At 55.7% G+C, this 57,671-nt stretch carries 37 protein-coding genes (2 of these 37 running past the window's edge); 32 read left to right on the forward strand and 5 right to left on the reverse strand.

The features are described 5' to 3' along the window. The 6 genes in view from AC6RNO_RS10855 to AC6RNO_RS10880 are tightly spaced (at most 49 nt apart) and all read left to right on the forward strand, a layout consistent with a single transcriptional unit that may run on beyond the window. Positions 1-1,393 carry the 3' end of an extracellular solute-binding protein gene (locus tag AC6RNO_RS10855; protein WP_497105454.1) on the forward strand. 1,580 nt of this gene lie to the left of the window's left edge, so the window shows 1,393 of its 2,973 coding nt (coding positions 1,581-2,973); its start codon lies off the left edge, out of view; the stop codon is at positions 1,391-1,393. Next, entirely contained in the window at positions 1,380-2,360 is a 981-nt protein-coding gene (locus tag AC6RNO_RS10860; RefSeq protein ID WP_497105455.1) for an ABC transporter permease subunit, read from the forward strand. The genes AC6RNO_RS10855 and AC6RNO_RS10860 overlap by 14 nt, the downstream gene beginning before the upstream one ends. Next, the gene (locus AC6RNO_RS10865; RefSeq protein WP_488438558.1) at positions 2,357-3,250 is read left to right on the forward strand and encodes a carbohydrate ABC transporter permease; all 894 of its coding nucleotides are present in this window, start codon (positions 2,357-2,359) and stop codon (positions 3,248-3,250) included. Before AC6RNO_RS10860 ends, AC6RNO_RS10865 begins: the two co-directional genes overlap by 4 nt. Positions 3,251-3,271: 21 nt before the next feature. Next, positions 3,272-4,705: a DUF5060 domain-containing protein gene (locus AC6RNO_RS10870; protein ID WP_497105456.1), complete on the forward strand. Its 1,434-nt coding sequence runs from the start codon at positions 3,272-3,274 to the stop codon at positions 4,703-4,705. 49 nt (positions 4,706-4,754) lie between these two features. Next, a complete protein-coding gene (locus AC6RNO_RS10875; protein ID WP_497105515.1) occupies positions 4,755-6,191 on the forward strand; it encodes a DUF5605 domain-containing protein in 1,437 nt (478 codons plus the stop codon). A gap of 18 nt (positions 6,192-6,209) precedes the next feature. Beyond that, positions 6,210-8,573, forward strand: coding sequence for a glycosyl hydrolase family 95 catalytic domain-containing protein (locus AC6RNO_RS10880; protein WP_497105457.1), 2,364 nt, complete (start codon positions 6,210-6,212; stop codon positions 8,571-8,573). 821 nt (positions 8,574-9,394) lie between these two features. On the opposite strand, the gene AC6RNO_RS10885 is transcribed toward AC6RNO_RS10880, so the two are convergent. Beyond that, a complete protein-coding gene (locus AC6RNO_RS10885) occupies positions 9,395-10,123 on the reverse strand; it encodes a nucleoside hydrolase (RefSeq protein WP_497105458.1) in 729 nt (242 codons plus the stop codon). A 389-nt stretch (positions 10,124-10,512) separates the two neighbouring features. On the opposite strand from AC6RNO_RS10885, the gene AC6RNO_RS10890 reads away from it, so the two are divergent. Next, the gene (locus AC6RNO_RS10890) at positions 10,513-11,613 is read left to right on the forward strand and encodes an FAD-dependent monooxygenase (RefSeq protein ID WP_497105459.1); all 1,101 of its coding nucleotides are present in this window, start codon (positions 10,513-10,515) and stop codon (positions 11,611-11,613) included. Positions 11,614-12,029: 416 nt separating this feature from the next. Here AC6RNO_RS10890 and AC6RNO_RS10895 read toward each other — a convergent pair whose 3' ends face one another. Then, positions 12,030-12,479 (reverse strand): MerR family transcriptional regulator, encoded by a 450-nt coding sequence (locus tag AC6RNO_RS10895; RefSeq protein ID WP_497105460.1) that lies wholly within the window; start codon positions 12,477-12,479, stop codon positions 12,030-12,032. Between the two features lie 172 nt (positions 12,480-12,651). Between AC6RNO_RS10895 and AC6RNO_RS10900 the strand changes: the two genes are divergently transcribed. Continuing rightward, positions 12,652-13,503, forward strand: a complete 852-nt coding sequence (locus tag AC6RNO_RS10900; protein ID WP_497105461.1) for an aldo/keto reductase — start codon at positions 12,652-12,654, stop codon at positions 13,501-13,503. Positions 13,504-14,179: 676 nt separating this feature from the next. Here AC6RNO_RS10900 and AC6RNO_RS10905 read toward each other — a convergent pair. Next, the gene (locus tag AC6RNO_RS10905; protein ID WP_497105462.1) at positions 14,180-14,491 is read right to left on the reverse strand and encodes a hypothetical protein; all 312 of its coding nucleotides are present in this window, start codon (positions 14,489-14,491) and stop codon (positions 14,180-14,182) included. A 371-nt stretch (positions 14,492-14,862) separates the two neighbouring features. On the opposite strand from AC6RNO_RS10905, the gene AC6RNO_RS10910 reads away from it, so the two are divergent. From AC6RNO_RS10910 to AC6RNO_RS11015, 22 genes are all read left to right on the forward strand, one after another. Then, positions 14,863-15,954, forward strand: coding sequence for a Gfo/Idh/MocA family oxidoreductase (locus AC6RNO_RS10910; protein ID WP_497105463.1), 1,092 nt, complete (start codon positions 14,863-14,865; stop codon positions 15,952-15,954). Continuing rightward, positions 15,951-16,829 carry a TIM barrel protein gene (locus tag AC6RNO_RS10915; RefSeq protein ID WP_497105464.1) on the forward strand — a complete coding sequence of 293 codons (879 nt, stop codon included), beginning with the start codon at positions 15,951-15,953 and terminating at the stop codon, positions 16,827-16,829. The genes AC6RNO_RS10910 and AC6RNO_RS10915 overlap by 4 nt, the downstream gene beginning before the upstream one ends. Next, a complete protein-coding gene (locus tag AC6RNO_RS10920; RefSeq protein ID WP_497105465.1) occupies positions 16,819-18,501 on the forward strand; it encodes a hypothetical protein in 1,683 nt (560 codons plus the stop codon). Before AC6RNO_RS10915 ends, AC6RNO_RS10920 begins: the two co-directional genes overlap by 11 nt. Before the next feature lie 20 nt (positions 18,502-18,521). Next, positions 18,522-21,617 (forward strand): glycosyl hydrolase 2 galactose-binding domain-containing protein, encoded by a 3,096-nt coding sequence (locus AC6RNO_RS10925; protein WP_497105466.1) that lies wholly within the window; start codon positions 18,522-18,524, stop codon positions 21,615-21,617. Beyond that, positions 21,572-23,734 (forward strand): hypothetical protein, encoded by a 2,163-nt coding sequence (locus tag AC6RNO_RS10930; protein WP_497105467.1) that lies wholly within the window; start codon positions 21,572-21,574, stop codon positions 23,732-23,734. The genes AC6RNO_RS10925 and AC6RNO_RS10930 overlap by 46 nt, the downstream gene beginning before the upstream one ends. A gap of 94 nt (positions 23,735-23,828) precedes the next feature. After that, the gene (locus AC6RNO_RS10935; RefSeq protein ID WP_497105468.1) at positions 23,829-25,898 is read left to right on the forward strand and encodes a beta-galactosidase; all 2,070 of its coding nucleotides are present in this window, start codon (positions 23,829-23,831) and stop codon (positions 25,896-25,898) included. Then, a complete protein-coding gene (locus AC6RNO_RS10940) occupies positions 25,885-28,989 on the forward strand; it encodes a glycosyl hydrolase (protein ID WP_497105469.1) in 3,105 nt (1,034 codons plus the stop codon). Before AC6RNO_RS10935 ends, AC6RNO_RS10940 begins: the two co-directional genes overlap by 14 nt. A 22-nt stretch (positions 28,990-29,011) precedes the next feature. Continuing rightward, positions 29,012-31,126 (forward strand): YIP1 family protein, encoded by a 2,115-nt coding sequence (locus AC6RNO_RS10945; protein WP_497105470.1) that lies wholly within the window; start codon positions 29,012-29,014, stop codon positions 31,124-31,126. Further along, a complete protein-coding gene (locus tag AC6RNO_RS10950) occupies positions 31,123-33,396 on the forward strand; it encodes a DUF5696 domain-containing protein (protein ID WP_497105471.1) in 2,274 nt (757 codons plus the stop codon). Before AC6RNO_RS10945 ends, AC6RNO_RS10950 begins: the two co-directional genes overlap by 4 nt. Next, positions 33,393-34,253 (forward strand): carbohydrate ABC transporter permease, encoded by an 861-nt coding sequence (locus AC6RNO_RS10955; protein ID WP_474680201.1) that lies wholly within the window; start codon positions 33,393-33,395, stop codon positions 34,251-34,253. Before AC6RNO_RS10950 ends, AC6RNO_RS10955 begins: the two co-directional genes overlap by 4 nt. A 27-nt stretch (positions 34,254-34,280) precedes the next feature. Then, positions 34,281-35,237, forward strand: a complete 957-nt coding sequence (locus AC6RNO_RS10960) for an ABC transporter permease subunit (RefSeq protein ID WP_497105472.1) — start codon at positions 34,281-34,283, stop codon at positions 35,235-35,237. Between the two features lie 34 nt (positions 35,238-35,271). Next, a complete protein-coding gene (locus AC6RNO_RS10965) occupies positions 35,272-35,994 on the forward strand; it encodes a hypothetical protein (RefSeq protein ID WP_497105473.1) in 723 nt (240 codons plus the stop codon). A 35-nt stretch (positions 35,995-36,029) separates the two neighbouring features. Beyond that, a complete protein-coding gene (locus AC6RNO_RS10970; RefSeq protein ID WP_497105474.1) occupies positions 36,030-36,773 on the forward strand; it encodes a hypothetical protein in 744 nt (247 codons plus the stop codon). Between the two features lie 172 nt (positions 36,774-36,945). Further along, the gene (locus tag AC6RNO_RS10975) at positions 36,946-38,244 is read left to right on the forward strand and encodes an extracellular solute-binding protein (protein ID WP_497105475.1); all 1,299 of its coding nucleotides are present in this window, start codon (positions 36,946-36,948) and stop codon (positions 38,242-38,244) included. Between the two features lie 27 nt (positions 38,245-38,271). Next, positions 38,272-39,282: a hypothetical protein gene (locus tag AC6RNO_RS10980; protein ID WP_497105476.1), complete on the forward strand. Its 1,011-nt coding sequence runs from the start codon at positions 38,272-38,274 to the stop codon at positions 39,280-39,282. Between the two features lie 31 nt (positions 39,283-39,313). Next, positions 39,314-40,684, forward strand: a complete 1,371-nt coding sequence (locus tag AC6RNO_RS10985) for an extracellular solute-binding protein (protein WP_497105477.1) — start codon at positions 39,314-39,316, stop codon at positions 40,682-40,684. A 160-nt stretch (positions 40,685-40,844) separates the two neighbouring features. After that, positions 40,845-42,287: an S-layer homology domain-containing protein gene (locus AC6RNO_RS10990; RefSeq protein ID WP_497105478.1), complete on the forward strand. Its 1,443-nt coding sequence runs from the start codon at positions 40,845-40,847 to the stop codon at positions 42,285-42,287. A 121-nt stretch (positions 42,288-42,408) separates the two neighbouring features. Beyond that, on the forward strand, positions 42,409-43,116 hold the full coding sequence (locus tag AC6RNO_RS10995; protein WP_474680210.1) for an ABC transporter ATP-binding protein: 708 nt from the start codon (positions 42,409-42,411) through the stop codon (positions 43,114-43,116). Then, positions 43,091-44,134: an efflux RND transporter periplasmic adaptor subunit gene (locus AC6RNO_RS11000; RefSeq protein ID WP_474680211.1), complete on the forward strand. Its 1,044-nt coding sequence runs from the start codon at positions 43,091-43,093 to the stop codon at positions 44,132-44,134. Before AC6RNO_RS10995 ends, AC6RNO_RS11000 begins: the two co-directional genes overlap by 26 nt. Before the next feature lie 12 nt (positions 44,135-44,146). Continuing rightward, a complete protein-coding gene (locus tag AC6RNO_RS11005) occupies positions 44,147-47,059 on the forward strand; it encodes an FtsX-like permease family protein (protein ID WP_497105479.1) in 2,913 nt (970 codons plus the stop codon). Position 47,060: 1 nt separating this feature from the next. Next, positions 47,061-47,942: an ATP-binding cassette domain-containing protein gene (locus AC6RNO_RS11010; protein ID WP_474680213.1), complete on the forward strand. Its 882-nt coding sequence runs from the start codon at positions 47,061-47,063 to the stop codon at positions 47,940-47,942. A 242-nt stretch (positions 47,943-48,184) separates the two neighbouring features. After that, the gene (locus AC6RNO_RS11015) at positions 48,185-51,355 is read left to right on the forward strand and encodes an autotransporter outer membrane beta-barrel domain-containing protein (protein ID WP_497105480.1); all 3,171 of its coding nucleotides are present in this window, start codon (positions 48,185-48,187) and stop codon (positions 51,353-51,355) included. Between the two features lie 49 nt (positions 51,356-51,404). Here AC6RNO_RS11015 and AC6RNO_RS11020 read toward each other — a convergent pair whose 3' ends face one another. Together AC6RNO_RS11020 and AC6RNO_RS11025 are read right to left on the reverse strand one after the other, a co-directional pair. Then, on the reverse strand, positions 51,405-52,841 hold the full coding sequence (locus AC6RNO_RS11020) for a DUF6179 domain-containing protein (RefSeq protein WP_497105481.1): 1,437 nt from the start codon (positions 52,839-52,841) through the stop codon (positions 51,405-51,407). After that, positions 52,823-53,311 carry a DUF6323 family protein gene (locus tag AC6RNO_RS11025; protein ID WP_488438064.1) on the reverse strand — a complete coding sequence of 163 codons (489 nt, stop codon included), beginning with the start codon at positions 53,309-53,311 and terminating at the stop codon, positions 52,823-52,825. The genes AC6RNO_RS11020 and AC6RNO_RS11025 overlap by 19 nt, the downstream gene beginning before the upstream one ends. 1,778 nt (positions 53,312-55,089) lie before the next feature. Between AC6RNO_RS11025 and AC6RNO_RS11030 the strand changes: the two genes are divergently transcribed. Both AC6RNO_RS11030 and AC6RNO_RS11035 read left to right on the forward strand, forming a co-directional pair. After that, on the forward strand, positions 55,090-56,415 hold the full coding sequence (locus tag AC6RNO_RS11030; RefSeq protein WP_497105482.1) for a Gfo/Idh/MocA family oxidoreductase: 1,326 nt from the start codon (positions 55,090-55,092) through the stop codon (positions 56,413-56,415). After that, a protein-coding gene (locus AC6RNO_RS11035; protein ID WP_497105483.1) for an alpha/beta hydrolase family protein crosses the window boundary here: on the forward strand, positions 56,408-57,671 show its 5' portion. Its footprint extends 716 nt past the window's final position; only the first 1,264 of its 1,980 coding nucleotides appear in the window; the start codon lies at positions 56,408-56,410; the stop codon falls past the right edge of the window. Before AC6RNO_RS11030 ends, AC6RNO_RS11035 begins: the two co-directional genes overlap by 8 nt.

Raw genomic sequence — 57,671 nt, forward strand, 5'->3', positions numbered from 1 at the left:
CATTGCGGTCGTTCCGGCCGGCAAGCCGTTCCCGAAGCTGGAAGCGACTTTTATGGAAAAAGTGGAAGGTTCCTTCATCAACTTTTTCAATTCTTTTCAAACGGAACCCAAATCGAACGCAGCGGACGACAAAGTGCTGAACGTGTGGATGAACCGCGGGCGGGACTACGTCAACTTGCTGCAGGGCATGGCGGACGATATGTTTACGCCGCAAACCGGCATTAAAGTGAAGGTCAATCTGCTAAAAGACGATAAGCTGCTGCTGTTGATGAACGCCGCCGGGATTGCTCCCGACGTCGGCCTGGGGCTGCCGCACGATACGCCGTTCGACTATGCGATCCGGGGCGGCATCTACGATCTCAAGCAATTCCCGGATTTCGACGAGGTGTACCGGAGATTCACCCCGGGCGCGTGGCTGGCTTACTATTATGACGGCGGCTACTATGCCGTTCCGGAGACGCAGACGTTCTCCGTCATGTTTTATCGGAAAGATATTTTGCAGCGGCTCGGCCTAAAGGTACCCGATACCTGGGACGACGTATACCGGATGCTTCCGATTCTTCAGCAAAACGGCATGAACTTCACGCCTGTCGAGCACAGCATATTTTTGCAGATGCACGGGGCGGAATATTACACGAAGGACGGAACGAGGACGGGACTGGGCGCGGAAAAAGGGTTCGATGCGTTCAAGCAGTGGACCGATTTGCAAAACAAATACGGCATCGATCAAAAATCGGAAAGCTTTTACGCGCATTTCCGGGACGGCTCGTATCCGATCGGCATTGCCGATTTGAACGCGTACCTGCAATTGACCGTCGCGGCTCCCGAGCTGAACGGCTTGTGGGGAGTGGCGCCGATTCCCGGCGTCCGCCAGGATGACGGAACGGTCGTCCGCTGGACGGGCGGCAACGGCGGAGATATGCTCGCCTCGGCGATCTTCAAGCAGACGAAGAAGCCGCAGGAAAGCTGGGAATTCCTCAAATGGTGGATGTCCGAGGAAGTGCAGGAAAAGTACGGAACGGATCTGGAAACGCTCAATGGCGTAACGTTTCGCTGGTATACGTCCAACGTCGACGCGTTCGTGAGGCTGCCGTGGAAAGCCGACGATCTGCAAGCCATTTTGCAGCAATGGCGCTGGTTCCGGGACATTGCCAAAGTGCCGGGCAGCTATTACATGGAGCGGGAAATCAAAAACGCCTGGACGCGAACCGTCATCGGCGGGGAAAATTACCGCACTTCGCTGGAAACGGCGATCAAGGAAGTGGACCGGGAGGTTCAGAGGAAAATGCAGGAGTTCCGCTTTATCGATCAGAACGGGAGCATGGTGCGGTCGCTGAATTTGCCGACGATTACACAGCCGTGGGAAGGGGTGGATAAATATGTTGAAAAGTGATGCGCAAGCGATTCAGCAGAGGCCGCTTGCTCCCGTGAAAATCCGGAAAAACAGGCTGTTCGCGGCTTTAAAGACGATCTGGGCGTACCGCATCTCCTATTTGTTCATCGCGCCTTTCGTCATCTGTTTTGCCATCTTTATTTTAATTCCGGTGCTCGCCGCATTAGCGCTTAGCTTCACGTATTACAATGCGATCGAACCGCCGCATTTCGTCGGCTGGGACAATTTCCGCTACATGCTGTCGCAGGATTTGATTTTGATCAAATACGCGCTGCCGAACACCCTTTCGTTTGCGCTGATCATCGGGCCCGGGGGATATGCGTGCGCCTTTTTGCTGGCCTGGCTGATTTCGATTTTGCCCGCCGTCTACCGCAAATGGTTTACGCTGGCGATGTACACCCCGTCCCTGGCCAGCCTGGTCGCCATGAGCATTATTTGGACGCCGCTGCTTTCCAGCGACAGAATCGGCTATTTGAACAGCTTTTTGCTCAAACTCAGCCTGATCGGCGAACCGGTCGCATGGGTGACGAGCAAAGAGCATCTGATGGCCTCCATGGTTGTCGTCTCGCTCTGGAAAAGCATGGGGATCGGCTTTCTCGGCATGCTGGCGGGCATCCTGAACGTGAACCCCGAGCTGTACGAAGCGGGGCGGCTGGACGGCATCCGCAGCAGGCTGGAGGAAGTGTGGTACATTACGATTCCGTCGACCAAGCCGCAAATGCTGTTCGGCGCTGTCATGGCGATCGTCGGGGCAATCCAGATGTCCTCGATCGGAACGGCGCTGTCCGGGATGAATCCGACGCCGGAATACGCCGGTCACATGATTACGACGCACATCGACGACTACGGCTTAAAGCGGTTTGAGCTCGGATATGCGACGGCGCTGACGGTATGTTTGCTGACGATCGTCTATTTTGCCCAAAAGCTGAGCTGGAAGCTGTTCGGCACGAAGGAGGACGAAGCATGAAACTTGCGCTAAGAAAAATCGATCTGTGGCGCAGACGGATGGGATTTCGCCGGTTGAGCCCGTTCGAGACGTTTGCCGCGATTTTGCTCGTGCTGCTGAGCGTCTTCATGCTGCTGCCGATCGTCTACATCTTCAATCACGCGTTGAAGCCGTATCAGGAGCTTTTCATCTATCCGCCTACGATTTTTGCCCGGGAGCCTTCCTTGCAAAATTTCGTCGAGCTGCTGGCGACGACCAAAAGCACGGCGGTTCCGGTCAGCCGCTATTTGTTCAACAGCCTGATCGTGACGGCACTGGCCGTCTTTCTGATCACATTTACGAGCGCCATGTGCGCCTATCCGATTTCCAAGCACAAATTCCCCGGCCACAAGCTGGTGTTCGGGACGATTTTGCTGACACTCGTCTTCGTGCCGGAAACCGTGGAAATTCCGAAATATTTGATCGTCAGCAAGCTGCACATTTTCGACACGTATTGGGGGCACGTTCTGCCGCTCGTCGCGGTGCCGACCGGCGTCTTTCTGATGAAGCAGTTCATCGACCAGCTTCCGGACGAATTGCTGGATTCCGCGCGCATGGACGGAGCCAAGGAGCATACGCTGTTTTTGCGGATTGTCATGCCGCTGCTGATGCCGGCGGTGGCGACGATAGGGATCATCGCGTTCGACTCCGCCTGGAAAAATGCCGACACATCCACGTTCTATATGCAAAATGAAACGATGAAAACGTTCCCGTTCTACGTGGAGACGCTGACCAGCGGGATGGCGAACAGCGTGGCCAGGCAGGGCGCCGCGGCTGCGGCCGCGCTCCTGCTGTTTTTGCCGAACCTGATCATGTTCCTCGTGTTCCAGAGCAAAGTGATCGCCACGATGGCGCATTCGGGAATCAAATAACGACCAGGGGGGATTGTGTCGATGGATGTACGGCAAAACTTGCCGGAAGTGGAGCAGTGGGGGCGGTTCGAGCTGTCCTTGCAGGGCCCTTCCGAAGGCAACCCGTTTCAGGAGGTTCGGTTGTCCGCCCGCTTTCAATACAGGAATCTCGTCGTCGAGCCCGACGGCTTCTATGATGGAGACGGCACGTACCGCGTCCGCTTCATGCCGGACCGGCCGGGCGTGTGGAGGTATGTGACGCGCAGCAACCGCAGCGAGCTTGACGGATATGCCGGCGAATTCGTCTGCGTGCCGCCGCCCGCGGGCAACCATGGTCCGGTGCGGGTCAAGGGCCGGCACTTGTTCGCGTACGAGGACGGAACGCCCTACTGGCCGTTCGGAACGACCTGCTATCATTGGACACATCATGGGAGCGAGCTGCTGGAGGATCTTACGCTGCAGTCGCTGCAAAGCTCCCCGTTCAACAAAGTGCGAATGTGCCTGCTGCCGACCAGGGATATGCAGCCTCCGCTGCGGCTCGCTTTCGCCGGCTCAAGTCCGGAGGATGTGGACAAAAGCCGCTTCAATCCCGCATTTTTTGCCCATTTGGAGCGGCGCATCGGCGATTTGCTGGAGCTCGGCATCGAAGCCGATCTGGTCCTGTTTCACCCCTACGACAAAGGATATTGGGGCGTCGACAACATGGACGCGGAGACGGATGCTTTTTACTTGCGCTATGTGATCGCGAGGCTGGCCTCTTTTCGCAACGTGTGGTGGTCGCTGTGCAACGAGTACGATTTCAACGCGGACAAAACGGTTGCAGACTGGGACCGGCTCCTGCAATTGACACAGCGGTACGATCCGTATCAGCATCTGCGGTCGATCCACAACGGCACGAAAATGTACAAATCGTCCAATTTGTACGATTTTTCCAAGCCGTGGATTACGCATCAAAGCATCCAGCATTGGGATGCGGAGCTGACGGCAAGCTGGCGGGAAACGGTCGCCAAACCGGTCGTCATCGACGAAATTTCGTACGAGGGCGATCATTCCAGGCGCTGGGGCAACATTTCCGGGGAAGAGCTGACCCACCGGTTTTGGGAGGGGCTGACGCGGGGCGGTTTTGTCGGGCATGGCGAGTCGTTTATCGGCCGGGAGACGAGAGCGTGGATATCCTCCGGGGGCAAGCTGTACGGGGAAAGCGTGACGAGAATCGCATTCCTGCGGAGCGTGATGGAGGAAGGTCCTGCGGACTGGATCGAAGCCGCGCGGGAAGGGACGTACAAGCTGCTTTATTTCGGCCGCCGCCAGCCTGCATACGCATACGTCGATCTTCAGGAGGACGCGTCCTGCCGCATCGAGCTGATCGATGCATGGAACATGAGCATCACGCCTCTGGAGGGCGTTTTCTGCGGGGGGAGCAGAATCGAGCTTCCGGGAAAACCGTATATGGCGCTGCGCATTGTCAAGGTATGAACAAAATGAAACCCGAAAGGAGGCGGCCGCTCTGAATTTTACGAGGGATGTGGAGCGCTGGGGGATGTTCGAGCTGACGCTGGACGGTCTTACGCATGGGAATCCGTTCGCGGATGTACGGCTTTGCGCCGAGTTCTCCGGCGGCGGGAGCTATGCGGAAGCCGAAGGCTTTTATGACGGCGGGGGCAAATACCGCATCCGGTTTATGCCGGAAGAAGAAGGGCTCTGGACGTTTCGTACGTCAAGCGATTATGCCGGTTTTGACGGCATTGCAGGGCAATTTATGTGCACCCCTCCTTCGCCCGGCAACCGCGGTCCCGTCAGAGTCAAGGATGACGCGCATTTTCAGTATGCGGACGGCACGCGGTTTGCGCCGGTCGGCACGACCTGCCATGTATGGCATCTGCAGGACGATGAGGTGCAAAAGCGGACGCTGCGGACGCTCGCACGCTCGCCTTTCAACAAAGTCCGGATGTGCATTTTTCCGAAATGCGATCCGTTCAATCTGCCGGGGGCGGACGGCTATCCTTTTGAAGGTTCGCCGGAAAAGGGATTCGATGATGCGAGGCCGCGCCCCGAATATTTCGCCCATTTGGAAAATCGGGTGCAGGCTTTGGCCGATTTGGGCATCCAGGCGGAGCTTATTCTGTTTCATCCGCATGACGGCGGGCGGTGGGGATTCGACCGGATGCCTGCGGAAGCCGACGACCGTTATGTGCGCTATGCCGTTGCAAGACTTGCCGCATTCCGCAACGTATGGTGGTCGCTCGCGAACGGCTGCGATTCGATGGAGCACAAGCATGAGGGCGATTGGCGGCGCTTGTTCCGGATCGTGCAGGAGTGCGACAGCGGCAGGCATTTGCGCTCTATCCATACCGGCGGGATGCAGTACGATTTTGGCGCGCCATGGGTTACGCATGCGAGCATTCGGCAGGCCGATGCGTTCGCCGTTTCGGAATGCACCAAGCAATTCGGCAAGCCGGCGGTCATCGATGATTGCGGGTATGAAGGAAATCTGGTCGCCCGCTGGGGCAGCTTGACTCCCGAAGAGCTCGTCTGCCTCATTTGGGAAGGGACTTGCCGAGGGGGCTATGTGACTCACGGGGAGGCTTGCCTCGGCCCGCAGCTTTGGTACTCGCACGGCGGCGAGCTTCAGGGAAAGAGCGCGGCGCGAATCGCATTTTTGCAGGCCATTCTTGCGGAAGCGCCGGAGCATGCGGCATACAGCACCGATAGTTACGATGCGGCCACACTGGTCGTGAAGGGCGAATATTATTTGCAATATTTTGGCCCGCACCGGTTTGCCTGCCGCGAATTTTCGCTTCCCGAAGGGACGTACAGGGCGGATCTGATCGATACGTGGAACATGACTGTCACGCCGCTTGGCAGCTCGTTTGCCGGACGTTTCCGGATCGATTTGCCGGCACAGCTTTATTACGCTTTGCGCATTCAAAAAGTGTCCGATTCATTTCCCAAATTAGCATGATGAAAAGGAGCGATGTCAATGGAACATTGGTGGAAATCCCCCCGCAGCATGAAGCTGTGGTATGAAAAGCCGGCCAAAGCGTGGACCGAAGCGCTGCCGATCGGCAACGGGCGGCTCGGCGCCATGATTTTCGGCAAAGTCAATCACGAAAGGCTGCAATTGAACGAAGATTCGGTCTGGTACGGCGGGCCTGTCGAAGGGGACAATCCGGAGGGTTTGCGCTATTTTCCGGAAGTGCGCCGGCTGCTGATGAAAGGCAAGCAGATCGAAGCGGAAGAGCTGGCGCAGGCAGGGATGATGTCGATTCCCAAATCGCTGCATCCGTACCAGCCGCTCGGGGATTTTCAAATTTACCACGATGGCGAAAAAAAGATGATTTCCAATTATTACAGAGATTTGGATATCGAGCAGGGGCTCGCCCATGTCAGCTATTGTCTGAACGACGTCCGGCATGTGCGGGAACTGCTCAGCAGCGCGGTCGATCAGGTGATGGCCGTGCGGATTACGTGCGACCGGCCGGGCAAGTTGAACTTGCGCATGCATTTGAGCCGCAGGCCGTTTGACGAAGGCACGCAAAAGATCGCGAGCGATACGCTCGTGATGAGCGGAGTGAACGGCAGGGACGGAGTCGCCTACTGCGCTGCGGTAAAAGCCGTTCCGGACGGCGGGTCGGTGAATGCGATCGGCGATTTTCTGACCGTTGAGGCCGAGGCCGTAACGATTTATATCGCGGCGGCGACCTCATTCCGGCATGCCGATCCGAAAGCGGAATGCGTCCGGCAGTTGGAGCAAGCTGCGGGCAAAGGTTACGAACGGGTGAAGCAGGACCACGTAGCGGATCATGCCGCCAAGCTGCGGCGCGTGCAGTTGGAGCTCGGCCGGGCCGAGGAGACGGCCGGCGAAGCCGAAGCGCTGCCGACCGATGCCCGGCTTGCGCGGTTCCGGGAAGGCGGCCGGGACCCGGGGCTCATCGCCCTTTATTTTCAATACGGCCGCTATTTGCTGATGGCTTCTTCCCGGCCCGGCTCCAATCCCGCGAATTTGCAGGGCATTTGGAATGAGAGCTTTACCCCGCCGTGGGAGTCCAAATACACGATCAATATCAATACGGAAATGAACTACTGGCACGCGGAAATGTGCAATTTGCCGGAATGCCATGAGCCGCTGTTCGATCTGATCGACCGCATGCGCGTGAACGGCAGGAAAACGGCGCAAAAAGTGTACGGCTGCCGGGGGTTCGTCGCGCACCACAATACCGATATGTGGGGAGCGACCCAAATCGAAGGCAATTTCATGCCGGGCTCGATATGGCCGATGGGGGCCGCGTGGCTTACCCTGCATCTTTGGGAGCATTACCGGTACGGCATGGACGAAAGCTTCCTGCGCGAACGGGCGTATCCCGCTATGAAGGAGGCGGCGGAGTTTTTCCTGGACTACTTGTTCGAGGACGAACAGGGGCGTCTCATCACGGGGCCTTCCACCTCACCCGAAAATAAATTCATCGGCGCCGATGGAAGCGTAGGCTGTCTGACCATAGGCCCTTCGATGGACACGCAGATTGTGTACACGTTGTTCAGCGCCTGCCTCGAGGCTTCCGGCCTGCTGCAAATGGATGAAGCGGTCCGGGGCGAATGGGAACGCGTGCTGCGCAAGCTGCCTCCGCCGCAAATCGGCAAATACGGGCAGCTGCAGGAGTGGGTGAAGGACTGGGACGAGGTGCATCCGGGCCACCGGCATATTTCCCACTTGTTCGCGCTGCATCCCGGCGAGATCATCCATGTGCGCCATACCCCGGAATGGGCGCAGGCGGCCAGGCGCACGTTGGAGCGCAGGCTGGAAGCCGGAAGCGGCCACACGGGCTGGAGCCGGGCCTGGATCGTCAACTTTTTCGCGCGGCTGGAGGAGGGGAACAAGTCTTACGAGCATCTGCGGGCGCTTCTGTCCAACTCGACATTGCCGAACATGTTCGACAACCATCCGCCGTTCCAAATCGACGGCAATTTCGGCGGTACGGCAGGCATCGCGGAGATGCTTCTGCAGTCGCACCGCGGGGAAATCACGCTGCTCCCGGCTCTGCCGGGGGACTGGCAGCAGGGCCGAATCAGCGGGCTGCGCGCCCGAGGGGGCTGCGGCGTCGACATCGAGTGGGCGGAAGGCCGGCTGACCCGCTGCGTCATCCGCGCGGCGAAAAGCCGGCCCTGCACAGTCGTATGCAGACGGCCGCAGGCGCCTCTCGCGGTTGAATCGGACGGGATGCCGGTCGAAACCGCCATTGCGGGAGACTGCACGGTCACGTTCGAAGCCGTCTCAGGCAAAACCTACGTGCTGACGGCCAGCCGGCAAACACAGCTGGAAACGGCAAACATGGCGACGAATATGTAGGCCGGGGGCCGGGACCGGAGCGCCTAGGCGTGTCGCCGGTAGGGCGGTCGGCCTGCGGCTGCGGTAGCGCGCTGGCGGACGCCGGGCTTTGCCCGCTGGGGCGGGCGTGCCTTCGGCGACGCCGGACAGCCCGCCGCTGCGGCAGCACGCTGGCGTCCCGCCGGGCTTTGCCCGCTGGGGCGGGCGTGCCTCCGGCGACGCCGGACAGCCCGCTACGGTAGCGCGGACGTAAAAAGCCTGCGAAAGTGCAGGTTTTTGCTCCTTTCCTGCACCTGCCCCGGTCCATTCCTGCAAAAGTGCAGGTTTTTCGCTCATATGCAGGGCCCAGGCCCGTTTTGATCGAAAATTCCTGCACAATTGCAGGCTTTTCCCAAAAACAGCCCATTTCCATGGCCAAAGTCTGCACAATTGCAGGTTTTTTGAGCTGCCACGCCGAACAGCAAGGGTCCGTGCCGACTTTTGCAGCGAAAACAAACACCTGAATGGTCATTCCACCGTTAAACGCCCCTAAGTAGCTTCACTCTGCCCCTATCCCCCCATATACCGCCAAAAGAATGCAACACCCAGCCACAGTCCGCTCATCCGCCAAGTGTTCGTAGAAAATATAATTTTAGACTGAAATTGTTGATCCTACTAAGTATTAAACTCACCCTAAAGTTAAGACAGCCGCAGTCTATGACTTGAAAAATAAAGTCTCAGACTGCGGCTGCTTTATTGCGCTAACGTCTCCCGGTAGTTCAATCACCAGTAGTTATGACTAAATTCAGAAATTATTTCTTCAAAATTTTTTCCGCCAATGATCTACAAACCTTGACAGTAAACTACTGTTCCGCATTGAACAACCCCAGTTTGGCATACATATCTTCCAAAATAAACCTAACGTCGATATCTCGATATATCCGAATTCGTCTCTCCGTTTGATGATGGACATAGGTCATGTCCGGAGATATGCGAGGTGCAGGCTTCAAGTCATAATCATAAGGCTGATCGTGCAGCAGCAATCCCACTGCTGGGGAATCACCCAACGTCCATACTTCCCCCCTTGGCCAACCCGGATTGTTTGCCCATTTTTGATTTGTCTCCAGCAATTGGCGATATAAATATTGACCAATGGCGCCGCATCGCTCCACTCTAGACTTTAATTCCGCGATACTGACTCTCATCTTTGCGTATACATTTCTAGGAATTTGCCACAACGGGATCGGAGAACTGAGTACGACGTTCGCTGCGTGAATATCGTTCCCTAAATTAAATTCCTCTCCACCATTTGGCCAAGCTCCTCCTCCAATCCATACCGCTGTCAAGCGATCGGCAATCGCCGGATTCATTAGATAAGCCGCCGCTAAATCTGTGATGGTTCCTAGGAAAATCACGAACAAAGGCCTTTGATCATCGGACATAGCTTCTCGTACAATTAACTCAGCACCCTCTGATGAGACCGGAGTCCTTTCGCCTTGCATGGCACGTTCCGCCCCACAAAGAACAGGATATTCTCCCGACAAACCCATGAGTTTCAATAGAAGTTCTATTTCCTTCAAGCTGTCCAACATTGAGGTTTTACTTCTCTCCTGGCCGAAGTGGGCACCAATTAGGCCTTTGATGTTGAGGCGTTAACAGCGAATGAACGATAGCATATTGGTCGTCCGCTTCGTTTTTAGCATCACTGTTCACGATCAAACGGATCTTTTTGGCATCCGGTACATCGATTGCACGTTTCCTACTAAGGTTTCATGAGCGATTAGAGCAAGAACTCTCTACTTATTCAGTGCTTGACGGATCATATAATAGGTTGAAAATGGTGTCTGGCCCCGCATGAGCTGTTAATATTCAGTATATAAAGCTATTTTATTCTATACAATGTCATTAAAAATATGGTGGATCATAAATAAATTTACGAAATCTAGTGAACACGAATACAACCATCACGGGAGGATCGAAAATGAAAAAAAATATCCTAGTTAGCGGGGCGAGTTTCGCCGGCCTCTCAACGGCCTACTGGATGAAGAAGTTGGGCTGCAACGTGACCGTTGTTGAGATCGCCGAAGGTCTCAAAAAAGGCGGCACGCCTGTAAATATCCGCGGAAATACCGTCGACATCGTGAAACGTATGGGGCTGCTCGACCAAATCCAGTCGAACAAAATAGACATGGAAGTGATGGAATTCAAAAATTCCGATGATGTCACTGAAAGATTGGCATTCCGTGAGCGGCTCGCAGAAGATGAATATGAAATCGAGCGAAATATATTGCTGAATATCATGTTCGAGGCTGCCAAAGATGATGTCGAGTTTATTTTCGGAGATAGCATAACGTCGTTGAAGGAAGAAAGTAACGGCGTCGACGTAGCTTTCAAAGGGGGGCAAAAGCGCTCGTTTGACCTGGTATTTGGCTGCGATGGTATTCATTCGGCCGTCAGAAAATATGGCTTCGGCGAGGAAGCGGAATTTTCGCATTTCCTTAAAACTTATTTTTCTATCACGATCGTGGATAAGTTGTTGATCCGGGAGAATACGACACAGATGTACAACGAGCCGGGAAAGGCGGTCATGCTGAACGCCTACAACAATAAAACCGATATTGTCCTCTTCTTTTCTTCGGAGAAGGAAATCCCTTACGACTACCGAAACGAAGAACAGCAGCGGAATATAACTTTGAATCAGTTTTCCGGAGTAGGCTGGCGAACGCCGGAATTGCTGGAAGAAGTGAAGAACTCGAAAACTTTTTACTTTGACAAGCTGTGCCAAATGAAAATGCCGTCGTGGACAAAAGGCAGGGTAGCGCTGGTCGGTGATGCAGGATACTGCGCCTCTCCGGCTGCTGGCATGGGTGGATCACTCGCAATAGATGGGGCGGCCGCCTTAGCTGATGCTTTCCAAAAATGCCATAGTAATTTTGAACTTGCGTTCCAAGAATACAATAAGAGTTTCCGTCCTTTCATCGAGGAAGTGCAAGCAAACGCGGCAATATTTGTAGATTTTCTTGTCCCACGAACTGAAGAAGCCATTCGCGAAAGAAATTCGCAAGCAGGGAACGATCTGTAGAATAATGAGAGGATATCATTTTGAAGGTGTTTTTACATTGACAAAATGTTTTATTATCTGATAGATACCGACTCATAAATGTCGGACCCAAGCAAAGGTACAGTATCTCGTTTCGTTCCCGTGCCGTGGAACAAGCGCTTGGCTCCACTGCCGCGCACAGTGCCCGGATGCAGGAAGCGCCCTTTAGCACCGTTCAGCGGAAAGCGTCACACGACACCAACCTGAGTAGAGATCGGAGGAGGTGCCTCACCTCCTTCCTCCTTCGTGTAACATTTTAAGGTCTGTGAGAGAGTAAGCAAAAAGTTTTCAACGTTACTTATGATAAGGTTCACCTGAATCTTGTTCATTGCCAAGCCAATCAGGAGTTTTAAACCGAAAATTTTCTTCAGTGCGGTTGATGTGCTCACGAATGTCTCTCACGCCTTCCGAACAGAGGGCGAGTAAAATACGTCAGAATGCATATGCTGAATTTTGTCCCAGTTGCCGGGATTGGTCGTGTCTGGAGAGCGGTGCTCCAGAATGGCCTGATATAGGGCGGTTTTTTGTTCCAAATGGGCAACGTGCCGTTTGGCTTCTTCGAGCTTAACGAGCGCGGCTTCTTTATGCTCCATCATGAGTGTGCAGCGTTGCGGAATGGTCGAATCCCCTTCGAGACAGAGATCGACGTACATTTTAATGACTTCAATCGGCATCCCGGATTGCTTGAGGCATTTGACGCCATGCAGCCAGTTGATCGATTCTTCGTCGAACATCCGAATGTTGTTTTGATTGCGCTGTACGCTTGGCACCAGGCCTTTATCCGTGTAAAAGCGCACGGCGTGCTCGGTGAGTCCCGTTATCTGGGCGGCTTCTTTGACCGTAAGCATGTGAATCCTCCTTGGAAAATAAATTTTTGAAGACGGCTTGACTTCGTGTAACACGAAGGTTCTAAGCTTATTGTAATGCAAATCAGCCGTAAGCGGAATCCCCGCTGCAGTGCCCGATTCCCGGGATATGCGCCGTTTGCTGTTATACATTTGAACACTGGGAGGAGTTACAATGCAAACCGTAACATTGAACAACGGAGTGAAAATGCCGATCATCGGCTTCGGTGTCTACCAGATTCCCGATGCTGAAGAATGCGAGAACGCGGTATATGAAGCGCTGATGGCCGGTTACCGTCTGATCGACACAGCCGCCGGTTATCTGAATGAGGAAGCGGTCGGACGCGCGATCAAGTGCAGCGGCGTACCGCGTGAGGAGCTGTTCATCACGACCAAGCTCTGGGTTCAGGATGCCGGCTACGAAAGTGCCAAGCTGGCGTTTGCCAAATCCTCGAAGAAGCTGCAGCTCGACTATCTCGATCTATACCTTATTCACCAGCCGTTCGGCGATTACTACGGCGCTTGGCGTGCGATGGAAGACCTGTACCGCGAAGGCAAGATCAAGGCAATCGGTGTCAGCAACTTCCTGCCCGACCGTCTGATGGACCTCATCGTGCATAACGAAATCGTGCCCGCCGTCAACCAGATCGAAACGCACCCGTTCTACCAGCAGACTGAGAGCGCCTCTTTTATGAAAGAGCAGGGAGTTCAACACCAGTCGTGGGCGCCGTTCGCTGAAGGACTTAACGACATGTTCGGCAACGAAGTGCTGGCCTCGATCGCAGAAAAACACAATAAGTCCGTCGCCCAGGTCGTGTTGCGCTGGCTTGTTCAGCGTGAAGTCGTTGTAATTCCAAAATCGGTGAGAAAAAAGCGGATCGTCGAAAACTTCGACATTTTCGATTTTGAGTTGAGCGCGGACGATATCGAACAAATTTCCGCCCTCGATACGCGGGAAAGTCTTTTCTTATCCTACCACGATCCGAAATTCGCCAAGATGCTGGGCACCTTGAGAGTCGATCTGTAAACCTTGATCGAACCGTAAACTCATCACGCGTTTATCCTCATCTATTAAGAAAGGACAGGACAGGGCGGGCGCCCCTGTCCTGTCCTTTCTTTACTTGAATTGCAAATTCTAAGAATAGCAAAACTGCTGCTACCGGTGTAACGAAATCTATACTCCCACCAATACAGGTAGCACACAGAACCACCGAGACCTCCATAACTATCCTGCCCGTTAGCGTAAAGATGTCACTCGTCGCTTCTACCGCCAAAAGAGTGCAGCACCCAGCCAGTATCCGCTCTCCCGCTGTAAACGTCAAACAGCCCCATCTTGTTATCAAGATGAGGGCTAATTAGGTTTGGAAACACGCGGTACTAAGCGAATTGGCGGTGACCGCGGCAGCAGCTTGTCCGATGCTTCCGGATACGCTAACTATGGAATTTTGATCAGCTGCTTTATAATTGCCCAAAGAAGTTTACCTAACGTTCTCCTGCCTTAATAAGAAAGAAATGAGGAATTATTGATTTTTCTTTGTTGTATTATTTTTCTCGATATATATCCAAGTATAGTATACTGCCCAAAAAATGAGTAGTGTAAACGGTTTTAATTTTTGAGGTAAATAAATTGCGAGAACTAGTGCAGTTACCACAAAGGGAGGCAGAAGAATCCAATATTTTTTACGGTGCATAAATTTCTCCCGTCATTTCATATTTACCAGTATTTTACCACATCCAGAAAGTTCAAACTGCATCTCCCGGCGTAGATCGTGGAACTGCGCAACTAGGCAGGAAGGAGCTTGATGAGAGAAAACCTGCAAAAGTGCAGGTTTTTCTTGCAGAATTGGTTTATTTTGGCGAAATGCCTGCAAAAGTGCAGGAATTTTCGCTGAAAGTGAATCTGAGTCCATGTTTTCGGCGAAAAGCCTGTACAATTGCAGGAATTTTTTGCAGCCAGCAATCGAGGACGCAAATTCATGTATTTTTGCAGGTTTTCTTCGTGCTGACAGGTACATTGTGGCTATCGCCTCAGACGCAGGGGTTTTTCAACATACTTATACGGATTGTTCCCCCATCGGCTATAAAAGGCCAACGGGGGTTCTTTGTGCTTGGATCGGGTCGAGAACTAGGCATCCGGCCGCAGCGCGGGCCTGGACAAGGCGGACGCGCCGTTCCGCCGAAAGAGTGCGCCATCCGGCCGCCGGCGCGCCCCTCGGCAAAGCGGGAGCGGCCCGGGCGCGGGCGTGGAAGAGACCGGTGCCCACGCTGCGGCAAGCGGCAAAACAGGGAGGATTCATCGTGGTTGAATCCTCCCTACAAAAAAGCATGAACAGCCTATAAATGTTTTTTTGTACTAGTGTAATGTTAGGGATAAAGAGGTGGGACTATGGAGTTTATCAGACCGGAAGATTATTTGCCCGGCAAGAAGCGCATTGCGGATGTGAACAAATACGGAATCGGCTTGATCGGCTGCGGCAGCATCGCCAATTCGGCGCATTTGCCAGCCTATCGCAAGTACGGCCTGACGATTGCCGCGTGCTGCGATGTGAACGAGGAGGCGGCGCGGGCTACCGCCGCGAAATTTGACATTCCTTTTTGGACTACGGATGTCGGTGAGCTGCTGGCGCGGGAGGAAGTGGGCGTGATCGACTTGGCGATTCACCCCGAACCGCGGCTGGACGTGCTCAAACTGATCGGCGAGTCTCCGCGCCCGGTTTTATGCCAAAAGCCGCTCGCGCTCGATCTGGCGCATGCCGCGCTGCTCGGCCGGGAAGCCGCCCGGCTGGGCATCGTGCTCGGTGTGAACCAGCAGGCCCGCTGGGCTCCGGCGCACAGGGCGCTGAAAAAGGCGCTGGAGCAGGATCTCATCGGCGAAGTATACAGCATTCATCACTATATGCGTTCGTTCCAGGATCAGGCCGGCTGGTGGTGGACGAACATGAGCAATTTCAACATCGTCGACCACGGCGTTCATTATGTGGACCTGTGCCGTTATTTCAATCCTTACCCGGAAGAATGGTCCAGGGTGCACTGCACGACAGCGCAGTTGAACCGGCAAAACGCGGTGGACCCGCTGATTTATGCGGCGAACGTGGAGTTCGGCCCAAAAGGCGGGCGGAACCCGCTGATGGCTTCGCTGCATTTTAACAATATCGTAAAAGCAAGCCGTTCCCACAGCAACACCTGGTGGATCGACGGCACGGAGGGCAGCCTCTGGTGTACGCAGGATGCGCTGTATATGGCGCTGAACAAGCACAAAAACGTCGTGCACGAAATCAAGCTGAAAGGCTCCTGGTTTCCGGACGCTTTTGCCGGATCGATGCTCGCTTTTATGACCGCTTTGGAAGAGGGGCAGCTGCCGCCGGTCACGGCGGAGGATAACTTGCAGACGGTGGCCATGACGGCGGCGATGGTCGTTTCGAGCCGGGAAGGCTGCGTGGCGGAAAGAGCGGATGTGCTGAAAGGAAGCGGGTTATGATGAACAAACTCGGATTTATGAGTTATGTATATATGGGCTGGAGCGCGGAAGCGATGGCTGAAGACGCGGTCGGGCACGGCATGGTTTACGTGCAGTTCGATCCGAAGCAAGCGGTGCGGGTGATGGACGATGAGCCGCTGTCGCCCGTCCGGGCCGGCAAAATCCGCTCTATTTTCGAAAGCAGGGGCATCTCCGTCATCGGTTTGTCGGGCTATACGAATATGATGAACCCCAATCTGCAGAAAAGGGAAGCAAAGCTGGAACAGCTCGAAAAGATGATCGACCTATGTTCCGCATACGGAACCGGGTATATCGCGACGGAGACGGGAAGTCTTCATCCGACCAACGCCTGGCGCGATTTCTCCGGGAACCGGACGCCGGAAGCATGGGAGCAGCTGGTTCAAACGGTTGAGCGTCTGCGGAACAGGGCGGTCAAAAGCGGCGCCGTCCTGCTGCTCGAAGGCTTCGTGCACAATGTCCTGGCCTCCGCGGAGCAGGCTGCCCGCATGGTGGAGCGGCTCGGGAGCGAAGGGCTGGCGCTCGTCATGGACCCGTTCAACTATTTGACGCAGGACGATTTGAACCGGCAGCCGGAGGCGATGGCGCATATGTTCGACTGCATCGGCCGCTTTTGCCCGATTGCCCACGCCAAAGACGCGCATTACGGGGAAGCGGGCTTTACCACCCCCCGCGTAGGAGCGGGGCAGGCGGACTGGAACGTGTATGCGGCGCTGCTTGCCGGCCGTCTGCCGGCCGTTCCGCTGATTCTCGAGCATGCCAGGCCGGAAGAAGTTGCGGATTGCCTGTCCATTATTCGCAGCGCTTTTGACGGCGTCAAGGCAAGCGAGGAAGTGAACAACGAAAGTGGCGCATAAACCGAAGCTTGGCATACAGGGCCCCGTCGCAGCCTGGCAGGACCCGTGGGCGGGGGACGCCTCGGAGCGGATCATGCGCACGGGGACGGGGAGCATTTGTCCTTCGCAGGATGCGAAGCCGGAGCCGGAAGCGTTTGTGAACGTTTTGCGCGAGTTGGGAGCGGACTTTTACGTGCACCATGTCATCCCGGCACATGCCGCTCCGGCCGCTCCGGACGCACCAGGGAACGCGGAACTGTTCGCGCATATGTCCGCAGCCGGCATGGATATTTGCCTCGGCAACGAATACGGCAACATTAACGGGCCCTGGGCGGAAGGAACCAACCGCTACGACCTGCCGGACGAGGCGATCGCCGAAGCGGCCGCCTCCGGGCGGTGCATCGGCCTGCTGTACGACGAGCCGGAGCATTTGCAAATCAATGCCGGACAGTACCGCAAAGACGGATGGTTCCCGCATTGGGGCGGCACGGACGGCCTGGATTTGCCGCAATCGCGCAGCCGGGTGGAGCAGGCGGCCGCCTCGCGCATCGCCCATGTCCGAAGCGTTGTAGAACGCGCCGGTTCTCCGGCCGCCTCCATGCCTTTAATATCGGAACACGTATTTCCGGTCATGTTTCACACTTTTGCCAGAGCGGGCATGGACATCTGCCCCAAAATCATGAAGGAATCGTTCCAATCCTTGCAGCTGTCCACCGCGCTCGGTGCGGCCAAACAGTACGACAGATCGCTCTGGATCTGCGCCGATTTGTGGGGGCCGGATACGGGGACATGGTTTACCCGGCTTCCCGGTTTTCCCGGCCATTCCCCGCAGGAGTTCGAATCGGCCCTGAAAATGGGCTATTTGATGGGACCGACCCATCTTTTCACCGAAAATATCGACGTCCTGCTGAGGCATACGCCAGACGGGTTCCAGGCGACGGAGTTCGGCGACGTATGGAGCCGGTTCGTCCGCGGCTTTATTCCCGCAAACCCGCTCGCTTGGCATCATGCGCAGGCGGAAGCGGATATCGCCGTTATTCACGCCGACGACAGCAATTACGGGCAAAACAGGCGGTTGTTCGGCAACCGCACGCCTGAAAATGATAGTGCTGAGAGCGCTTCCCGAAGCGTATTTCACATCTGGCATCTGCTCAGCCGGGGAGCGATACCCGCCCACGGCAGCTGCATGCATATTCCCGGCTACGACTTTCCGCGGCATCGGCTGAAGCGGGAAGTGCCCTTTGACCGGTTTCCGCTCGAACGCGGGTTTGCCGGAGCCGGCGAAAAACGGGTGCATCCGCTGTTTTACCCGGTGCGCAGCGTGCTGGCGTTCGACGATCAGGTGAACGCGGAAAAGCTCGGCCGGCCGAAATTGATCATCGTCGGCGGCTCCTCGCTTTCGCAGCGGACATTGTCGGCGGTCATCCAACAAGTCGAGGACGGCGCAGTCGTGGTGATCGCCGAATGGCTGCTGCCGGCGGACGGCGCTGCGAAGCTGAGAAGCAGCGGGGCGATAGGCTTCGGCCGGTGGATCGTCACGGACGATTTTTTAGCAGCGGCGGTGAGAGAGGCCGTCGAGCCGTTTTTGGGGGAAGAGCGCTGCTGGACGCAGCGTTTTGGAAATTCGGAAGTACGCATATATCCCGGAGACGAAGAAGGGTATACGCTTGATTTTGAAATTGCGACGGTTTGACGAAGAGGGTGGGGATCTGCTTGGAGCCAACGAAAAGTCTGGATCAGTTCGCGGAAATCGCGTTTCGCGAACATCCCGGAAATAAAGACGAACTGCGGGAAATCGTACCTGCAGCTTACGAGAAAACATATTTCGTCCCGGGGACGGAAAGGGCGAAGATCGCCGCCGGGCTTGCTTTTGAAGAACAAATGGCTCTTTTCCGCGAGGAAATGAAAGGGCTGCGCGACAAATACCGCCCGTATATGAGAAATTTGGCGTCGGCGCCATCTTCGGCCCGGGATCGGCAGGTTTGCAGCCAATTCCAATTTCGCTTTCAAACGCCGGAAGATGCCGACTTTACCCGCGTTTTGGAAGGAGAGGGAGTATGGGAAACGGTGACGATTCCCGATTTCCGCGGGCCGACCGGCGTAAACGGCAAATGGACGGGATTTTACCGCTGCGAATTTTCGCATCCGTCCCCTCCCGAAGACAAACGGGCATACCTCGTATTCAAGGGGGTGGATTATAAAACGACGGTCTATTTGAACCGCAAGTGCATCGGCAGCCATGAAGGCTTTTTCGCCCCGTTCGAATTCGACGTCACGGACTTTTTGCAGGAGCATAACGTTTTGGTCGTGGAAGTGCAGAACGATTATCCGATGATGGGCGTCGGGGGCACGAAGCTGGACGGCGACAAGCTGTATGCGGCGACAGGACCGGGCTGGAACGACCCTTACAGCGGCTGGAATCATTGTCCGCCAGGCGCTGGCATTTACAATGAGGTGTATTTGGAAGTGCGGCCGCAGTTGTTCATCCAGGATGTGTTCGTACGGCCGAACATCGACGGCGGGTCTGTGGAAGTGTGGATCGATGCGGTCAACACGACGAACCGGCTCATGGAGCAGGTGGATTTGCAGCTGGAAATTATGCCGAAAAATTTCGTCGGCCAGGGAGTCGGCCCCATTTCATTTCAAGCGGCTTACGCCGGGCCGGGCGTCAATTATTTCCGTTATAAGGTGGACTTCCCGGCCTTCCGGCTGTGGGAGCCGGAGTCGCCTTTGCTGTACGTCGCCCGAATCGAAATTATGAACGGTGCGGCGTGCGCGGACAGCCGGGACCGGACGTTCGGCATGAGAAAATTTCATATGGACGAAGAAGCCGAGCTGAAAGGGTCTTTGTATTTGAACAACCGTCCTATCCTATTAAGAGGCGCCAATGAAATGGGGCATTTGCAGCAGTGCGTCATGAACCGCGATTTCGAGCAATTGATCGACGATATTTTGATCGCGAAGCTTGCGAATATGAATTTTTACCGTATCACCCAGCGACCGGTGCAAGAGGAAGTGTACGATTATTTCGATATGCTCGGCATGATGCATCAATGCGATCTTCCGACATTCGGCTTTATCCGCCGCAACCAGTTTGTCGAAGGGGTCAGGCAGGCGGCGGAGATGGAGCGGCTGATCCGCAGCCATCCGTCTTCGATCATGGTATCTCTAATTAACGAACCGTCCCGGACGGAAAAAAGAAGGAAAGGCCATCGCCATTTGCACAGAAACGAGCTGGAAGCTTTTTTCGTCGCCTCCAGACAGGCGATTTTCGTTGAAAATCCGGATCGTGTAGTCAAGAACGCGGAGGGGGACTACAATCCGCCTACCCGTGAAGGGTTGCCCGATTTTCATTGCTATAACATGTGGTATACAAACAATGTCATCTCCCTCGGGAGCATGTACAAAGGGTTTCTTCCTCCCGTCAGAGAGGGGTGGAAAGCGGGATGCGGGGAGTACGGCACCGAAGGGCTCGATCACGTGGAGCTGATGATGAGCCGCTATCCGCAGGAATGGCTGCCTGCCTCCGGGCAGGACGAATGGATGCCGGACAAAATCAACGGCGCCCAGACGTACAATCTTCACGGGGACTGGTTCGCCGAACGGCGCACGATCCGCGAGTGGGTCGAAGCCAGCCAGCGCCATCAATGCCTGGCGACGCAGCTGATGACGGACGCATGGCGCAGAAGGACGGACAGGGTCGTGTCGACGGCCATCCATCTGCTGATCGACGCATGGCCTGCCGGATGGATGAAAGCTCTCGTCGGTGTCGACCGGATTCCGAAGCCGGCGTATTTTACGTACAAAAGCTGCCTGGAGCCGGTGCGCGTCAATCTGCGGTGTGACCGGTGGAAAGTGTACGAAGGGGAAGCGATGGAAATCGAAGCGTGGCTCCTGAACGATACGGCCAAAGAATTCGGGCAGTGCCGGATCATCGCCACGCTGCGGGATGATGACAGAGACTATGGGCATTATGAAATAACGAGCCGTCTTCCTCAGGCAGCATCGCCATATGCGGGCACCATCCGTTTTACCGTGCCGCAGGTGCAGGGCAGGAAGCGCTTGTATATAGATGCGTGTTTGCTGGATGCGGAGGGGAACGCGCTGAATGCGGAACGGTTTGCTTTCGAGGCGTTCGCGCGAACACAACGCAGCGGGCCGCCGCAGCCGGCCGCCTTTCTCGATGCCGAGTCCGAGCGGCTGTGCTCGCTTCTGGATATGGCCGGACAGCCTTACAACGGTGCGTACGACGGTGCGGGACGGTCTGGCGGACCGCTAGTCGTGTCGTCTCCGGAAGCTTTCGCCCGCCATCGGGCCGCCCTTCTCGATGAAGTGCGCAGCGGAGGCACTGCGCTGTGTATCCTGAAGCATGCCGACGGCGGCGTATGGGAGCTTGACGATACGCAGGTTCGCACGGCGAAATTCCGGGAAGTGTACGCATTGTCCGTCCACGCCGGGGATTCCCGCTTGCCGTGGGTGCAAGAGGGCGATTTTGCGTATTTGTACAATGCCACGCATGACAAAATTGATGCGATCGCCAACAGCTGTTTGCAAGGAGACGGGATCGAACCGATTGTGTTCGCCTACCAGACGCAAGGCGAGCCTGACGCCGGCGGGAAGCGCAAGCTGCCGCTGGTCGGGATGAAGCGGGTGGGGCAAGGGCAGATGTTTTTCGTATGCTTGCCGCTATCCGGAAGAGTCGGGTTCAATCCGACGCTGGACGGTCTGTTGATATCATTGCTAAGCGGGAAAGGAGAGAGCGCATGTACGCCATTGTTAGCCGAAATGAGCAAAGACGAGCGGAAGTAACGGTAACGGACGAAGGCGCGCAGCTTATTTTGCGAAACGAAGGCGGGCGTACTCCTTTTTTCGCAGCCTATATGCAGGATATGCTTGGCTGCTCTTCGGGCATACCGTGGCATTGGGACGGCGCCCGGCTCAAGGATGTGCGGGTCAGCGCGGAATCCGGCACGATCCGCATCGCCGGAGCGCTGGGGCCGCTGCATGTAACGCTCAGCCTGGCATTTGACGAGCGCGATCTTTTGCGCATGAACGTGTGCTGGGAAAACCGCACGGAGCACACCGTGAACGATGCCGCCGCAAGTCTTGTGTTTGCATGGCCCAGGCGGGACAAGGAGATGTTTACGATCCCCCATATGATCTATAACAACAATCCTTCCTCCGATCCGGACCGCGTCGTTCCCAGGCTTGGAGAGGGGGCGGGCAAGGGCTTCATTTGCGAGGAACACCGCTTGCCGATCCCCTGCGTGAATGTGGAATGGACGGAGCGGGCGGAACAAACGGCGCAAGAGGCGCAAATGGCGCTGACGGCGCAGGCGGAGCCTGAGGATGGGGTTGCGGAAGCCCGCTATTTCTCGCTGTTTTCCATTCCCGCTTATGTGGAAACGTCCGAAGGAAGCGTCCGCTACGGCTCGCTCGGGGCGATCCGGGAGAAAAGCCGGTCCGCCGTGGCGGCTGCGAGCGGCGTGCTGATGTTTAACGGCGAGAAGGATGTGCGCTACGTCGGCAAAAACAAAACGGAGCCTTGCCCGGACGGTTATTTGGACTTTCCGCCGGGGTTCGCGCTGACCAAGGAATACGTGCTGGATTGGGGAACTGTCCCCCGATCCGGTCTCGCTTTCCGGGAAATCGTCCGCAAAGGCCGGGACATTTTTGCTCCTGCCGGGGCGAAGCCGCATGGGCTGGAAGAGCTGATCAGGCTGAAGACGAACGCGCTGGACGATCGGTGGCGGACGGATGCGAACGGGGCCGCAGGCTATGTGAAGTTCACGGATTCGAACGGCTTCGGCAATATATCCAAGCGCCCGCTGCACTATATGTACGGCTGGACCGGACAATGCCTGAAGCTGGCCTGGTGCGATGCCAGGCTGGGCTTCGACGAAGGGCGGGAAGAGCGGATCGGCCGCTGCAGGCAGGCCGTCGACTTTTATTTGCGCGCTAGCCGGACCGCCGTTCCCGGCGTGCGGCACAGCGTTTACCGGCTGTCGGACGGAGGCTGGGACGACTTCGGCTGGAACAAGCGGCCGGCCGTTTCCAGCCGGGCTTTTGGTGAAACGATGGCCGATCTGGCGGAAATCGCGCTGCTGTTCCGGGAGGAAGGCCGGGACGTGCCTGCGTCCTGGCTGGACGCTTTGCGCGAAGCGGCCGAATTTTTCCTCGGAGGCGCGCTGGAGTCGGGCATTTACCCGTCCGCATGGCGGATGGACGGCAGGGCGGCGGAACCGGCGATTACCGCAGCAGGCCTTCCTTGCGTGATCGCCTTGGCGAAAACCTGCCGGCTCACCGGGGAAGAGCCTTACTTGCAGCAAGCCGAAAAGGCGCTGCTGCGGTATTACGAACTTCACGCCGAGACGTTCGAACGGCCTTTTGCCCGTTCCACGCTCGACGCGAAGTGTGAGGATAAGGAAGCGGGCATGTACTTCTTCCTTGCCGCTTACGAACTGTTTCTGGCGACGGGCAGCCGGCGCTATCGGGAATGGGCGGAAATTTCCGCGGATTGGCTGCTCACGTACGTCTACATGTGGAATCCGGCGTTCGACCGGGGGACGGCGTTCAGGAACGCGGGCTTTTCCGCCGTCGGCTGGCCGGGCGTCAGCGTGCAAAACCATCATTTGGACGTATTTTTTCCGACCTTCGAATTGTCGCGCTTCGGGCGGCTGACCGGGAACCGGCAGTATGAGCATTTGGGACGGACGATGCTTGACGCCATGGGGCAGGGCATTTGCACGAAACCGGGCGAGTGGGGATTTACGGTCGTCGGGGAGCAGGGGGAAGGCCTTTTTCAAACCGCCTGGAATCATCGGGGACACAGCAACAGATGGAACCCGTCCTGGGTCATTGCGCTCGTTCTGCAAAATGCGCTGCAATTCCGGCATGCGAATCGGGAAGGAGGGATGATCCTGTGATGAATGATACGGTGGCTACGGCGGAAGCTGTAAGCGTTTCCGGTAATGCGCAGGCTTTTCTCTTAAGGAAGCGAAGGAAACGGGGGGCAAAGCGATGATCGGCAGGAAGTTTCCGAAAATTTTGTTCGGCGGCGATTACAACCCCGAGCAGTTTCCCAAGGACGTGTGGGACGAAGACATGCGGCTGTTTCGGCTGGCGGGCATCGACATCGCGACCGTCAATGTGTTTTCGTGGGCGTGGAACCAGCCGGACGAGGAGACGTACCGCTTCGACTGGCTGGACGAAGTGATGAACAAGCTGCACGAGAGCGGCATCCATGCGTGCATGGGCACGGGAACGGCGGCGCATCCGGCCTGGATGGCGCGCAAATACCCGGATCTGTTGACCGTAACCTATGACGGGAAAAAACGAAAATTCGGCAGAAGGCACAACTCCTGCCCGCACAGCCCGACCTTCCGCCATTATGCACGGGCGATGGCCGGCAAGCTGGCGCAGCGGTACGCGAACCATCCGGCGCTGCTGCTATGGCATGTGAACAACGAAATCGGCGTCCGCTGCTATTGCGACAATTGCGAGAAGGCGTTTCGGGTATGGCTGAAGGAGCGTTACGGGACGCTGGAGCAGCTCAACGAAGCCTGGTATACGCGATTTTGGGGGCACACTTTTTACGATTGGGAAGATATTGTCCTCCCCAGCGCATTAAGTGAAGGCTTGTCGGGAAGCAATTCCGACCAAACGGCGTTTCAGGGCATAACGCTCGATTATTACCGCTTTAACTCGGACAGCTGGCTGGATTGCTATCTGATCGAATACAACGCGATCAAAGAGGTGATGCGGGATGCGGTCGTCACGACCAATTTTCAAGGCAACGGGACTTACAAGCCGCTCGACTATTTCAAATGGGCCAAATATTTGGATATCGCCGCGCTTGATATATATCCCGAAAACGATACGCCTGCAAGCCATATGGCGCTCCGCTACGATCTGATGCGCGGCTTGAAGGATGGCGCCCCGTTCATGCTGATGGAGCAGACGCCGAGCGTGCTCAATTGGAAGCCGGTCAACCCGGGCAAGCGGCCCGGCGTCATGCGGCTGCGGAGCTATCAGGCGATAGCGCGCGGGGCCGAATCCGTGATGTTTTTCCAGCTGCGCCGGTCGCTTGGCGCTTACGAGAAATTTCACGGGGCGGTGATCGATCACGCCGGCCACGAGCATACGCGCGTCTTCAGGGAATGCGCCGGACTCGGCGGGGAATTGCAGCGGCTGGGCAATCTGCTGCTCGATGCGCGCGTGAAGAGCAGAGTCGGCATTTTGTTCGACTGGGACAACTGGTGGGCCGTCGAACTGGGCGGCGGGCCGTCCGCGCATCTGAAATATGTGGCGCAAATACAAAAATATTACGATGCGTTTTACGACAACCGGGTACAGGTCGATTTGATCCATACCGATACGGATTTGCAGCAGTACGATCTGGTGGCGGCGCCGCTGCTGTACATGGTAAAACCGGGCTTCGCCCGCAAGCTGGAGCAATATGTCGGGAGCGGCGGAACGTTCGTCACTACGTTCTACAGCGGAGTCGTCAACGAGAACGATCTGGTGACTGCGGGAGGCTATCCCGGCGAGCTGCGCAGCCTGTTGGGCATTTGGGTCGAGGAAGTCGACGCGCTGTTCCCGGAGCAGACGAACACGCTGGTCATGAAGCGGGAGCTTGGCCGGCTGCAAGGCACCTTCGCATGCGGATGCATATGCGAAGTCGTTCATCCGGAGGGCGCGGAACCGTTCGCCGAGTTCGGCGGCGATTATTACCGGGGCGCTCCGGCGCTAACGCGCAACCGCTTCGGCCAAGGGGAAGCGTGGTATGCGGCCACGGACCCGGACCGCGAATTTTTGCAGCGGTGGATGAAAGCTTTGTGCGACAGCCTCGGAATTGCTCCGCTGTGCGAGGCGCCGCCGGGCGTGGAAGTGACGCAGCGCGAAAAAGACGGGATGCAGTTCACTTTTGTCCTGAACCACAGCGAACAGGCGCAAACGTTCCATGCCGGAAACGCCGGGCGGAAAGAGCTGTTGAGCGGCTTGGTGCTGAGCGGCGAGATCGAGCTTCTCCCGAAAAGCGTGATGATTTTCCAAGCGCCGAAGGAGGCGGATGCCAGTGGAAGCCATTGAGCGATTGCGCGGAACGTTCAGCCGCCCGCCGGCCGAATACCGGTCGCTTCCGTTCTGGGCCTGGAACGATTGTCTGAAAAAGGAAGAACTGATTCGCCAGATCAGGGAAATGAAGGAACAGGGCATGGGCGGATTTTTCATTCATTCCAGGGACGGTTTGGAAACGGTATATATGGGAAGCGAATGGATGGACCTCGTTCGGAGCACGGTGGAAGCCGCAGGAGAGCTCGGCATGCAAGCCTGGCTGTACGATGAGGACCGCTGGCCGTCCGGCTTTGCGGGGGGACTTGTGCAGGCGAGGGGCGGGGACGCGTTTCGCGCCAAAGGTCTTACGATGGAAGTCGCGAGGCCGTCAGGCCCGTACGTTTTGGACGATGTGGATTATGTCGTCGCCCTGTTCAAAGCAGTTGTCGACGAGAGGGATTTGATCCGCTGCGAGAGGGTGTCCGTCGATGACGCCTGGGTATGGGAGGAGGAAGAAGCGCTGCTCGTCTTTCGCGTGGAAATTTCCGAGCGGAGCGCCTGGTTCAACAACGAGGCGCCGCCGGACCATTTGAATCCGGATACGGTGCAGGCGTTCATCGATATCACCTATGAAGCCTACAAGCGCGAAGTGGGAGACCATTTCGGCAAAACTGTCCGCGGCGTGTTTACCGACGAGCCGAGCGTGCACGACAGCCACTGCAAGTTCACGGCGGGCCGCGGCTGGATTCCCTGGAGCTGGTCGTTTCCGGCATTTTTCCGGGAAAAGCGCGGTTACGATCTGCTGGACATCGTTCCCTACATATTTTTCAACGGAGAGCGTTCCGCCGAGGCGCGCCACGATTATTGGCGGACAGTTACCGAGCGGTTCAGCGAATCGTTCTCCGGGCAGATCGGCGAGTGGTGCGGGAACAACGGTCTTGCTTTTACGGGACATTACCTGTGGGAAAATAATATGGGCACCGCTACCCGGGTGTGTGGGGCCGTCATGCCGAATTACCGGTTCCAGCACGTTCCCGGCATCGATATGCTGAACGAACAGACGAACGAATACATCACGGTCAAGCAGTGCACCAGCGTAGCGAACCAGTACGGCAGAAAGTTCGTGCTCACCGAAACGTACGGCTGCACGGGCTGGGGATTCACATTCGAGGGGCAAAAATGGATCGGGGATTTTCAGTTCGTACTGGGCGTCAACCTGCGGTCCCAGCATCTGGCCCTCTATTCGATCAAAGGGTGCAGGAAGCGGGATTACCCTCCCGTATTCAATTACAACACGAGCTGGTGGAAATACAATTCCATCGTGGAAGATTATTTCGCCCGGCTGTCGGCGGTGCTGACGGAAGGCCGCCCGATCCGCGACGTGCTGGTGCTGCATCCGGCTTCCACGGCCTGGTGCATGGTCGGTACGGGGCCGTACGGCTTTCCCGCCCGCGGCAAGGACCGGGACGTCTCGGCCACGAATCATTTCGGCCATGAATTCAACGCGTTTCTCGGCAGGCTGCTCAGGGCGCATTACGATTTCGATCTCGGCGACGAGACGATTATGGCCGAGACGGGAGCAATTCGCGGCGGCGCATTGGCCGTGAACATGGCGGAGTACCGCGTCGTCGTTATCCCGGAGATCCGGACGATGCTGGACAGCACGTTCCGGCTGTTGTCCGCCTTTCTCGAAGCGGGCGGAAAAGCGGTGGCGGTCGGCCCGCGCCCGACGATGATCGAAGGCAGAGCGTCGGACCGGCTATCCGCGCTCTACGATCATCCGAACATGACCGCCGTTGGGGACACCGGGGAAGCGGCGGCGGCTCTGGAGCGCATCCTGCCCCGCCGGGTCAGCATGACGAACGCGCAGTCGGAGGAAACGCCCGATCTGCTGTACATGCTGAGGGACATGGGCGAATCCCGCGCGCTGTTTGTCGTGAACAACGACCGCGGGAACGAACGCCGCGCCAACATCGCGATGGCTGTCGACGGCGCCGGAAGCATGGAAGAATGGCGGCCGCTGACAGGTGAAACGGCCGCCGTCGAAACGAGCGTGCGCGGCGGGTACGCCCATTTTGCCGCCGAGTTCGGCCCGGCGGATTCCAGGCTGTACATATGGCGCACAAACAAGCCTTCGCAGACGAGTCCCGCGGAAGCGAACTCCGGCAGGGCGGAAACCGGTCCCAGAGCGGTGGCGGAGCTCGGGCCGGTTTGCCGGTTCACGCGCTCGATGCCCAACGTGCTGACTTTGGACACCTGCTCCTATGCCGTAGCGAACGGCGGGTGGTCGGACGAAATGGAAGTGTGGCAAGCCCAAAGGGCGATCCGCGAAGGCTTGGGCATGAGGCAGGTTTACGCCAACGGGCTGGAGCAAAGGTACAAATGGATTTACGACGCCCACCCGGAGAACGGCACGCCGGCCCGGTTTAAATTTTCGTTTCAGGTGTCGGTGCTGCCGGCGGAAACCGTCTATCTGGTCGTGGAATCCGCCGAACATTACGATTTGAAGCTGAACGGTACGCCGGTTCCGAACCGGCCTGAGGGCTGGTTTCTCGACCGGTCGTTCGACAAAGTGCCGCTTGCCGGGCTGAAGGAAGGCGCGAATGAGCTGATTTTGTCCTGCCGGTACGACAACCGGATGGAGGTGGAGGACATTTACCTGATCGGCGATTTTGCGGTCGATGCCGCGAGGGCGATCTCGGTCGAACCGGATACGCTGCAATTCGGGGATTGGTGCGAGCAGGGATACACCCATTACTGCGGCAGTATGATTTATCATTTTGATTTTCATGCCGGGGGCGAAGCGGCGGGCCGGGTCGAGCTGGAGCTGGGCGATTACTCCGCGGTAACGGTTGAAGTGCGCGTGAACGGCGAAACGGCGGGGCATGTGCCCTGGCGGGCGGCCAACCGCCTCGACCTGACGAAGCACTGCCGCCGGCAGGGGGAGAACCGGCTCGATATCGAAGTGATGGGCAGTCCGCGCAATATGCTCGGCCCGTTCCATCAGGCTGCCGGCGACACCGCGACGACCAGTTGGGCGTCTTTCCGCAAAGAAGGCAGCGACCATACGCCGGCTTATGAATTGCGTCCTTACGGCTTGTTTGGGCAAGTCAAACTGTACACATAGGGACGGAAACGGAGGTTTTAGCATGACAAACAAGATGTGGGGGCTATTCCTTTCCTTCACGATCCTGTGTACCGCACTGCTGCCTGCGACCGCGCAAGCCTCAGTGAAATACTCCACGTATACGAAGGACAGCCGGGGCAATCTGATCTGGCTTCAGCCGGCTTACTTTCCGCTCGGCGTGATCGGGGAGGATCTGTCTGCGCCCGATCCCGGCGGCAAGGCAGGGCGAATCAGCTCGCCGATGCGGAATCCGAAAGATATTTTCATCGATGCGAACAATGAAGTGTACGTCGCGGACACGGGCAACAACCGCATCGTGCATATGACCGAAACGGGGCAGCTGGTGCGTTACATTACTTTGCCGGACAGCCCGATGAGCAAGCCAGAGGGCGTATTCGTGACGAAGGAAGGCGATATCTTCATCGCCGATACGGGCAACAAAAGAGTGCTGAGGCTTGACAAAAACGGCAAGCTGCAGCACGAATACAAGCGGCCGGAATCCCGTTATATTCCGGATACTTACGTATTCGAACCGGCCAAAGTTATGGTGGATGAGCGGGATTTTCTGTACATCGCCGTGCACGGCAGTTACGAAGGGCTCGTCATGCTCGACCCGGAAGGCAAATTTCAAGGCTTCTTCGGCGCCAACCGAACGGCGCTGTCCCCGTTAGACGCTTTAAAGCGCATGCTGTATACGAAAAAAATGTATGCCAACGAGATCGCCAAAAGGCCGGAGACGATCAACAGCGTCGCTACGGACAAGAACGGCTATATGTATACGGTCACCGGCGGCACCGCCACATCGAACCAACTGAAAAAATTGAATATTAAAGGGGATAATTTGCTGCGCAGCTCGTCCAAATCGTTCGGGGAAACGGCTCCGTGGGACGTTCCGGCCGTACCGGCGGCAGCGGGGCCGCAGCTGATCGACGTGGCCGTCGACCAAAGCGGCAATATGATCGTAGTGGACCAGCAAAACAAATATATGAGCCATTATGACGCATCGGGCAACTTGCTGTATTTTTGGGGCGGCGCCTCGGCTGTCGGGTCGTCCCAGGTCGGCCTGCTGAAAAGCCCGGCAGCGCTCGACGTGAACAGCCGCAACGAGCTGTTCGTCCTTGACGACCAGGAAAACATCGTGCAAGTGTTCCGCTTATCCGAGTTCGGCCAAAAGGTCGACCAGGCGAACCAGCAAACGCTGGCGGGCAATTACGAAGCCAGCGAACAGCCGTGGCGCGATGTGCTGCGGCTGAACGACCAGTTTGCGCCGGCCTATTTGGGGCTGGCCAAGTCGGCCTTCAGAAAAGAGCAATTTGCCGAAGCTCAGCAATTGTTCAAGGAAGCCGGTGATCAGCAGGGCTACTCCGATTCCTTTTGGCAAATCCGGATGCTGTGGCTGCAGCGCAATTTTTCCTGGATCGCAAGCGTTCTCCTGTTCGGCGGAATTGCGTACTTCCTGCTCGACAAGTACACCGCAAAAAGCGAGTTTCGCGCCAGGTGGCGCAACCGGCGAAGAACGCAGAACCGCTTTCTTAACCATTTGAAGCTGGCTCTGTATGTGCTGAAACACCCGATTGACGGCTTTTCCGCCATTCACTATGAGAATAGGGGGAGCTACTTGAGCGCAGGCGTCATTTTGCTTGGCGTATACGGCTCGCTCCTGATCAGCCGGTTTGTGACGAGTTTTACGTTCAATCCCAAAACTTTCGTCGATATTTACTCAACGTTCACGCAGTTTTTCATCGTCTGGACGGCCTGGATCGTCGCCAACTATTTGGTCAGCTCGATTTACCGGGGGGAAGGCCGGTTCAAGGACATATTCATCGGCAGCTCCTATGCGCTCGTGCCTTACATTTTCGTCGGCATTCCGCTGTCCTTCGTCTCGAACGTTCTGACGATGTCGGAATCGTCCATGTTCCATTTTGCGTCGAACGCGATGACCGTCTGGATCGCTCTGCTGATCTTCTGGAAAATCCAGAACGTGCACAATTACAGCGTCGGAGAGACCGTCGTCAATATCGTCCTTACGCTGTGCGCGATGCTGGTGATCGGTGTGCTCATCTTCATTATGCTCGGGCTGACGAGCGATTTCGTTTCACTGCTAGTTCAAATGTATCAGGAGGTGATGTTGAGATGATCCGGATCGGCAAACCGAACAAAACAGCCATCATCGTCACCGTCCTGATCGCGGCCGCTATCGTCCTGCTCTTGACCCGGGCGAAAATCGAGTTCAAAGCGCCGGAAAATCGCGTCGCATTCGCGGCACAGCAAAGCTCCTCGGCCGAAACGCAGGGCGCACCCGCCCGGCTGCCGGCGGACGAAGATTTTAAAAACGTCGCGGAAACCGGCACGCTGCGGCTGAAAATGGACGCGCAGACAGGCCATTTTATCGTGGAGGACAAACGAAACGGCAATATGTACCGCTCTTATCCGGACCCGAAATATTGGCCGCAGGAGAAAATAGCCGAAAACTGGAAAAAGCATCTGGCGTCTCCCGTTATGGTGCAGTACGTCGATTTCTCAAAAAACGTCCTGCAGGCAAAGGAGACGAACCTGGCCGCCGAAGGGGGGCGGGTGAAAGACGTGCGGACGATACCCGGAGGCTTTTCCGTCGTTTACGAGCTGCCGGCGACAGGCTTCACGATTCCGGTTGAGGTGAAAATCGATCAAGACTACGTCGAGACGAAAATTGTCCGCGACGGCATTAAGGAATCGAAAATGGGCCTCGTCTGGATCAGGCCGTTCCCGTTCTTCGGAGCCGAATATACGGACGATCAGGACGGGTATATGTTCATACCTGACGGCGCCGGGGCGCTGGTGCGGTTCAAAAGCAACCAACTCAACGTCAACAAAATGTACGACGAGCCGGTGTACGGCAAAGACGCCGCATTCCCGGGGATCGACAACAACCGGAACAAAATCATGATGCCGGTGTTCGGCATGAAGTCGGGTTCCAAAGGCTTTTTGGCCGTTATTCACGAAGGCGACGAGTACGCCAACATCGTGGCCGCGCCCGCAGGCGTGCTGAGCAACTACAACTGGGTCGGGGCGCAGATGAATTACCGGGCGAGCTTCCTGCAGTTTACGACGCGGAATACGAACGTGCCCGATTCGTGGGGGTACGTGGACTACAACCGGGACCGGGAATTCGGCAGCGACCGTGTTGTCCGCTACTACATGCTGGACAGCGGGCAAACGGATTACGTCGGCATGGCCCAAACGTACCGCGGGTATTTGATGAAGGAAAAAGGGGTCAAGCCAGCCGCCGTTAAAAATCCGAACATTCCGCTGTACGCGGATTTCATCGGCGCCGATTCGGAAAAAGGTGTCGTGACCGACCGCTATCTCCAATTGACTACGGCCGATGAAGCTGCGCAAATCGTAAGCTCCCTGCACGACAAAGGCATTCCCAACATGTCGCTGACGTTCAAGGGATGGCAGAAGGGCGGCTACAGCTCCTTCGGCAGCACGTTCCCGGCCGATGCCCGGATCGGCGGCGACAAAGGCATGAAGGCGTTCGTCGACAAAGCCCACAGCCTCGGCTATCCGGTCTATTTGGAAGCGCAGTATGCGCTGAACAATACGGGGGGCGGCGGCTTCGATCCGAAATTCGACGCGATGGTCAATCTGGCCGGCCGCAATCTGACGATGAGTCCGCTGCTGAACAGGGAACGGACGCCTGTGGTCAGCTACAAATTCATCGAACAAGCGGTCGCGCGCGACTTGCCTCAATTTAAGGCGCTGGGTGTTGACGGTCTTGCCGTCGGCATGCTCGGACAGCGGCTGCTCAGCGATTACAACACGGCGTACGGTTCGCCGAGGGACGAAGCCCGCACCGTTCAAGAACGAATACTGAGCGGCATCAAGGAGGCGCTGGGCGGCGTGCAAACCGAGAAGGCCAATATGTACGTGCTGTCGCACGCCAATTTTATGAAAACGATGGTTTACGACGATTCGTACGATTTGTTTTCGGACGAAGCCGTTCCGTTTGCCCAAATCGCCTCGCACGGCCTCATTTCGTATTCGTCGGAATATGTGAACAACCGCCAGGAGGATGTCCACGACTTTTTGCGGGACATCGAATACGGCGCGGCGCCCGCTTTCATTTTCACCAAAGTCGAGACGAAAACATACGTAAATTCATACGGCCTGCGCTACTACAACACCTACTACCCGGATTGGGAAACGTTTGCCGCAGAGCAGTATAAGCGGTACAACGAGGCGCTGGGCGACGTTCAGGACCGGTTCATCGTCAATCACCGGACGCTTGAGCCGGGGGTTAAGGAAACGACGTACGCCGGCGGGAAAACAATTATCGTCAACTACAATTTGACGCCGTACCGCAGCGGGGATCTGTCCGTTCCCGGGCAAAACTTTACCGTCGTTCAAGGGGGGGCCGGCAAATGAACCGCAAAGCGAAATTAAAGTCGTCGCTGATGGAATATTTGGAAGGATCGCTGTTCATCGCCCCTTGGTTCGTCGGATTTGTCCTCTTTATGGCGTTCCCGATCGGCTACTCTTTGTTTATGAGTTTTCAGGATGTGACGATAACGGCGACCCGCACGACGACCCGATTTATCGGCTGGACGCATTACCGGTACATTTTGTTCGAAAACGGGAGCCTGCTCTACAACCAACTACTGCCGTTTCTGCGGCAGGCGCTGTTTATGATCCCGATCATCGTCATTTTCGCGCTGCTGATCGCGATTATTTTGAACCAGAAATTTGCCGGCCGCACCTTTTTCCGGGCGATTTTTTTCCTGCCTGTCATTTTGTCCACCGGCGAGGTCGTCAAGGAGTTTTTGACGCAGGGCGAAGGCGACCTCGGCTTCATGTCCAAATACAACGTCGCCGGAATGATTCAGGCCAACTTGTCTGCGACCTGGTCCGCTCCGCTCATTTCGATTCTCGATTCGTTCGTGCTCATATTGTGGTATTCCGGCGTGCAAATTTTGATCTTCCTGGGCGGCCGGCAGACGATCTCGAATTCGGCCTACGAAGCGGCGCGCATCGACGGCGCAGGCCCGTGGGAAATGTTTTGGAAAATTACGCTGCCGGCCATGACACCGTTCATTTTCCTCAACTTGATCTACACCGTCGTCGACCTGTTCACGTTCCCGACCAATCCGATTTTGTCGAAGGTGCGGGAAAGCGAGTACGGGCAGTACAGCGCATTGATCTGGATTTACTTCCTGATCATCAGCTTCTTTCTGGTCATTATTTTTCTGATCTTTAACCGGGTTACCAAAACGCAAAGAGCGTAACAATCCTACGATTGCTGGGGTGAGGCCATGAGTCGCCTGAAATTGAAAAACGTCCCGTCTTCCTCGCTGCCGGAGCTGCTGAATCGAGTCCGGTATGCGGTTATCGGCAGGGAAGCGGACAAAGGACTGCTGTTCAAATTGTTTATTTACCTGATTTTGCTGGATACGGCTTACATTTGCTTGAAGCCGATTTTGCACATGGCGACGACGATGGTGAAAAATGCCGACGACTTGCTGGATCCGGCCGTCAATTGGTTCCCTCGGGTCATCTATTTGGGCAACCTTCAGGAAGCGTGGGAATGGATGAAATATCCGAAAGCGCTGGCAATCAGCCTCGGGCTGTCTCTATCGGTATCCGTCCTGCAGACGTTCTCGTGCGCGGTGACCGGCTACGCGTTTGCCCGCCTGAAAATCCCTTTTAAAAGGCTGCTGTTTTTTTTCCTGCTGCTGACGTTTATCGTGCCGATGCAGGTGACGATTTTGCCCAACATCATTTACGCCAGACAGCTTGGCCTGTTAAATACGATTTATCCGATCATCGTGCCGGCATTTTTCGGCCTGGGGCTGAAGGGGGCGCTGTTCGTCATCATTTACCGGCAGTTTTTCTCCACGCAGCCGAAAGAGCTGGAGGAAGCGGCGCGGATTGACGGGGCCGGTGTGATCAAAATTTTTTATAAGGTCATGATGCCGCTGGCCAAGCCGGCCATTCTCGTCGTCTTTTTATTTTCCTTCATCTGGACCTGGAACGACTTTTATTTGCCGAGCATGTATTTTCCCGACATTGAAACTGCGCCGTTGTCGCTGGGTATAGAAAAAATAGCCTCGGCCTTGCGCCAGCAGGCGGAGGCGTACGGGCCGTCGGTGACGGACGAAGCGATCCGCATGTCGACGACGTTCCTGATGATCGTCCCTCCGCTGCTGCTGTATACGTTCACGCAGCGATGGTTCGTGGAAGGCGTGGAAAGAACCGGCCTGGTCGAATAGACGGCAAAACAAGTGTGAAAGGAGGCATTCGGGCATGAAACATTCGCGCATGAAAAGGCTGCTGGCTGTATGCTTCGCCGCCGTCTGGATCGTTTCCGTCACGGCGGCGTGTTCCCAGTCGGTGCAGAGCTCTCCGGGCGCAGCAGCGAACGCCAAAAAAATGCTCTATGTCAAAAGAGGAGAAGGAACGAACGATCCGGTCATCATGAAACATTTTGAAAAGCTCGGCTATGTGGTCATCGATATGTCCGACAACATGTTTAAGGCGAATCAGGCGGACGGCTTCGGCGTCGTGTTTATTAGCCCGACGGTCAATTCCGCCAGAATCGACGCCGAACTTGGGCGCTCCGCAGTACCCGTCGTCTACGCCAAGCCGCAGGCGGCCAGCATCGCCGGCTTGACGGGAATGCTCGACTACGGGCAGGTGGACGCGGGGAAAACCGTGCAGATCGCCGGCAGCAAGCATCCGCTGGCCGCCGGATTCAAGGACCGGATCGCGGTCTACAAAAACGACGGGAAGCTCGGTTACGCGATTCCAGGAAAAGAAGCCGTGACGATCGCGACGGCCCCGGACGACGACAAGGAGGCGGTTGTTTTCGCGTACGAGAAGGGCGCCGCCAACATCAAGGGCGAGAAAGTGGCTGCCCGGCAAGTGTTTTTTTACTTAACGGCAGGCGAGGAAATGAATCAGACCGATGACGGCTTGAAACTGTTGGATGCGGCTGTTCAGTGGGCTGCACAAAACGGCCAAAAGTAACCTATTCCATCATCATGCGGGGAGGAATCCGATTCATGAAAAGTTTATTCGGTACGGCCGTAATCGCCGTCATGGCGCTCACGCTTGCAGCTTGCAGCGCAGCGCCCAGCCGCCCGGTTTCCGTGTCTAACGAGCCTTCGTCGACGAGCACCGGCAAATCGCAGAGCAGCGGAAAAAAAGTGCTTTTTATCGGAAGAGAAAGCGGCGGAGACGCCATTGTGGCCAAACGTCTGAGACAGACGCACGGCATGGATATCACGATCGTATCCGATAAGGAAGTGAAGGCGGAGCAGGCGAAGGGCTGCACGCTTATCTTTGTCAGCGAATCCGTCAACTCCGGGAAAATCAAGGATATGTTCGTGAAAACGGCGGTGCCGGTCATCTATGACGAGCCGCAGGTGTCCGGCGATACGGGGATGACGGATGTCGACGCGAACGGCAAGCTGCAGGGGCCGGAAGCGGCCAAGACGATTCAGATCGTGAACGCCAAGCATCCGCTGGCAGCGGGACTGGACAGCCAAGTGGACGTTTACAAGGAGAACGGCAAAATGAGCTACGCGACACCCGGCAAAGAGGCGATTGTCGTGGCAACCGTGCCGAACGACGATCAGAAAGCGACGATTTTCGCTTACGACAAAGGCGCGACGAACGTCAAGGGCGAGCCGGTGGCGGCGCGGGAAGTGTTCTTCTACTTAATGGAAGGCGAAGAAATCAATCAGACCGACAACGGGTGGAAGCTCTTCGATGCCGCCGTCCGCTGGGCGACCGAGAAGAAGTAGCATCCGGGCCGGCTCCCGGGGAAAGATGCGATAAACAACCTATAATAAGCAAGCACCGCCCTAATGCAAACGTCTTCCATCCATAATAAAGTAAGGGTACAAAAATATAAGCGTTTACATCGCTGTGGCCATATGTTGCTTGGACCAATCAAAAGGGAGGTTGTAAGGAAACATGAAAAAGCTTTTGAAAGCATCTTTGCTGCTGGCTGCGGCGGCAGCGATTATGGCAGGCTGCACGTCGCCGACCGCAGCGCCAACACCCGACGCGAAGAAATCTCCGGATAACGAAATATTCATCTATACGGTATACCCGTCTTTTTACGCCAAAGAGGACATTTGGGAAAAGCAGGTCGGGCAATATTTGAAGAAAAAGTTTCCCGAGCTTACGTTCAAGCACGTGCAGTGGGATAACCCGGGCAGACAGTACAAGGATTTGATCGCGGCCGGAACGATCCCCGACATTGTCATCGATAATTCGCGCATGAATTTGCAGCGATATATTTTGAAAAACGATCTCCAGTATGATATGACCGACCTGATCAAAAAGTACAATTTCGACACCAGCAAGCTGGAGCCGGCCTCGATGGCGCAAATGAAAAATGTGACTCCCGAGGGCAAAATTTACGGCCTGCCGTTCCAGTTAAGCGATTTCGTGCTGTTTTACAACAAGGATATTTTCGATAAGTTCGGGGTCGAGTATCCGAAGGACGGCATGACCTATGACGAAATTTACGAATTGGCCAAAAAGCTGACGCGCGTTGACGGGGAAAACACGTACAAAGGCTACCAGCAGCATCCGGGGCTGTACATGACCTATAACCAGCTTTCGCAGTCTCCGCTCAGTTTGACGGAAGATAAGGCGGAGCTGACGACTCCGGGCTGGAAAAAGGAAGTTGACAATTTGCGGCGTTTCTACGAAATTCCGGCGAATCAGTTCACTTCGGTCGACGATTTCCCGAAAGGGAAAATGGCGATGTCCGTCCACGTGTCGGAAAAAATCGTCCAATGGTACGAACAGAACAAAAACCTGAATTTCGATATCGCCGCCATGCCTTCGTTTGCCGACGCTCCGGGCGTCAAGGCGCAGCCGAACATGTATGCGGCGTACATCACCAAGCAATCGACCAAAAAAGATCAGGCGTTCCAGGTGATCCAGTACCTGCTCTCCGAAGAAATGCAAATCAATTTCGCCAAAGAAGGGATTATCGGCCCGCTGCAAACGCAAAAAGTGCAGGAAGCGTTCGGCAAAAACTTGCCGCAAATGCAGGGCAAGCACGTCCAGTCGATCTTCTACGGCAAAAACGCCATGCCGCCGGCAGCGCGCGCCGCAGGCTTAACCTATATCGACGCACCGCTGCATAACGTGTTCGCTCCGCTTATTTTCGGGGAATCGAAAGATTCCATGACCGCGCTGCGGATGATCGAGGAGCAGACGACCAAAGGAATTCAAACCGAGAAAGCCGCTCAGTAAACAGTTATGGCAGGAGGAGTCAGTTTCATGAAACGTATGCTCACGTTACTCGTTATCGCGTGGATGACATTTGCCATCGCCGCCTGCTCCGGGGCCAATACGGGCGCGGAATCGAGCGCCGCACCGCCGGCGAATACGCCGCAGGCAAGCGCCTCGTCTTCGCCGGCGAATACGCCGCAGGCGAGCGCTTCGACAGCGTCGTCGGCTACACCGCAGGCGAGCGCCTCGACAGCGCCGTCGGGTACGCCGCAGGCGTCCGCCTCGTCGGCGCCGTCGTCGGACGCGCCGAAGACGTCCGCAGCACCTGCGCCTGCAGCGGACTCGGCGAAGCCTTCGGCTGCGCCTGCGGCCGCAGCGACGGTTAAACCCGCCGACGATACGCCGACGGCAGCGCCGCAGCCCGAAATTTCGCCCAAAGGGAAAAAGCTGCTGTTCGTCGGCAGGGATCAAGACCCTGTGCCCGCAGAAGATGTGGCCATTGAAAACCGTTTGAAAGGTATGGGCTTCCAGGTTACGAGACTCGGCGACCGGGATTTCACCGCCGATGAAACCAAAGGGTATGATTTCCTGTATTTCAGCCAGACGACGAACTCGAAATTTTTGAAGGACGGGGTTATGAAAAATGTGGCGATACCGACGTTGTACGTCAAAAGCCACGGCATGTTTTACCTCGGCTTGACGTCCCTTGAGGAAGGCGCAGTCGTCAAAAATATGAAGGCGGTCGACATCGTCGACAGCAAGCACAAGATTGCTGGCGGCTTATCGGGCACCGTCGATGTGTTTAAAGAAGCCGGCGAAAGGTTCGGCATCGGTTACGGGCTGCCGGGCAAGGAAGCCAAGGTGATCGCCACCGTTCCCGGGGACAGCAAGAAGGCCGCTCTTTATTATTACGACAAGGGCTCGAAGGCCGATAACGGTTATGAGGTGAAAGCGCGCATATCGTTCTACTATTGGAGCAACGGTATGCAGGATAATTCGACGGACGCCGGATGGAAGCTTTGGGACAATATCGTTTTGTGGACGCTGCAGAACGGTTAAGAAACCTTGTACGAGGAAAGGATGTTGATCGATGATCAGGCATCTGAGGAATCTGAAGCGATTTTCCGCGATGGCTTTATCGCTTGCGCTGTTTGCCGGCTGTACGGCGGAACCGGTCCCGAACGCCAAACCCGGCGGGACGGACGGCCAGCATCCGCCCGCAGCCAAGTCGCCGGACAACGAACTGTTTATTTATACGGTATGGCCGGCTTACTATGCCAAAGAAGACATTTTTCAAAAGCAGATCGGCGATTTTATCAAAAAGAAATTTCCCGATATTACGGTCAAACACGTCGCATGGGACAATCCCGGCCGACAGTACAAGGACTTGATCGCAGCCGGCACGATCCCCGACATCATCATGGACGACACGCGAATGAACGTGCACAGGTACATCATCGACAACGATCTGCAGTACGATATTTCCGGTCTGATCAAAAAGTACAATTTTGACACGGGCAAATTGAATCCCGCCTTTATGGCGCAAATGAGCAATTTGACGCCGGACGGCAACATATACGGCCTGCCGTTTTACAATAACGATTATGCTTTGTTTTACAACAAAGACATTTTCGATAAATTCGGCGTCGACTATCCGAAAGACGGCATGACCTATGACGAGATTTACGAGTTGGCCAAAAAACTGACGAGGGTGGACGGCGAAACGACCTACAAAGGCTTTTCGCAAAATCCCGGCCAGTATATGAACTATAACCAGTATTCGCTCTCGCCTTTGAGCCGGACGGCGGATAAGGGCGACATGAGCGCGCCCGGATGGAAAAAGCTCGTAGACAATCTGAGAAGGTTCTACGAAATTCCCGCCAATCAATTCGACACCGTCGAGACGTTTGCGTCAAAACCGAATATTGCGATGGCCGTCGCCACGGTGAGCGATCATCTGGTCAAATTTAACGATCAGAACAAGAGCTTGAACTTCGATATCGCCTCCGTTCCTTCCTTCAGCGATGCGCCGAATACGAAGTATCAGCCGAATGTGTATTCGATGTACATAACGAAGCAGTCGACGAAAAAAGAGCTTGCCTTTCAGGTGATGGTCGCGCTGCTTTCCGAAGAGCATCAGATCGAGATGGCGAAAGAAGGCGTGATCGGACCATTGGAAAGCGAGGCGGTCAAAGCCGCATTCGGGCAAAATTTGCCGCAAATGAAGGGCAAGCGCGTGCAATCGATTTTTTACGGCAAAAACGCGAATCCCCCGGCGGCGCGTGCCGCAGGTCTGGTCTGGTACGATGCGGTCGTGCAAGGCGTGTTCCAGCCGCTCATTTTCAGCGAGTCCAAAGATTCCGTGACGGCGCTGCGCATGGTCGAAGAGCAGACGACCAAAGCGATCGAGACGATAAAAGCGGGCAAGAAGGAAGTGGAACAGGCTGCGGGCGGCAAATAGCCGCACATACCCGTACCCGTTCGTTCGCGAAAAGGCTGTCCCGTATTTGGAGCAATTAACCTATAAACGTGAGATAAAGCGCCTATAATCGGCCGGCAAATTCGTATTACAGTAAGGATAGCGCAATCATTTTACAAATTCATAAAGGAAGGTGCCTGGAATGAAGAGATATGTTTCCTCGCTTTTGGCGATAATGCTCTTATTCTTATCTTTGATACCGCTCACATTTGCGGCGGAAAGCGGTTCGGACACAAAAGCGGCAGTCAAATCCGTAGACAATTTTGAGGATTTGAAAGATCTTTCGCAAGAGGTCAAGGACAAATTCGACGCGCTGATCAAGGCCGGCGTATTTAGCGGCCTGACGGACGATACGTTCGGTCTCGACGCCAAAATGAACCGCGCCCAGTTCGCCAAAGTCGCCGCCATCATTTTTCAGCTGGATGTCGACGATACGCTCACAACCTCTTCGTTCTCGGACGTCAGCGCCGACGACCCGGCGAACTCTTATGCGCTGCCCTATATTGAGGCGCTGAAAAAAGCGGGGCTTACGAACGGCTCCGATTCCAGCGGCAAAATGTACAATCCGTCAGGCCCGGTGTCGCGCCAGGAGCTTGCGGCGTTCCTCATCCGCGGACTCGGTCTCGATGAAGATGCGCAGCAGGCGGAGCCGACGGGCGACAAAACCGTGGACGATTGGGCCAAAGGCTATGTCGCGCTTGCGCTCGAGAAGAAGCTGCTGACGAACCAAACGGGCAGCACGTTCGGAGGCAAGTCGTCCGCAACGCGGAAAATGCTGGCTCTGGCCGCTTATGCAGCCAAGCAAATTTTTGACGGCAACGATGACGGCGGGGCGGAGCCGGGCACATCTGGCGGCGGCACATCCGCAACGCCGACGACGAAGCCGGAGCCGACACAGCCGCCGAAAAGCGGAGACATCTCTCCGCAGGGGAAAAAGCTGCTTTTCATCACCGTGCAGTCGCTGAAAGACCTGGCTAAAGAAGTGCCCGCCGATAATTCGATCGTCAACCGGTTGAAGGATTTGGGCTTCCGGGTTACTAATATTGCCTGCGACAAGTTCAAAACGGAAAAAGCGGACGGTTACGATCTGATCATCGTCAGCAGCGCCGTCAACGAAAAATATTTGAAAAGCGGTCTTTTGAAAGATGTCGCCATTCCGACCGTATATTTGAAGCATCAGGGCATGACGGGCCTTAGCCTTGCTTCCAACGAGTCCTACAGAGAATACAACATCAAATCGCTTACCATCGCGGACCCTAAAGAAAAGGCAGCAGCCGGATTCTCGGGCGATGTGCAAATTTTGGCCGATGCCAAATCGACAGCCTGGATTCAATACGGCAAGCCCGGCAAAGAAGCGGTGAAAGTGGCTACGGTTCCCGGCAAAAGCGATGAAGCGGCCATTTATTATTACAATAAAGGCTCGCATTCGGACAGCGGGTATGAGGTGAAAGCGCGCATCTCGTTCTTCTTCTACGACAGAACTACCGTGAGTTACGATAGTACAGGTTCGGGCGTAACGACTGCGACTGAAAATGCATGGAAACTTTTCGACGCGATCGTTCTTTGGACGCTGCAAAACGGTTAATGTTTCCGAATCCGGCCGGCGGGGCTGTCCCACAAGTAGCATGAGCTGCTGAAGGGCCAGCCCTTTCTTTTGTTGAAACAAGCGGATCGCCGAAATTGAACCGGAAGGAGCGTGGATGCATATGATTTCGCAGCAGAGCTTGCCGGGCTCCGGGCATCTTGTCAGGGCGGAGAGCGTCACGAGGGTGTTCGGACGCGGCTCCGGCGCGGTTCACGCTTTGCGGGGAGCGAGCCTGTCGATACCGGCCCAAAAGCTTGTCGCCCTGAGAGGGCGGTCGGGCTCCGGCAAAACGACGCTCATTAACATATTGGGCGCGCTGGACAGACCGACGGAGGGCCGGGTTTATTTTGACGGGGACGAAATCGGCCGATGGCCCGAGAACAAGCGCAATCAGTTGCGGCGCGCCCGAATGGGGCTCATTTTCCAATCGTTCGGACTTGTTCCGCTGATGACGGCTTACGAAAATGTGGAATTCGGCTTGCGGGTCGCCGGCGTGAAATCGTCGCTGTTCAAGTCCTACGCGGAAAGCGCGCTCGAATACGTCGGGCTGCAGGCGAGAATGAAGCACAGGCCTTTCGAAATGTCCGGCGGCGAGCAGCAGCGGGTGGCGATCGCCAGAGCTATCGCGCACAGGCCGACTTTGATTTTGGCCGATGAGCCGACCGCAGAGCTCGACAGCAAGATGGGGATGCAAGTGATGCATGTTTTTAAAAATTTGGTGCAAAGCGAAGGAATGACCATTATTCTAACTACGCATGATCCGGCGATTATGGGCGTTGCCGATCTTGTTTATGCACTGGAGGATGGCCAAATTGCCGAAGCGACTTAACAAAATATGGCTGCCTGCGCTCGGAATTTGCTGTATGGCGGCGCTGCTGTCGGGATGCTCCCTGCTTCCCGTCGAAGAGGCGGAGATGAAGCCTCCGCTGATCGAACCGACCAAGGAAACTTTAAGCCTCTATACCGTGAAGCGTGCGAATATTACCCAGCAAATTACGGGCGTCGCGACGTTCGCCTCGGACAAAACGGATTATTTGTATTATTCGGAATCCGGAGGCCGGTTGACCAAGCTGAATGTGAAGCTGGGCGACGCCGTCAAGGCCGGGGATGTTGTCGCCACAACGGAAACGTCCGATCTTGATACGAAAATCAAGCTGCAGCAAATTTCCATGGAAAAGCTCAAAATATCGCTGCAGCAAGCTACGATGGAGAAGGGCGCCGACGATCCCGACGTCCGTCTGAAACTGCTGGATATGGAAAGCGCCCAATTGCAGCTCAAATCGCTGCAGGATCAGCTGCGGAACACGAGGCTTGCGGCCACGATCGACGGGGTCGTCACGTTTATCGACACGATTCAGCCCGGCGATCAAGTGACCGCCTACAAGCAATTGATAACGCTTTCCGACCCGGCGGCGCTGCAGTTGATTTATACCGCTGCGGGCCAGAACGATTTGGCGGGCGTCGAAGTGAACATGGATGTCAAAGTAAAAATCAAAGACAAAATTTTTGCCGGGAAAGTCGTCCAGACGCCGCTCACCGCTCCGCCTAACAGCAACAAAACGGTTCAGGATAAAAACGCCAAAGCCATTTATATCAAGGTGCAGGGACTGCCGCCTGATATTGCGATCGGAAGCCAGGCCGATATTACGATCGTGACCCAGGCGAGGGATCAGGTGCTGGTCATTCCAAGAGCCGGGCTGCGCAGCTACATGGGTCGCGATTACGTGCAAATTCTCGATGGCGAAAGCCGCAAAGAGGTCGATATCGAGAAAGGCATTGTGGCGGCAACGGAAGTGGAAGTCCGGAAAGGGATCAGCGAAGGGCAGCAGGTTATTTTGAATAACTAGGGGGCTAAGAGATTGGCGTTATTTATCATGATCTTGCGCAAAATGATCAACAATAAATGGCTCGAGCTCAGCCTGCTGTTCGGTCTGGTATTGTCCGTCGCCCTGACGAGCAGCATGCCCATTTATACGAATGCCATCTTGCAGCGGCTGTTGATTCAGGAGATGCAGCAGCTGCAGCTCGGCAGCAATCAATACCCCGGCATCTATTGGCTGTCGGCCGCACTGTCCGAGCAAGAGCAGCAGAAGCGGGATCAAATAGCGGAAACGGACCGTTTTTTGCAAAAATCCGCCGGCCGATTTGGCGTGCCCGTGCAGCATTTCGTTCGCGAAAGGGCTACGCAGCGCTACGGTTTAACCCCGGCCGAGCCCGATAAAGTCGATATGTACGTCCAGCGGTCGGCGGATATTTCCGCCATTGACGGCATGGAGGACCATATTCGGCTCGTGGACGGCCGCCTTCCGGCGAAAGAGCCGATGAACGGCGTGTACGAAGCTCTTGTCCCGCCGGAAGCGCTGACGGAGCTGGACATGGTGCTCGGCACCGAGTTTGTCATCGACGATGCGAGCTTGAAGCAGCCGGTGCGGATCAAAGCCGTCGGCGTGTTCGAACGCAAAGATTTTACGGACATCTATTGGTACAATCATACGAGCAGCTACAAAAACAGCTTTTTGATCGATTTCAATTTGTTCGAAAAAGAGATTACGGAAGCCGGCAGTCTGCATCTCCAGTCCGGTTATTGGTATTTCGCGCTCGATTATACGAAGCTGACGCTCGCTTCCGCCGATGTCTTCCTGAATAACGACTATGCGATCGACACGTATATGGACGCGCATTACGATTCGCACAACAAAAACGTTCCGGCGCTGCAAACTTTGGAAAATTACTACGTGAAAGAGAGCCGGCTGCGGCTCATGCTATGGTCGCTCAACGTTCCGGTAATGCTGATGCTGGCCTTTTACTTGTACATGGTCGCCAACCTGATTGCGGAACGCCAAAAAACCGAAATCGCCGTGCTGCGCAGCCGGGGAGCGAGCCGCCGGCAAATTATTCTCAGCTATGTCGCCGAAGGCCTGGTGCTCGGCGCGATCGCTTTTGCCGCCGGCCCTTACGTAGGCCTTCTGCTTACGAAGCTGCTCGGGGCTTCCAGCGGATTTCTTGAGTTCGTGCAGCGCGCCCGGCTTGAAGCCGGTCTGAACCGGGATGCGTATCTGTACGCTTTGATCGCGATCGGCGCCTCGCTCGTCATGACGCTGATTCCCGTAATCCTCGCGACGAGGGTTACGATTGTCGGACACAAGCAGCAGTCGGCGCGGTTTCAGAAAAGCTCTTTTTGGCATAAATTTTTTATCGATATCATGCTGCTCGGAATTTCCCTGTATGGGCTGTATAACTATAAAGCCCGCGTCAAGGACATGCTGACGCTCGGCCTGAAGTCCGCGGATTTGCGCGTTGATCCGCTTTTGTTTCTCATTCCGGCCTTGTTTATTTTGGGGCTCGGCTTGCTGGTGCTGCGGTTGTATCCGTGGTGCGTGCGGTTATTGTACGGAGCGGGCCGGCGTTGGTGGCCCCCTGCCATATATGCGACGTTGATCCATGTGAGCCGTTCGATTATCCAATACCAGTTTATTATGGTGTTCCTCGTGATTACGATCGCCACAGGGCTGTTCAGCGCCAGCGCTACACGGACGATCAATCAGAATACGGCCGATAAAATCCGTTACGCCGCCGGCGCCGATATCACGATGCAAATCCATTGGGAGAACGATGCGCCGCCGGCCATCTTGTTCGGTCTTGACGGCGACGGCGGTGCGGCCGATTCCGCCGGCGATTCTTCCGGCGATGCCTCCTCCGGCCGGCCCAAGAGGGTGCAGTACAGCGAGCCGTCCTTTTTGCCGTTCACGCAGTTTCCGGGCGTGGAGCATGCCGCCAAAGTGTTCGTCAAAAAAAATGCACTGCTCGCCAAAGGCAAGACGAGCGCTTCCGTCGAGCTGATGGGCATCGATACGAAAGATTTCGGGGAAACCGCCTGGATGCGCGATCGTTTGCTGAACTACCATATCAACAGCTATTTGAACCTGATCGCCCGCAATCCGTCCGCTGTCCTGATCTCCAGATCGGTTGCCGAAACGTACGGCGTGAAACCTGGCGATACGATTGCCGTAGGCTGGCCGAACGTCGAGCCGGCCTCGTTCACCGTATTCGGGATCGTCGACTATTGGCCGTCCTGGAATCCGAATCCCGGGGCGAACGATACGGAGTCGGTCACGACCAAGCAGGGGACTGTGACGAAAGTGAAGAAGCCGATGCTTGTCGTCGGCCATTTGAGCTACATCCAGAACAACATCGCGCTGGAACCGTACGAGGTATGGCTGAAGCTGAAGCCGCAGGCGAGCAGCACGGCCGTGTATCAGGCGGTCGCCGGCCACGGTTACGAAATCGAAGCGTTGACCGACGCGAAGCAAGAACAGATTAAAGCGATCAAGGACCCTTTTCAGCTGGCGATTAACGGAGTCATGACGCTTGGATTTTTGATCTCGATTCTTGTCTGCTTCTTCGGGTTTTTGTTGTACTGGGTGCTGTCGCTGTCCGCCAGGACGCTGCAGTACGGCATTTTTCGCGCGATGGGCGTCTCCGTCCCGCAGTTGATCATGATGCTTGCCGGCGAGCAGGCGATGATTTCCGGTGCGGCCATTGCGATCGGGATGTTGACCGGCAATCTTGCCAGCTATTTGTTCGTGCCGCTATTCGGCTTGTCATTCGATCCGGGCACGCAGGTGCCGCCGTTTCAGGTGACGTTCGATCCGCGCGACCGCGAGCGGCTGTATGCGATCGTTGCCGTCATGATCGCGATCGGGCTTGCCGTGCTGGGGCGTATCGTTTCGCGGATCCGGATTCATCAGGCAGTCAAGCTCGGGGAGGATTAACATGATCCATTGCGAAAACTTGGTCAAAATTTATAAAATCGCCGATTTGGAAGTCGTCGCCTTGCAAGGGCTTGATTTGCACGTCGAAGCGGGCGAGCTGATGGCGATTATCGGCAACAGCGGCAGCGGCAAGTCGACGCTGCTTAACATGCTGGGCGGGCTGGACCGCCCTTCGGCCGGCCGTCTGATCGTGGACGGCAAAGATTTGCTCCATATGGCCGAGAAAGACCTCGTCAAATACAAGCGGGAATCGGTCGGTTTTGTGTGGCAAAACAACGCGCGCAATTTGATTCCGTATTTGACCGCGCTCGAAAATGTCGAGCTGCCGATCCTGCTGCGGGGCAGGCGCAAACGGGAAAGGGCGCTCGAACTGCTGGAAGCCGTCGGTCTCGGACACCGCCGAAACAACAAATTGAACCAGCTTTCGGGCGGCGAGCAGCAGCGCGTAGCGATCGCGATCGCGCTGGCGAATCACCCGAAGCTGCTGCTTGCCGACGAGCCGACCGGTTCGGTTGACACGCACATGGCGAATCAAATACTCGGCTTGTTCCGCCAGTTGTCCGGCACCTTGGGGATTACGGTCGTTATCGTCACGCACGACCCGATGCTGGCCAAAAAGGTAGACCGGGTAGTCGCCATCCGAGACGGCCGGACGTCTTCGGAAATTTTGCGGCGCAAGCCGCATGAGCCGGGAGCGCCGGACGCGGAGCAGCAATCCGGGGAGCGGGAGGAGGAGGCTCAGGTCGAGTACGCGGTGCTGGACCAGGCCGGCAGGCTGCAAATCCCGGCAAGCTATTTGGAGGCGATCGGAGCGAAGCGGACGAATAAAGTCGAGGTTACGCTGGAGGAAGGCAGAGTCGTGCTGAAGCCCCCCAAACCGTAGCGAATTAGCGGGTTCGACGCCGCCGAAAAGCCCGCCGATTCTCCCGCCAGGATGAATTAAACAACCTATAAAGATGCATAAACCACCCTATGATGCGTTCGCTTTTTTGTAATAAAGTTAATCTATGAAAGGCACATTATTAGAGAGGGTGGGCTGAATCGACTAGAGAAAAAGAAATGTTCCGAAAAAAATGGAAGCGTTTTATTTTTTGGTAAACACTTATGGATCGGGAGGTGCATCGAATGAACAAAAAAATAGCGCTGCTAGTATTGTTTGCGATGCTGTGCTGCTGCATAGCCCCTTTCGCCAATGCGGAAGAAGCTGCTTCGCGACCAACGCAGACGAAAGAAGAATCGTCGTCTTCCGAGGAATCATCGGTAACTTCGGTAACGTATTTGGCCGATCAATTCAGCGATTTGAAAAGCTTTAAGGCGGACGACAGAAAAAAAATCGCCGCCTTGCTGGGGCTGAACGCGCTCGATGCGGCATCGGCCGACGTATTCGGCGCGGATGACAGGATTACCCGCGCGCAAATGGCAAAAGCCGCCGCAATCGTGCTCGGCTTGAGCATTGACAGAGCGGGCACGGCGTCGTTTTTCAAAGACGTCAATTACAATGACCCGGCGCGTCCTTATATCGAAGCTTTGAGAAATGCGGGTCTCGCGCCGGACGCGGACGGCATCTTCAATCCGGCCGGGATCGTGTCGCGCCAGGAGCTCGCGGTGCTGCTCATCAAAGGGCTCGGCCTGGATGACAAGGCCAAAAGCACCGCCGCCCTCAAGGACGAGACGGTAGACGATGCGTACAAGAGCTATGCCGCTTTCGCGATCAAGCAAAAGCTATTGACCAGACAAAACGGCAGGATCGGCGGCCGGGACGCCGTTACCCGGAAAACGCTGGCTCTAGCCTCTTATGCGGCGCTACAGCTTCATGTAACGACGGCGAAGCCGGCCAAAGCTTCCATTGCCGAGCTGAAAGCGATTGGCAGAAGCAAATTGTCCGTGAAGTTGAATCGCGACGTGGATATCGACAAAGCCGTTCTGACCGTTACAAAAGACGGCTTCCTGAACTCCGACAACAAGCCGCAAGTATTTACAGGCGGCGTCAATTGGTCGGATGACAATACGATCGCAACGCTCGATATGGACGACGCCTTCACGACCGGTACCTACCATATCGCTTTGTCCGGAGTAGATGTTGCGAACGGCACGATGACATTCAAGCCGGAGAACGAACGGCTGACCAAACTGGAGCTCGTCACCGCGACTGAGAAGCTGCCCAGAGCGAAGACGATCATCGAGTACAAAGCGTACAACCAATACGGCGAAACGATGCCGCTGCTGGCAAGCAATTTGAGCGTTAAGGCGACAGCGCAAAAAAATGTTTCAGCGACCCTATATACGGGCAGCAACACCATCGGCCTCGATTTGAGCAATGAAAATCCGAACGCTTCCGTTTTTGTCTACTTGTTTGAAAAGACCGGATTCGTTTCCGCGAACAAAACGTTTACTGTCGGCGATACGCCTCAGATCAAGAAAGTCGAGCTGGGCGATCCGTCAAGCAATTTGAAAATGCCCGTCGGGCAGCTTTCGTTCACGGCCGGCGACAAAGCGTATCTCGTTTTCAAAGCCTTTGACCAGTACGGCAACCGGCTCGTCGATCCGCAGTATTTGAACATCGGCATCGGGAAATCTTTTACCGGGGCGCTCGGAAATGTGTTCAGAATGGATGGGCCCAACGATTTCATCGATTTTGACAACGACGGCTACCCGGAAATGCAGTTGGTCGCATACCAGGATCTGGACAGCGACAAGGAAGTAACGGTCAACCTGACCTACGCCAATAAGCAAATATCAACGAAAGTTATGGTGAAAACGCCAAAAGCGCCTACGTTCGTGAAAATCGGGCCTTTAACGACCGCGCTGACTGTCGGCGATACGAATCAAACGGTTAGTTTATCCGTCACGGATTCGCTGAACAACAGTTTATCGACGACCGAAATCGTCTATCTCGAGAGAACCGGCAAAATTTCGCTCTATCCGACGGGAGGACTCACGCTCGCCAGCCCTGCCGTCACTTCCGACGGGCTCATCGTCGTCAGCTCGGTGACGGCCGAAGGTCCCGGCGCGATCAATGTCCGGCTGAAAGGCGTCGATCAGACGATTTCGTATCCCGTCAACATCCTGGCTGCCCGCCGGCCGGACACGATTAAGCTGGACACGAACAACGTCGTGCAAAATCTTTTGGCGCTGAACGGATTAGGCACCGCTTTTTCGAGCACCGGGACGACGATGCCCAAGGCGCAGTTCATCATTTACGATCAAACCGGCACCGAATACACGACGAACCGCGCCGACTACAAAGTGCAGTTGAAGCTGGAAAAAATAAGCGGCACCACGGGAGCGGTCGCCAGCGTCTCCTATAAGAGCGGCTCGACATATCCTGCGCTCGTTACCGATGCGAACCCGACGGTTTTGCGGGAAATTAATACGATGACGACGAACGGGACGAATCCCGCTCTGTACTTCATCCCTTCCACGATGCTGACGGGCAGCTACAAATTGACCGCTTCGCTCGTTCAGGTTGACAATAGTGGAAATATTTTACAAATATTGAGCTCCGATTCGGCTACGGCCGACGTCAAGAACATAGCGGACGCGAACTTGACTTATTATGCTGCGCCGAGCGGCAGCGGCCCTCTTTTGGCTACAGGCAAAACGCTCAACGATTTGGGCATTACTTCCAGCGTGTTGAATGCGACCTATGCGTTCAACTACTACGGATCAGCGTTTCAGCAGACGGTTACGGTCAACGGCAAAGACAGCACAGGTACGGACGTCATCCAAAACCTGCCGATCCGGGCGGTCATTTCCGACAACCCGCGGGCCGTCGCCACCGGCATCAGCTCCAAAACCGTCGGCAAAATTATCGGCCTCGAAGCGGGAACAGCGAACTTGAAGGTCGTGTACGACACGCCGCTCGGCGGCATCGCGACGACCGATGCCATCGTGAAAAACAGCGTTGTCGACGTGTTTAACGGGGCGGCATTTTCGCAGTTCGGCACCAAGGGCGGCACCGTCGCGTTCAACACTGTCATCAACGGCAAGCCGGTATGGAACTCGCTGCTCACCGAAATACAGCTCAAGACGAGTTACGGGAACATTACCAGCAACGCCAACGCGGATCAGATTACGGTGCTCAACAACCTGATCGGCTTTCAGGCGTTCATCACCGATATCGTGTATACGACGACTATAGCCGCTCAGCAGGATGAAATCTCGATCGATCCTGCAACCTTTATCGTGACTTACAATCAGAAGAGCCCTTCGAAGAGAACGGTATCTTCGTTTACGCTGTATCTTTCGGTAGGATCGATACTGAACAAATATACGATCACGATCAAGCCGTCTTAAACATAGCGACGCCCCTGCCGGACTTCATGGCAGGGGCGTATTTTACCGATCAATGGAATTTCATTTGTTCATAGTCGATCTCATTGATATACTTTTCGACGGCTTGCAGCCGCTCCCGGCTCATCCCCTGCAGACACCGGACAAATTGCATTTGCCACTCCATCGGATACTCATGCTCCAATAACAGTATGGACGGCAAACCAAGAGACTCGCTTCGCAGCTCTTCATAGAAAACGATTTTTGCCAGAATAGCCAGCTCCATATCGCCAAACGCGTGGAAAAGGGCATCATACTCATCGCCGTACAAGCAATCCGACTCCAGCATATCGAGGTAGTCATGGAACGAGTGAAAGCTTGATAAGATCAGCTTGACTTTGTCCTCCTTCCTCTCGCATGCCATAATCTCATACAGCAGCCTTCTTAATCGGACATCGCTCATTCTGTCCTCTTCGTTGAAGGAAATGACAATGGACTTCGCTCCCGCCTCCCTTGCCGTAATAATGAAAGTCCGCAAGCTGTTGTGCTTTGCGGCATTCGCCACTCGCTGAACGAGGTTTTCCTTGCACCCGTCCATATACGCTTTCAGTTGCGAATGAATCGGCAATTGCTGCTGAAGCCTTTCCATCGCATCGGAGATGACGGAGCGAATTTGCAGTTCAGTGAGGTTCATGAATTGCTGTTCTAACCGACCGTATTGACTCTCGGAAATACGGATATGATCGGAGCCTCCCCCTGATACAACCGAGAATATCGCATTGTTCAGCACGAGCTCAAACATATTGAACAACTCGATTCGGTAGTCAAATCTGCATTCCCTGCCGTAGCGGACCAACAAATCCGACAGCTCCTGCTGATCGAACATAGCGCAAAACCCGGTCTCCATCTTCAACCGTTCCAGGTACTGCTTGATATAGAAAACGCCCTGAAGCCGTGTGTCATCGACAGCAAGCGGATAATCGATGCTGGCCATCGTATTGTGGGCATCGAAGATAATGCCGTATTTCCTGAGAAAGATAGGCAGGGATTCGTCGATAGTCATGTTATAGGCATCGACTGGAACCTTCAGCTTATTAGCAGCGATTTCCTTATATAGCAGTTTAGTCTCTTCAAAACATTGACTGACCTTTCCCACGCCTCTTTCATAGATTTGGCGAACTTCAATCGTTTTGAGATGCGTGATCGCCTTTTCCGGCTCCTCGAAGCTGAACAGATACGCGTCTGCCGCATACATGATGGAGGTCAGGATGCTTTCGGCTGTTTCTGTGGTAACCGAAGTGCTTTCGCCTAGGGTGTATTTCCCGATCAGCTCCTGCAGGATTTGCATCAATGCCTGCTGAATGCGCATTATTTCCTGACTCGTCAGCAGCCCTGCCCGCAAGCCTTCGTTCATTAAAGAGATCGTATATTGGTTTCGCTGCAGCCGAGATTTGCGAATACTGCCCTGGACTGTCAACTCGCGCCTACCGTTTAAATGTTCAGATCCCAACAGTCATCTTCTCCTTCAAGTAAAGACTCGTTCTTCTGCAATTCCCTTCGGAACTCCTCGGCATACTCTTCGAGTCTGCCTTTCAACAAGTCCAAGGAGCCCTCGCAATCCTCTTCGAACACTTCCTTCATCTTATGGATGAGCTTCATATCGCTGATTCTGTCTTCGGTTTCATTTTTCAAATAATAAAAAATCTCATGCAGCTCATTCAGGGTATCCGCATAGTTCTCCTGCCGGATGAACGAAGACGCCGAGAATACCTCGATAAGCTCCTTCGTCACTTCGATGCTCAATTCCACCCGCCCGCAGCCGTACAGGACCTGGTTTCTCGCCGCCAACATCAGTTCAACGTCCTGCGGAGTCAGAACCAGGCCAAAATCCTTGGTCTTCTCATTCAATTCCAGCAATTCGGCCATATGCTGTTCCTGCATAGACACGTTCAAGGAGTTGAAAATGCGAGACAAATACATGCGGCTATCGCTCTCCCTCTGGATTAAATTTTTTTGTTGAAAAAAATTAAAAAATCTAAATAAAAAAGAGTTGACTTTTTGTTTGTTTTGTGATATAATATTTAATTGACTTATTAATAAATATTTTAATCGTTGTCTCCGTCCATGTCAATTGGATTGGGGGCTTTTTTTTGCCTTTTATATGGAGCTTTAGCTCCCTCCCATAGACGGTAAAACAGCAGAGATCCCCACCACGTAGTCTCCACACGGCTCGCGCGCCGAGAGCTCCCACCGTGCAGCCACCACATGGCAGATTCCTGGAATTCCAACAATCGCAGGTAGCCGTTCGTCGAGCAGGCCCGGCTAGCCGCAAAAGCCTGCGAAAGTGCAGGCTTTTATAGCGCCAGCGGCCGAATTGACGGGAAAGCCTGCAAAAGTGCAGGAATTTCCGGCCAAAAGGGGCCGAACCCCGGGTTTAGGCAGAAAAGCCTGCACATTTGCAGGAATATTTCCCTGCAAGGGCATCAAGTGAGCAAAAAGATGCACTTTTGCAGGTTTTCTGCGGAACTGCCAGAGAGAGGAGCTACTCTAGCCGGGAGCCGAACGGACGATGCCGTTTTCACAGTGCTGAAAACGATGCAGCCGTTCGTCGAGCAGGCCGGCTAGCCGCGAAAGCCTGCAAAAGTGCAGGCTTTTACAGCGCCAGCGGCCGAATTGACGGGAAAGCCTGCAAAAGTGCAGGAATTTCCGGCCAAAAGGGGCCGAACCCCGGGTTTAGGCAGAAAAGCCTGCACATTTGCAGGAATATTTCCCTGCAAGGGCATCAAGTGAGCAAAAAGATGCACTTTTGCAGGTTTTCTGCGGAACTGCCAGAGAGAGGAGCTACTCTAGCCGGGAGCCGAACGGACGATGCCGTTTTCACAGTGCTGAAAACGATGCAGCCGTTCGTCGAGCAGGCCGGCTAGCCGCGAAAGCCTGCAAAAGTGCAGGCTTTTACAGCGCCAGCGGCCGAATTGACGGGAAAGCCTGCAAAAGTGCAGGAATTTCCGGCCAAAAGGGGCCGAACCCCGGGTTTAGGCAGAAAAGCCTGCACATTTGCAGGAATATTTCCCTGCAAGGGCATCAAGTGAGCAAAAAGATGCACTTTTGCAGGTTTTCTGCGGAACTGCCAGAGAGAGGAGCTACTCTAGCCGGGAGCCGAACGGACGATGCCGTTTTCACAGTGCTGAAAACGATGCAGCCGTTCGTCGAGCAGGCCGGCTAGCCGCGAAAGCCTGCAAAAGTGCAGGCTTTTACAGCGCCAGCGGCCGAATTGACGGGAAAGCCTGCAAAAGTGCAGGAATTTCCGGCCAAAAGGGGCCGAACCCCGGGTTTAGGCAGAAAAGCCTGCACATTTGCAGGCATATTTCCCTGTAAGGGCATCAGCGGTCCCAAAAGATGCACTTTTGCAGGTTTTCTGCGGAACTGCCAGAGAGAGGAGCTAACTCCAGCGGCGAGTCGAACGGACGATGCTGCTGATTGGCCGGCTCTGTAGGCGAGCCGAACGGACGATGCTGCTGATTGGTCGGCTCTGTAGGCGAGTCGAATGGACGATGCTGCTGATCGGCCGGCTCCGTAGGCGAGTCAAAGGCCAACCGCACGATGCCGGTGTTCGGTTTGCGTAGCGCAGGCGGGTTTTTCCGGTGTGCGGACAGTCCGGTCGTCGACAGGATTGACCTATAATGACGGTCGGATTAACTACTGGCTGCGAATCCGTTTCTTTGTATACTTAACGGTAGAATCCTAGGAGGGACAACGACTTGGCGAAAAAAAGATACGCGATTTGCGGCGTCAGCACCAGAGCCAACGGCATGTTTATCAAGCCCATGCTGGAGACGTTCCATCAGCACTGCGAGATTGTCGGATTGCTCGATGCCGATCCCGGCCGTTTTGCGAACTGCTTCAAAAAGTTTCCGGCGCTGTCGGGGACTCCTGTCTATGCTCCCGATCAATTCGCCGCGATGATCAGGGAAACGAAGCCCGACGCGATCATTGTTGCGGGTGTGGACTATACGCACGCGGACTATATCGTCAAAGGGCTGGAGCATCATCTCAACGTCATTTCGGAAAAGCCGATGGTGACCACGGGGGAGGACTGCAAGCGGGTGCTGGACGCGCAGGCCGCAAGCAGGGGGAAGCTGCGGGTAGCTTTCAATTACCGGTACGCGCCGATCCATACGAGAATCAAGGAATTGATTTTGGAGGGCAAAGTCGGCAGAGTCACTTCGGTAGATTTGAACTGGTATCTGGACACCTATCACGGTGCGAGTTATTTCAAAAGGTGGAACCGGAAGCGAAGCAGCTCCGGAGGGCTGTCCGTGCACAAGAGCACCCACCACTTCGATCTGGTCAATTGGTGGATCGGGCAAAATCCGGTGGAAGCGTTTGCCTACGGGGCGCTCCATTATTTCGGCCCCTCCGGCGAGCTCAACCCCGCCAAGGAAGACGGCCGGTACTGCGGCACGTGCCGGGTCAAGGCGCATTGCGCCTATTTCATGCGCTGGTCATCGCGCAGCAAGGAGACCGTGCCGCCCGACGACCATTTGACGGGCATGGACGCCGTCCCGGGAGGTGCCTCCGGGTATCGGGCGGACGGCTGCATGTTCGACTCCGAGATCGATATTGAAGACACGTACGCCGCCGTCATCAAATACGACAAGGGCGCGATGTTGAGCTATTCCGTCAATTTTTCGCTGCCTTATGAAGGTTACAGACTGGCGATTAACGGGACGAAGGGCCGAATCGAAACGAAGGAAGTGATGTCGGGTCGGGCTTCTCACCATGAAGCCGAGCAAACGATCGAATATTTTCCGCTGTTCGGCGGCAAAGAAACGATCCGCGTCGTACCGCGGGCCGGAGGGCATGGGGGAGGGGATCCCCTCATTTTGGAAGATTTGTTTCTCGATCCGGATCCGCTCCGATCGTACGAGATTATGGCAGGGGCGGAAGCGGGGGCTCTTGCCGTGCTGACCGGAGAAGCGGTTTGGAAGTCGGCGCACGCGAACATGCCTGTCCGCCTGTCCGATCTGCTGGTCGCGCCGAACACGGCCCAACTGTCGGAAAGGGGAATATCTAACGGTGTTTGAGAACTTTGAGAACGTGCAAATCGCCCACTTTGATGTAAAAAGCCAGCTGCCGAGGTGGATTTACGAATCCGCCATGCGGGCGGCTGCGATGGGGGATAAGGCACGCGCAGCAATCAAGGACAGGGATGGCCTGAAGCGGCGCCAGCGGGAAATCCGCGAAGGGCTGGCACGCTGCCTGGGCGGCATGCCGCCTTCGGATACCCCGCTTAGGCCGGTCATCACCGGCGTGGCTGAAGGTAACGGATTCCGCGTCGAGAAAGTGATTTTCGAACCGCGGCCAAGCGTATATGCGACGGCCAATCTGTACATACCGGACGGGCTGACGGAGCCGGGCGCTGCAGTGCTGCTACTGTGCGGGCACCGCGAGCAGGCGAAGCATTGCGACGAATACCAGACCGTTTGCCACTATCTGGTGCATGCCGGCTTGATCGTCATGGCGCTCGACCCGATCGGGCAGGGCGAACGGTTCGGCTATTACGATCCGGGTACGGGTCAGGCTCCGATGACGAGCGTGACGGAGCATGAAAACGTCGGGCGGCAGTGCATGCCGCTCGGCGACAGCCTGGCGCGCTATATGCTGCACGATGCCGTGCGCGCGATCGATTATTTGTGCACGCGGGCGGAGGTCGATCCGGCGCGGATCGGGGTAACCGGCCATTCCGGCGGAGGCACGCAAACCGCGCTGCTAATGATGTACGACGAGCGCATTGCCGCTGCCGCTCCCGGAGGCTTTATTATGAACAGGCCGTATTTTTTGCTGACCGGCAAAGCGCAGGACGCCGAGCAAAAATGGCCGGGTTTCTCGGTGCTCGGCTTCGACCACGAGGACATCGTGCTGGCGATGGCTCCCCGTCCGGTGCTCGTCCTGGCGACAACTTACGATTCCGTGCCGATCGAGGGTCCGCGCCATACCGTCGCAGTCAACCGGAGGTTTTGGGACATGCACGGCAAAGGCGGGCAGCTGGACATTTTCGAGGATGAAAATGTCCACCGCTTTACGGTCCCGCTTGCGCGTGCGGCGGCCGGCTTTTTTTCCGGGCATCTGCTGGGGCGCGCGGCCGTTCCCCCGGACGAAGCCATCCGGCTGCTGCCGGCCGAGCAGCTCCTGTGCACGCAGAGCGGCCAGGTCGCCGGCGATTACGCGCATGCCAAAAACGTCCACGCCGAAAATTCCGGGCGGCTTGCGGAGCTGGAGCAGGCGCGCCGGGCTTTGCCGGATGACCGGCGGAAGCGGCGGGCTTTGGATTGGCTGCGCC

The sequence above is a fragment of the Paenibacillus sp. sgz302190 genome (genome assembly GCF_059820445.1).

What these genes read in the sequence shown, in the direction of transcription:
- AC6RNO_RS10860 (WP_497105455.1), top strand. Translation starts at nt 1,380, where the DNA reads ATGTTGAAAAGTGATGCGCAAGCGATTCAGCAGAGGCCGCTTGCTCCC.
- AC6RNO_RS10865 (WP_488438558.1), top strand. Translation starts at nt 2,357, where the DNA reads ATGAAACTTGCGCTAAGAAAAATCGATCTGTGGCGCAGACGGATGGGA.
- AC6RNO_RS10870 (WP_497105456.1), top strand. Translation starts at nt 3,272, where the DNA reads ATGGATGTACGGCAAAACTTGCCGGAAGTGGAGCAGTGGGGGCGGTTC.
- AC6RNO_RS10880 (WP_497105457.1), top strand. Translation starts at nt 6,210, where the DNA reads ATGGAACATTGGTGGAAATCCCCCCGCAGCATGAAGCTGTGGTATGAA.
- AC6RNO_RS10885 (WP_497105458.1), bottom strand. Translation starts at nt 10,123, where the DNA reads ATGTTGGACAGCTTGAAGGAAATAGAACTTCTATTGAAACTCATGGGT.
- AC6RNO_RS10890 (WP_497105459.1), top strand. Translation starts at nt 10,513, where the DNA reads ATGAAAAAAAATATCCTAGTTAGCGGGGCGAGTTTCGCCGGCCTCTCA.
- AC6RNO_RS10895 (WP_497105460.1), bottom strand. Translation starts at nt 12,479, where the DNA reads ATGCTTACGGTCAAAGAAGCCGCCCAGATAACGGGACTCACCGAGCAC.
- AC6RNO_RS10900 (WP_497105461.1), top strand. Translation starts at nt 12,652, where the DNA reads ATGCAAACCGTAACATTGAACAACGGAGTGAAAATGCCGATCATCGGC.
- AC6RNO_RS10905 (WP_497105462.1), bottom strand. Translation starts at nt 14,491, where the DNA reads ATGTACCTGTCAGCACGAAGAAAACCTGCAAAAATACATGAATTTGCG.
- AC6RNO_RS10910 (WP_497105463.1), top strand. Translation starts at nt 14,863, where the DNA reads ATGGAGTTTATCAGACCGGAAGATTATTTGCCCGGCAAGAAGCGCATT.
- AC6RNO_RS10915 (WP_497105464.1), top strand. Translation starts at nt 15,951, where the DNA reads ATGATGAACAAACTCGGATTTATGAGTTATGTATATATGGGCTGGAGC.
- AC6RNO_RS10930 (WP_497105467.1), top strand. Translation starts at nt 21,572, where the DNA reads ATGTACGCCATTGTTAGCCGAAATGAGCAAAGACGAGCGGAAGTAACG.
- AC6RNO_RS10935 (WP_497105468.1), top strand. Translation starts at nt 23,829, where the DNA reads ATGATCGGCAGGAAGTTTCCGAAAATTTTGTTCGGCGGCGATTACAAC.
- AC6RNO_RS10945 (WP_497105470.1), top strand. Translation starts at nt 29,012, where the DNA reads ATGACAAACAAGATGTGGGGGCTATTCCTTTCCTTCACGATCCTGTGT.
- AC6RNO_RS10950 (WP_497105471.1), top strand. Translation starts at nt 31,123, where the DNA reads ATGATCCGGATCGGCAAACCGAACAAAACAGCCATCATCGTCACCGTC.
- AC6RNO_RS10955 (WP_474680201.1), top strand. Translation starts at nt 33,393, where the DNA reads ATGAACCGCAAAGCGAAATTAAAGTCGTCGCTGATGGAATATTTGGAA.
- AC6RNO_RS10960 (WP_497105472.1), top strand. Translation starts at nt 34,281, where the DNA reads ATGAGTCGCCTGAAATTGAAAAACGTCCCGTCTTCCTCGCTGCCGGAG.
- AC6RNO_RS10965 (WP_497105473.1), top strand. Translation starts at nt 35,272, where the DNA reads ATGAAACATTCGCGCATGAAAAGGCTGCTGGCTGTATGCTTCGCCGCC.
- AC6RNO_RS10970 (WP_497105474.1), top strand. Translation starts at nt 36,030, where the DNA reads ATGAAAAGTTTATTCGGTACGGCCGTAATCGCCGTCATGGCGCTCACG.
- AC6RNO_RS10975 (WP_497105475.1), top strand. Translation starts at nt 36,946, where the DNA reads ATGAAAAAGCTTTTGAAAGCATCTTTGCTGCTGGCTGCGGCGGCAGCG.
- AC6RNO_RS10980 (WP_497105476.1), top strand. Translation starts at nt 38,272, where the DNA reads ATGAAACGTATGCTCACGTTACTCGTTATCGCGTGGATGACATTTGCC.
- AC6RNO_RS10985 (WP_497105477.1), top strand. Translation starts at nt 39,314, where the DNA reads ATGATCAGGCATCTGAGGAATCTGAAGCGATTTTCCGCGATGGCTTTA.
- AC6RNO_RS10990 (WP_497105478.1), top strand. Translation starts at nt 40,845, where the DNA reads ATGAAGAGATATGTTTCCTCGCTTTTGGCGATAATGCTCTTATTCTTA.
- AC6RNO_RS10995 (WP_474680210.1), top strand. Translation starts at nt 42,409, where the DNA reads ATGATTTCGCAGCAGAGCTTGCCGGGCTCCGGGCATCTTGTCAGGGCG.
- AC6RNO_RS11000 (WP_474680211.1), top strand. Translation starts at nt 43,091, where the DNA reads ATGGCCAAATTGCCGAAGCGACTTAACAAAATATGGCTGCCTGCGCTC.
- AC6RNO_RS11010 (WP_474680213.1), top strand. Translation starts at nt 47,061, where the DNA reads ATGATCCATTGCGAAAACTTGGTCAAAATTTATAAAATCGCCGATTTG.
- AC6RNO_RS11015 (WP_497105480.1), top strand. Translation starts at nt 48,185, where the DNA reads ATGAACAAAAAAATAGCGCTGCTAGTATTGTTTGCGATGCTGTGCTGC.
- AC6RNO_RS11025 (WP_488438064.1), bottom strand. Translation starts at nt 53,311, where the DNA reads ATGTATTTGTCTCGCATTTTCAACTCCTTGAACGTGTCTATGCAGGAA.